The sequence below is a fragment of the Companilactobacillus miaonis genome, from assembly GCF_036913615.1.
Taxonomy (GTDB): domain Bacteria; phylum Bacillota; class Bacilli; order Lactobacillales; family Lactobacillaceae; genus Companilactobacillus.
Genome location: NZ_JAYKTX010000004.1, coordinates 115344 through 173014, shown reverse-complemented (window position 1 = coordinate 173014; position 57671 = coordinate 115344). Strand labels below are relative to the sequence as shown.

The window sequence follows — 57671 nt, the reverse complement described above, 5'->3', positions numbered from 1 at the left end:
GATACTGTGGATTCCCGAGAAGAAGATCCTTCTCATTTCAGGAATCAAACTCTTTGGTAAATACTTTGCGTCGGCGGCGTTACTGAGTTTGTTCATCATCGCCATCGTTATGTGACCGTTACTATTCTTAACTCCATGCATCAAAGCAATATTTAAAATTACTCCGTAAATTGAGGACATGAAAGTTTGACTGAGGATTCTGACTAAATAAGCAAAGGAAGTTGAAATTGGAACATCACGTTCTTCAACGTCAAATTGAACCGCAATCAACAAGGCGTTGAAACAAATTCCGACACCAAATCCTTCAAAGACTCCCATGATCAATAAGAAAGTGTAACTGGCACTTTGTTTTGCAACGTACAGACCAGCAAAAGAAATCAAGAAAGCAATTGTCCCGATACCAATAATCGAGTAACGATTCAATTTTCTCTGAATTAGAGGTTCTAGTTCTGATCCGATGAAGTTGGCGATGGCTCCGGGAATCTGTGTCATACCACCGATCAAAGCGCTCAGACCCATGATTCCTTGCGCCCACATGGGAATATAGATGTTGAAGGCCACAAACGACCCCCACAACAGAGCAAACAAGATCAGGTCAATCACGAGTTTCTCATTTTTGAACAGTCGATTAGGTACGATTGGATCGTCGACTTGACTCTCAACGCGTGACATCCAAAAAATCAGCAAGCCACCAAGAATGATGAAGGCAATCGTAATGAAAATCGAAGCGACTCCAAGCAACTGAATTCCAATCAGAATAGCCGTCAAACCGAGTACCATCAAGATTGCACCGCGATAATCGACTTTAGCATGATTCAAAGTTTCTTTGATCTTGAAGAATAATGAAATAATAATAATTGAAAGGAGTGCTAACGGCAGATTGATGTAAAATACCCAGTGCCAACTGAACGTATCAACGATCCAGCCACCAATCAGCGGTCCGATAATCGAAGTCCCACTGAAACCAGCGGAAGCAATCCCAATAACTTGTGAACGACGTTTAATATTTTTGAAAATCTGGGAATAAATAATAAAGGGAATAGTGTTCATACCACCAGCCCCAATCCCCATCACACATCTAGCAGTAATGAATCAGATAATGTTGGGAGCGAGTCCTTGAAATAAGGCCCCAATCATGAAAACAATCGTCGCCGTAATATAGGCAATTTTGTTTCCACGCTTTTCACCAAATTTACTCCATAACGGTGTTGAAACGGCCATTCCCAATAAGAAAATCGCCACGATCCAACCCATGTAGTCAACTACCACTGACTAAAGTCAGTGGCTTGTGAACTTCACTAAATAGCTTATCGCTACTTAATTACTGGTCACAACTTATTCAGATACAGCATCGCATTACAATATCTCATGCCGTTAAGCAATCGGAATCATAACGTCTTACTCGCTAATTACCAGAACTTAGGACGTGAGTTGCCAAACGCCCATATATTTATCTATATATTGGACTATCTTCAGTTAACGGTTTAGTTAATTCAATCAAGCCTTTTGCTAGGATATTTTTAGATGCGTTCCAATCCCTAATATGGTGAGTATTGCAATTGGGACAGGTCCATTCTCTATCATTTAGGGTTAATTTATGAGTATTACCTGTACCCATTCTGAATTCACATTCACTACACTGTTGAGTAGTATAGGCTGGATCAACCTCAACGAAAGTACGACCATACATTGGAGCTTTATATTCCAACATACCAATAAATGTTCTCCAACCGGCATCTGAAATAGACATAGCTAAAGCATGATTTTTCAACATATTTTTACTCTTCAAATTCTCCCCAACTACCAAATCGTGGTTTTTGATAAGTGCAGTTGAGAGATTTTGAAGAAAGTCTTTACGTTGATTTCTTATTTTACTGTGGAGTTTAGCTACTAGTTTTCGTTGTTTCTGATAATTCTTAGATTTCCAAAGTTTTCTCCCTTCAGATTTAGCACGTCTACCTCTTCGAGATAACTTACGTTGTTCCTTAGCTAATCTTCCTTTGATAGAACGATAGAATCTAGGATTATCAATAGTATTGCCGTAACTATCAGTTAAGAAATTTTCAGTATTTAAATCATAACCGATTTGTGAATTGGCCTTTGGAAGATGTCTTTTAAATGGTTCATCACTTTTTAACAGGAGGGAAACAAACCATTCTCCAGTTGACAAGTATTTGATGGAAACAGTAGCTATTCTAACCAATTGATTATTAGGTAGATTTCTAGATAGTTTCACTTTGATACGACCAACTTTGGGTAATCTAATATGCTTATTATCTAGAAATTTGATTGATCCATTGTACAAAGATGGAACACCACCGTTTTTCTTAACAGCAGATGAGCTATAGTGATTGGAAGTCCTGTAACCTTGATTTGGATTAGACTTGCGTTTAAATTTTGGAGTACCAGATTTGTGTACTTTATTAAATAGGTTCCAAGCCGATTTATAGGCAACTTGAGCATTATTGACCATATCACTATCAATATCCTTGTCGCCTAACCATGGGTACTTATCTTTAGTAATCCGAGCCAGTCCTGTTTTACGGACTGTACTAGATTTAAGTAATTTGCCATTTTTATTATACTTCCAGTATTTTTCCGGAATAGGATACAATTCATCTAACTTATTCTTGTAAACAGGCGTGTCAGTCCAGCTGTTAGCTAGTAGCTTATTATAAACAAACCGAGAAACATTAATATTCTTCCAGAAAATTCTCTCCTGTTTTCTGTTAGGATAGATTCTCATTTTCAAACCCATCATAAATTCTGCTTTATTCTCCATCATTTCACCCCCTTATCTTTATAGGCTTATTGTATACGAACATGGGTTCGAAATCCCGTGATAAGGGTGTGATATAAGAAGTTCAATATCAAAAAACAAATAATTAATAATAAAAAGAGGGCTTACCTCCCACGAATGAATTCGAAGGATTCACGCCTAGCTTCATTGAATTCCGTGCAGATCACTGATGATTGCCGGTAAAGCTGTATTAATAATTGTAGCGTCCAAGCCTGCCATCATATTTGACAAAACTAAGGCGAAGGTAACTAAAATTTTACGATTACGACTCATAGCCTGACTTCTTCCCCAAGTATAAAAAATAAGACTTCCACTTTGTGTCCGCCTTACTTCGCATAACTAATATATTTTTACAGAAAATGAATAACCATCTTTCAATTATAGACCTCTTTTTCTATTTCGCAAAGTCAATTACTGTCAAAAAATTCTCTCTTACGGTAAACTGCAAATTGAAGGTGAATTATGGATAAAAACAATAAGAAAATAGATGTTGATAAATTAAGCAGTCAAGCAAAAAAGAAACTCAAAGAAATACAACTTAAGCATAATTTTAAGAGTATGGAAGAAGCTGCACAGTATATGTTGGATTTTACTAAGGAACAGAAATGAATTTTTGTTAGTGTGACTCCTTTATTTGAGTGGCTGTAATTCTATATTTTGACAAAGTTAATTTTTAGAAAAATACTAATCAGAATAGAGTTATCATTCTTAAATAAATGGAAAGCAAATAAAAAATAAGTGTGAAATTCAGTCCGGAATAGCGAAGAAAATTGACTCAGATGTGAAATTTTTGTTAATGCTTTAGCATTTACAAAAAGGCCGAGCTTGGAAATGCCGCGCCCTTTGCAGTAGTTTCAAGTCTTGACCACATCGTTCCAGCCAAATTTTCTTTGCTATGGAGGACGGCATACTACACCCACCTCACAAAAAGAACTTCAACAATATAACAATTGCTGAAGTTCTTTTTTATTTTTTCAACTCTTCAATAATAAACGATTCCATTTTTTCAGGTTTAGTGATTGGAGCAAATCTTTTTACTAGACCACCATTTTTGTCGATCAAGAATTTTGTGAAATTCCACTTGATTCTGCCTTTGCCTGACTGATCCTTTAAATAGGTAAACAATGGATCTTCACCTAGACCATTTAGCACAACTTGTCTGGTCATGGGAAAAGTCACACCGTAATGCATCTGACAAAAATCACTGGTTGCTTCATCACTAGCCAATTCTTGATGAAATTGATTTGACGGTAATCCCAAAACTTCTAGACCACGCGTACGATATTTGTTATATAACTTCTCAATGGCCTCTAATTGCGGAGCCAGACCACATTTACTAGCGGTATTGACGATCAAAAGTACCTTGCCCTGATAATCTCTGAAATCAATAATTCCGCCATTCATCTCAGTTTCTCGAAAATTATAAATTGCTTCCATTCCAATACCGCCTTTCCTAGTCCAATTTTTCTATTAACTGTCGACTTAATTATACTAGAAAGACTCCGGAACAAGACAATTGTAATCAAAATTTATTCGATTATTTACCAAATGGCAATCACGCTTTTTTATCAAGTCGATGAATCGAATAAACTAAAACAATCGCTGCAATCAATAACAATAGTGCTGTCAAATAGGCAAAGTGCATCCCACTCAAGAACCAACTCGGATTGTGACTTGGATAATAAGCAATCTGTTTACCGGCTCTAAAACTCATCCCTGAATAAAGACTCGTCGTTGCTAAACTGACACCGATACCCATACCTAAATTTCTAAACAAGGCAGCCAAACTACCGGCGATTCCTTGATATTCAGCTGGAGCATATCCCATTATCATCGGATTATTTTGAAAACCACCATTACCAACTCCTAAGAACAGTAGCATAAAGGTAAATAGGTAGAGGTTTTCCTTTCCTGAGACAAACATCAAAAAGACGATTGGAATTGCATAGACGAACAAATTAAAGATCGACACGCTTGCAGCATTATATTTATCGGTGAAATAACCTGCAATTGGGGCAGCAATCACATTGGCAAATGGAATTGCCATCATGATCAAACCAGTCAATGAGGTACTTAACGCTCTGAAATTAGTTAAGTAAAACGGCATGATAACGTTGGCGTAATAACCGACAGAAAATACTATCAACGCACTGACTAAACTTAACGTCAAACGTGATATTTTGAAAATCTTTAAATTTATTAATGGTTCTGCAAGACGTTTTTCGACATAGAAGAAGATGAACCAAAAGACCAGACTGACGGCAAAAGTGGACAAAACGCTGACTTTTCCAAAGCCAATATCTTGACCTAAGAAGATACTGACGAAAAATGTGGCGATTGCGATTGAGTAAGTAATCAGTCCCAGCCAGTCATACGAAATTTTATCGACCTTGCGATTTTCTTTTGGAAACATGAATCTGCCGTAAATATAGACGATAATACCAATTGGAATGTTGATGATGAAAATCCAATGCCACGACAAGACACTCAAGACTAAACCACCTAGACCAGGTCCGGAAATATTGCCGAGTTGAGCGATGATACTATTGATTCCATACGCCCGACCACGCTGACTCATTGGAAAAATCATCGCGATAATACCGATATTAGTTGCCATACTCATGCTGGCACCCAAACCTTGAACAATTCGTCCAATCAACAAGATATATAACGACGGACTCATGGCACAGATCAATGAACCGATCGTAAAGAAAATTGTCCCAGTTTGGAAAATTTTGATATAGCCGATTTGATCCGCCATTCGACCCCAAAATAGCAATAGCATACAGATCATAATCAGATAAACTGACACGATCCACTCGGCTCGATTCATCGGCACGTTTAAATCTTTAGTTAAACTTGGAATTGCGACGTTAACAATACTGGCATCCAGCAATTGCATAAATGACATGAAACTGGTCGCAAACAAAGTTAAAATATTGTGTTTACTTTTCATGAAAATACCTTCTTAAAAAAATACACTTCTAATATTAGACCTCTTAACTTAATTCAAGCAACCACGATAAACGCTTCCACAAAAATAAAGCTATGTAATGATTTGTATTCGAACAACTCATTGCATAGCTTTATTTAGATATCCGTTACTTTGATACCCGCTTGTTTCAATATTTTACTTTCAATTCCATGTTCCAATTCTTTATCATGATGAATTGGAACTGGCAAAGTCACATTCGTCGTTGGATTATACATTTTCAAATGTGATCCATTCTGTGACTTCTTAACAAAACCATGTTGTCGTAATATTTTAACGATTTTCTGGGGTTTCATTGCCATAAGAATTACCCCCTCTCGTTACCATTGTACACAAGATTGACAGTATTCAAAAATTTAGTCTCTCAAATCCAAAGCAAATTGGTACGAAATGATCTCATCAACTCATAATCCGCGAAGACCTGCCAAATAAAAAAACAGCTAGACCAATTATGGTCTAACTGCTTATGTAAACTGCCATCAACTTAATTTGACGAACAGCCACTAAAAAAGCACATCGAAAATGATGTGTTTTTTTATAAATTCATTATTAAGTAATTAATTATCATAAATTTAAATAATATTTATATTTAGTTAGTGATATTAGACCATTCAAAAATGCCAATTTGATAAACTATACATGTTTCCTTACCAGTCTGGTATCAGATTGGAGGTGTGTTTTATGTGGAGTTCCTTTTTTGCATATAAATTATAACACGTCAACAACTATAAACCAATATTTTGCAATAAAGGAATTCTACTTAAATTTCCAATTTATTCTTCAAAGCTTCAGTCAAAATAGCTGAAAAATTTAAATTCTGCTTCTTTCCCAAAACGACTAAATATTCCGGAACGGTAACATTCTTACGAACAGTTTTGGGATTATTACGCCGATACTCTTCCATATCAATGTAAACGACTGTTTTTATATCTTCACCTTTTACTTTAATATCCTCAATTTTAGTAGCTTGTGGATATTCAGTTTTATCTTCTAACATTATGCCAATTGCATCTTGGGCCATCAACAAAGCGTCTTTCATCGTTTCACCTTGAGTCCAAGTACCTTTATCAATATCAGGAATCTCAACACTATATCCTTGATCTTCGGGATGCAAAATAACTGGGTAAATTAAATTTTTTCTTCCTGCTGACATATTTTTCTCCTTTAAAAGAATTATTCTAACCCTGCTTTCTTTAAAATAGCATGTTCAATTCCTTTTTTTATTTCTCGTGCATGAATAGGAATTGGAATAGTTACTTTAGTTAAAGGATTATACATTTTCAAATGTAAACCTTGTTGTGATTTTTCAATAAAGCCATTTCGTTTCAAGATTCTAACTAATTCTCTGGGCTTCATGGGCATAAGAATTATTCCTCTCACATTTATTATACACATCAATACTCATTTTTACACTTTGATGCTTATAATATAAATTACGAAGAAATAGCGAAAACGTAGCGTCCTAAAAAAGGCAAAAAAAAGATACAGTCACATATGAAATATGGCCGTATCTTTATATTCAACTAATCAAAAATTAGTTAAGCTTTTCTTTACTTACAACGTTCAACTTGTTGTCCAAGTCATAGACAACTGGTTCACCAGTTGCCATTTCAACATTCATGATGTCAGCATCAGAGATGTTTTCGATGTACTTAGTCAAAGCACGTAGTGAGTTACCATGGGCAGCGATGATTACGTTCTTGCCGTCTAATAGCTTAGGAGCAATTTCGTCTTCCCAGAATGGAATTACACGTTCCAAAGTAACTTTAAGGTTTTCACCACCAGGAATAATTCTTGGGTCAAGGTTTGCGTAACGACGATCGTTAGCTGCTGAACCTTCATCAGTTTCTTTCAATAGTGGAGGTAATGTATCGTATGAACGTCTCCAGATATGAACTTGTTCATCACCGTATTTTTCAGCTGTTTCTTTCTTGTTTAGACCTTGAAGTGCGCCATAGTGACGTTCGTTAAGTCTCCATGTCTTTGTTTCAGGAATCCATAGTTGATCACAGCCTTCAAGTGCGTAGTGCAATGTCTTGATAGCACGTGTCAATACTGATGTGTAAGCTTGGTCAAATTGGATGCCAGATTTCTTAAGAAGTTTACCAGCATTTTGAGCTTGCTTTACACCTTCTTCACTAAGGTCAACGTCAACCCAGCCAGTAAATTGGTTTGATAAATTCCATTCACTTTGTCCGTGACGAATGAAAACTAATTTTGCCATTTATATGATCCTCTTTTCATTTCATTAACAATCTCCATTTTACACGATATTGGCAATAAAAAAAAGAGAGTGACACCCAAAAGACAAAAATAGCCCCTATTCAAAAAACGGATTGGATTATTTACACGATATCCTTACGTTCATTATGAATAGCTGCTATTTTTTACATTATTGTTTATAAATCGGTGTGTCGATTTCTTTTAAAGTTGTGATATCCAATTTAGATTTGGCGTTCTTATTCAAGTAAGTATTCACTTGATCAGTTCCGGCTAAGACTGCTGAAACTTTATCTGTGCCTTCTAGCAAATTGGAAATGGCATCCGCATTTTCACTCTGCTTCATCACGATTGGAATCACTTCGATACCACTATCTCTCAAATCTAATAATTTTTGATAAAATTCTGAGCCGATAGAAACAAAGATCGTAGCATTACCTTGCTTGAGAGCTTGATTTTTGAGCCACCAGACGATTAGATCTTCATCACTGTCAAATGTACTGATCAAGACGTTGCCTTCGCTAAAGAGCTGAATATAAGGCTCATCGCCCGTGTAACTCTTTATCAAAACTAGTGTCCCGTTTTGACGATAAAAGTTTTCACGCACTACTTTATTGGCATTTTTATGGTCATAGAATTGAGTCGCTGAAATAACTCCGTTGACATCAAAAATATCACGACTCAAAACTTGGCCGTCTTTGTAATGGCGAATGACTTGAAGTTGATGATTATCATCTCGAGATACTTCCATCACTAAATTATCTTTAGCATCTAAAATTTTATCGACCTTGTCAGACATGTGCTGCACACGGTAATTTGGGTCGAATGGAATTTCAGCTGGCGTGACAGGAACATTCAAGTTACGACCTTGCAATTCATTGTACATATTTAATAAATACGCATTACCGTCAACGAAGCCGGCATTCTGATAATTCATCCAGGTTGCATCGGAGCGGTCGTTATATGTCACGGAAATAGCGTTGATCAAGAGATTTCGTTCAGCCATAGTCCTTGTGATCTGTTGCCACATTGAACTAGTGGCGCTGTCTGGATTAGCAGGCAAATCATCCACGAAGACGAAGTACTCACTATTAGGGTCCAGATAGACTTCATTGGCCATATCGGATGTGCCAAACCAATCTTTTAGTGAAGCGTTGATTTCTGTGATTCGATCACTGGCTTGTTTTCTTTGATCAACTTGGTCGCTGCCAACCGTCCGCAAAATATGATTGCAATAGCTGCGATCTGCCAATAACTGACTGCGCAATTGTGACTTCAAATCAGCACTTTGATTCAAAGTATCCTGCAAATTTTGTTCAGTATATTGCCAATCATCAACATTTTGATTTTGTGGCATTGGTTGGGGTTGTGGCTGCTGTTGGTCAAAATAATAATTGGTGCCATTACCATTATTAAAATCGTTTTGATTAAATTGAGTCCCCGAACTCATTGGGTCATTGAATTGGCTTTGACTAGGATCAAAATTATTTTGGTCTGGTTGTGGATTTTGATATGAAGAGTTATTTAGATCAGAATAATTACCATCGTTGTCTTTCTTTTTTCTATCAAAAAATGACATACACTTAATCTCCCATCTACGTCAGTTAATTATCTTCATTATATATGACAAGTCCAATTTAAACTCAATTATAACGATTTCTTTAATTTTATTCTCTTCTTTTTGGAGTTCTTGGTGATTGAATGCACACCTAAAATATCCAAGAAGAAAACAAAAATTGGTATACCAATGATCAAGCCCCAAGTTCCAATCAATTCTTCAGAAACAATTAGAACAACAAAGGTAAAGAAGATTGGTAAATGCGTCATGCTCGACATGAATTGCGGATTCAAGAAGTAAGTTTCAATCAAATGAATCACTATGATCATCACAATAATGTAGATGACATAACGGATACCACCAACCGTATAAGCAACAAAACTAAGCGGCACCATCGAAATGATTACTCCGGCCACCGGAATCAGCGACAAGATAAAGACCATCACCGCTAAGGCAATAATTCCCGGCATCTTCATAAAGAGTAACGTGATTGTCGTTAAAACAGTGTTGACGATAGCAATCAAAAGTTGTGCTTCCAAGACAACTCCAAAAGTATTGACAAATTTTTGTCCATAATACTTCAAATCAGAAAACACCCAACCGTATTTACTGTCCAAAAATTGACGACCAAAAGAATTCATTTGCTCAACTTGACTCGAGTAAAAGAAACTCAGTAGAAATGAAATAACGATATTGAAACCAACAGCCCCAACACTACCAATATAATTGACAACTTGGCCAATGGCGACTTTGATTTGGTTATCTAAATTGATCTGTTGCAAGTAATTATAAATTATCTGCAAATAAGGACTCTCGCTGACATCCTCATGTTCATAAAATTGTTGCAGCGAAGAAAACATTTTAGCTGTTTGATTGACTAATTGAGGTACATAATTGGCAACTACGAATACTAGTAAAGCAATAATCACCAGATAAACTGGTGCGATTATCCAAACCGGCTTAATCTTCGGAATTTTTCTTTGAATAGCTCGCACTAATTGAACTGATAAAAATGTAAAGATAAAGGTTAGTAAAAACATACTCATCATCGACCGAAACAAGTAAATCAAAGCGATGACTACAACTAACAAGGTAAACCTTCTCAAACGTTTGTTATCAACAAACTTATCATACAGACTCATAAAAAACTCCTCACATACACATACTTACTGAGAAAACAAAATCCATTCCCAACAGTGTTATTAACGAATAGCGATGATACCAGACTATCGCCGTGAACTCTCTAAACATGGCGGGCCAACGTAACATCTGAACGGTTCTAGCCGCTGAAAATTGGACTTTTAAGCCTAATTTTTGAGCGTGCCATTTAGCTCTAGGAATATGATAATCACTTGTCACAACGATTGCTTTTGGATGTGATGCTTTCTGCCAAAGCCGATGAACAATAATTGCCGAATATTCTAAATTTTGAACTGTATTGATCGATTCAGTTTCCTGAACGATTTTTTCATCTGGAATACCACGGTCGAGTAAGTACTCACGCATCATCTCAGCTTCGGTTTTTTCTGAATAAGCCATACTCTTACCGCCACTGACAATAATCACCGGTTTAGTTTCAAAACTTTGATACAGTGAAAAAGCCTTGTCCAAACGTTCGCTTAAAATTGGTGGAACGTGTGAACTGAGACACTTATTTCCCAAAACAATTAAGAAATCCGGTTGTTTTACAGCTGGTAAATTTTTTAAATCTCGTTTCATCTGATACATGTAGCACAGCATGATTATCAAAAGAATCAAATTAACTGTCGCTAGATTGAAAGTATAGGCTCTTAAATATTTACCTACTGATATCTTAGCAATCACGTAAAAAGCGCCGATTGTAATCGCTGTCAAAACGATTGCAAAAAGAGGCATGCGACTATACGCATATCTGATTTTGTAGACAATTACAATCTCGATTGCCGTTACAGCAATCATTAAAATTAAATTCATATTCCCCTCCACTTAGTTTAAGCTGAAGATCAACTTAGGAACTTTCAATTCAAAGTCCTTCACTAATGTCCAAGTTACGGTCGTTGAATCTTTATCTGGTTGTTTCAAGAGAAACAACTTATTATCTAATGAACCGTAAATCAAAAATTTACCTCGAGTCGTTGTCACGGCTGGCCCATTTTCCGAATAAGCTGAAGGCGAAACTAAAAACATATATTGCATCAGTGGTTGCTTATCACCATTTACACTAATCCCTTGATAATCCGTTGGCTGCAAATTAGTTCCATATTTTTCACCAAAGTTGACTCCTAGATTGCCAACTTTTTTATTGTGGTTATCCGATATGGCCCCAACTAATTGCATCAAATCAGCATTTGATGATAACGGATTCTCTTTATACTTATCATAATATTCTTTTGTCTGAGTAATTGCATCCCGCAAACTAGTTTGTTGCTCGTCTGATTTAGTCAAAAGATTACCATTCTTGTTACTTTGGCCATCTTGCAGGCGAACTGTGTAATCGCTGCAGTACAAGTACATTTGGTTGGCGTGACTCTCAATCCGAATCTTTGCACGTTTAATTTGATTCCCTGTCGATTTGGAATTTACTTTCAAGTTCACACTCTGTGGCAAAAGTCGATCGGTATTTTGACCGTGATAGTAATAATCGATCGTCACTTGGTTCTTCGGTGTCAGATAAACTTTGCCATAAAGATTCTGCACGTACCCATTTTCGACAATCGTCGTCATAACGACCTTACTGTCAGTTTCCTCGGACAATTTTTGGGCAGAGTGTTCTGTCAAAGTCATCTGATAAGTGCCATTTTGATTGATCGTTAAATTCCCATCAGTCCGCCGATAATCAATGATCGTTTGAAAATTGTAATTGCCAATCATACTATTGTTAGCAACCAACGGATCGGCGTGGGCATCGATATTGATGATGTGATCAAACAATTGATCGTAGGCGATTTTTTGCGAAGTGTCTTTTTGAATTTTACTAGTATTAGTAGCTTTATCGGTCTTAGTAATGTAAGCAAACTTATACGTAGCGCCGTTATACTCGACCGAATACCCCTTCATATGCTTACCGTAGACATTTTCGTGATACGTCTTCAGCAATTTCAGAGTCATCTTCTTGTCGGCTGTATCAAAGATGATTGTTTTACCGTCACGATCCAACTCATACTTAGGATTATTCGACTGTGCATCAAACCGATCAATTCCCACTTTTCCATTGATAGTTGACACATCTTTGATTCTTGCTCGCTGATTTTTTAAAAATTTGATTGAAATAGTATCGTTTTCTCCTTGATCCTGATAGAGATACCAGGTCTTATCATTAGAAACGATTTTACTAGTTTCTTTTGGCTTACAACCTAAAAGTACGAGAAAAAGACACAAAACGCCGCAAACTGCCCAAAATTTTTTAACCATGTTTTCACACAATGCCTTTCTGATAACAATTATACAACTTCCAATTTCCTCTTTTAGAAAATATCATAGCAAAAAAAGGCACGCTTGACAGCGTGTCTTTTGTAATAATTAGTTATTAATTTTTATTTATCTGCAGTAACGTAACTTTGTTGAACCCATTCGTTAGTAGCAACACGACGATAAGTTGTTCCATCAACATCTTTAGTCTGATCAGTTTGCCAATCAGTCTTATTAGCTAAAGCACGGTTAGTGATCATAGTCATCTTGCCATCGTTACCTAATTGATATAAAGGAACGGCATATCTATTAGGGGCATTAACTGTGATAATTCCCTTAGTAGTTGTAGCACCTGAGTTATTGTTGTTATTAGTATTTTCACTACCACCATTAGTACTTGAACCACTTGTCAATTGATTGTAGTATTTACCAACTAAGTCATAGAATTGATCCATGCTGTAACCCCAGGCAGCAAAGTAACCAACTGGATCAGTATGGTTTGTTTCACCATACATTCTTGAAACGTCATTATGTGAAAGTACTGTCTTACCAGGTGTGAATGGCAAGCCATATTGTACCAATCTGTAAGCTGTATAGTAAGCTTGGTTAGCAACTGAACGAGCAAATTGATCCTTTGTGCTTACACGACACAACTCAACTTGGATGTACTTGCTGTTAGCAGTTGGACCAGCACCCCAAACACCATAATCGGCACTGTGAATATTTAAAATTTCTTTATCATCAACAAAAGCATGAACATAAGTCTGTGTTGTAGGCCATGACCAACTGAAGTATGAAACTTCATCTTCGGCAGTAGCACCTGGTGTAGCAGTTTCGTGAATTACGACCCCTTCTGGTTTACCGACACCATTTTCATAACCGAAATATTTGTTAAATGTACCAGTACGATATTGAATTGAAACTGGTTGAATGTTATTTGCATTAATATAATCGTTAATTGCTGAAGTGGCAGCTTCTGCCTCTTGAACGTTACTTCCAAATTGTGGAACTACTTGTCCGACAGTTGCGAAACCGACACTAGCAAGAGCAGCTGAAGTAGCTAAACTCGTAATGAATTTTTTCTTCGAGACCATAATATATAATTCCCTTCCCACGTTAATTTCCTTAACTAATAAATTATAACAACTTTTTTCCCCTTTTTGAGAAAAGTAACAAATCTGTAAACAGATGGTAAAATTCATTCGGCTTTCATTCGACGCAATTTTTGCAAAAGCTTGTCACGATGGTATCTCAAGTTACGTGGCGTACAATTTTCTTGCTCAGCCATTTTCACCAACGGTATCTCATTAATGAAATGTTCTTGCAATATTTCTCTTTCGAGCCGATTTAATTCCGTCAAGTTGATGAACTCCAATGACTCTAATATAACGCCTTGCGGAACACTTTTGAAATCAAATTCGTCTAACTTATTAAAATCATAATAACTTTTCTCTTGCCGCAACATGTCGGTCATTCGCCAAACGAGTTTTTGAAAAACGTATGGTTTAAACTTTTCTAAATCTTGATCTTTTTGACGATATTTCAAATAAGTTTGCGCATAAATAATCATCGCTTCTTGAAAATAATCCTCGTAGTCGAAGCGGGTCGGATAAATGTGCACTCGTTTTAGTACACCATGAATTAATTTTTGATTCTTTAGAGCGTCTTCAAAACCTTGCGTGATTTCTATTTCCATATTTGTGAGTTCTCCTTTTTACTCACAAGCGCTTGTGGTAGACATAGAATAATTGAAATCACAAATTTTTATTAGTTGCTAAAACCACCTAGTTTAGTGCATTTCTAGGCGATAAAACAAAAAAGCACCCAGTAAACTGGATGCTTTTTTCATTATGGTGACTAAAATAATTTTTTAATTCTTTGGTAGTTATATTTGTAATGCTGTTTGGTGGCTTCTTTGACTGGGCCTTCGATGCCGATATTTGAGAACAGAAAATCCATGTGCGAATCATTCAAAGATTGTAGATTTGCTATTTCTCTTAACTTTTGGTGTCTTGCACAAGAACAATTATCAAAAAGTTTCATAAGCTTATCTTTTTGATATATCAAATAGGCAGCCCATGACTTGCTCTTTAGCTCTAAAATTTTCAAATGAGCTTGCCTCACAATATCAATGTCGTGCAATCTTTCTTCAATTTTGCCTCGCGGAAAATCTAACACGATTTTGTTATCTAATGTAGTTATAAAGTGAATCTTTTTATCAAAAATTTCAAAATCTTCAATGAAATGTAAACCAATCCAATCCGTGTTCTGACGGCTTCCTCCTGTCATTGGCATATAGGCAACGCGTCCATTCACGTATGGTAAGTGTTGTTTCAATTTAAACTTGGGGTAAAGAAATTTAGAAATTTCAAATCCCACTCCATCCGATTGATACATTTGATTCATGAGTTGCTTAGTAGTACGAATATCTGTATAAACTCCGTTAGTGACGCTGATTATGAATGAATTTCCGGGGATATCTAAATTCGAAATATCAAGTAGTGCAATAATTTGATTATTTGGTTCAAAATTTTTAAGTACTCTTGATTTCAAATGTTTGTTCAAGTTTTCGATTGTTTTTTCGAAAAAACTCATATTAAAACCCTCGATCTATAGATTCACTCTAACTGAGTGTGTACCTACTATATCAAGAACGTGTGTTCTAAGATATAGTTTAATGTCGATTTTTTATTTTTTTTGAGTCAATAAAAATAGACCTTGGAAATCTCTTGGTTGGAGATTTTCTAGGTCTATTTTTGGGATTTGTTTTGTTACTTATTTAATAACCATGGTTCTGTTTGGTTATTGTTTTAGTTCTATTCTGAATAACCATGGTTTCTGGCGATATAGCTAAAACGCGTTCCGCAGGCCAGGACTTGGACAGATAGCTACGCTTCCCAAATCGCCCGCAAAGAGCGCGGGCAATTCGTGAAGCTAGGCTATCCGCCAAGTCCTAAGCAGGCCTGCTCCACGCTCTAATTTTCATGAAAGATACAATACTTCCCATTAACCCAACCGGCATTCACTTTATACCAAGTTTGTCCATCGACGATTTGTTTCGATGTAACTCGCCAAGTTGTTCCGTCGGCTAATCTGGTTCCGGTGAACTTGTTATTGGCTGCCGGGCTGTTGTAGACGTTAACTCCGTATCCTGGGATGTAATTGATCTTAGCCATTCCGTCGACGCTGGTTACATAATTTGAACCTTTAACTTCTACATCATTGGCGCTGACCCATTGATTGGTTGCTACTCGATACCAAGTTGAGCCGTCACTGTGGGTCGATTTTTTATCAATTTTCCAATTAGTTGAATCGGCTAAACTTACTGCTAACAGATTATGTTTGTCATCATACACTTTAGCCCCGGGGTTAGCTGTGATCTTAACTATATCTGGATAAGCTACAACTTTGTCTTGGGTGTAATCACCACTTGATTGTTGTGATTTCAATGTTACGTCACTGGCTTTGATATAAGAGTCATTGCCGACAAAATAAAATTTGTTTCCAGAATTATCAATCACATACTTAGTCGTGATCCAAGCAGATTGATATGGTAGAACTCGATTTGTTGCTGTTCCTAAGTTAGCCGTCTTGTAAACTACTGCTCCTTTGGAATCAATGACAATTGCCGTGTCAGCAATCTTCACTGGTGGATTCGTTTGTTCAGAAGCTAACTTCATATCTGAAGCTTTGACGTATTCGTTAGTTGCCACTTGGTAATAAGTCGTACCGTCTTTAGTCACAACTTTTGAAGATACACTCCAGTCAGTGTTGTAAGCTAGGGCTCGATTTACTACCACCTTATTTGGATCGGCGTTGATATAAATCGTAGCTGAATTTTTATTTACTACGGTCGCAGTGTCGTTCATTTTCGTTTGCGTACCGTCAATTTCATTTTCATTACCAGTACCACTTGTGCTGGCTTTTCCGTCATATTGTGTCAAATTAGAGCTCTCAATAATATTATTTAATACTGATGCGTAGGTTGGTGAAGTCGCATACCTGCCTTGTAACCATGCTGTTGCGTCTTTGTAGGAAGAAGTATTTTCTCTCCAAGTTCCCTTGTAGAAAGCATTATTGCCGGTAATTCCGTTACGGAGCTTGTCACCATTATCAGCGAACGATTCATAAGCACTTGGATATTTTCTGAAATTATCAGAAATGAAATAATAACCCTTTTCCGCACTCCATTCACGCGTCTTCATCGTGACATATTGTCCGTTATAACTACCTTTAATTCCAAAGTAATTATTATATTGCGATGATAAAGTTGAAGTTCCCCAAGAACTCTCCAAAATAGCTTGTGCCAACATTACTGATGTGTACAAGTTATATTTAGAAGCTGCTTGTTGAGCCATTGGAGCAACTTTATTCAAAAAAGCTTGTTGTTGAGTAGCCGAAACCCCACTAGTACTAGAAGCTTGTGTCAGTGCAGCGATAGCATTAGCTGGCAAGACACTTCTTGTCCCATTTTGATTGGCTTCAATCGCATCAGCTACATCGTCATCAACTGGAGCACCATTTGAATCCATCACACTAGCAACAGTTTCATCTTTTTTAGCAAGTGATTTTTCATCTTGGTCATCGGTTTGATTTCCATCATCATCTGAAAAAGCAGCTTTTACTGGAGAAGTATTTGAAGACACACCAACAGCTGCTAAAAAACTAGCTAAAGCAGTTGAGGCAACCCATTTTTTATTCATACTTTGTCTCCTCCCAATTCCTTGTCTATTAAATCTAGACTACTATTTAAAGGAAAAGGGAACAACAAAACCTTAAGAAATTTGGATAATTTTAAACAATTTTTGCGATTTTTAATAAACTTGTAATATTAGTCTTCAGTTGGAATGAAGTCGACGTATTCAGCTTCGATCCATTCGCCATCTTCAGCGATACGATAGAAAGTTTTGCCGTCGTCACCAGTACCTTTAGCGTCAGTATACCAAGCCGATTGACCTTTGACGTAACGGTCTTGAAGCATTTTGCGGTTCACTTCGAAATTGTCGAATAAGAAGACAACATAGCGATCATCTTGAGTTACTTTAACGATTCCATTAACTTTTTCAAGCATTGTAATACCACCTTTAAATCATATTAATTACATTATACCTTACTACCCAAAAAAATATTCTAAGTAAATAATCTTTTGACAAATGGAATCTTGCTGAGAACAAAGATTATCAATAATGAAGCGACAACTGACAATAACCAGACGTATAGAAAATTGGCTGTGACGTAATATTTTTGTACCGTTTGAATTGCTAAACCGTGGACTAGATAGACACCATATGTCAGTGGAGCGATTAATTCAATTATGCGTGAAAAGTTGTCCGTATACTTAGGTTCAAAACGTTTGAACAACATGAAAATCAACGCCGCAATGATTGGAATATTGACGTTAGAAACGGCGTTTAAAAAATTTAGATTCTTATTCAGAGCTAGGAAACTAATTAAAATATTTATCGCTAACAAAATAATTGGCAAAATAATGTTCAAATTCAGCTTCAAATGATGCTTGTCGATTTTCGAAATTCGATAGCCAATAAAGAAGTACCCGATATCCTTGGAAACCACGATTCTTCCGAGGTCAAACGAGTTAAAGTACATCCCCACATTTTTCGGCGTGGTTGTCGTCAAAGTTGGCAAGACGATATCAATAATTGTCCAAAGAATCAATAAATAAAGCAGTGTCTTGTCGCTGATCTTATCCGCAATTGCTTTCAAGAATGGTGATAATAGATACAAACCAATCAAGGGATACATAAACCAGTAAGCTATCAAGACTGGCTTGTGATACATCAATAACAAGGTGTTAAAGAAGTCATTCATATCAACTGGTCCTGACAACCAACGTGCAACATAGGCAGAGACAACTGACCAAACCAAAAACGGCACTACTACTCGAACCAAGCGATGCTTAAATAAGTATTTCAGATCATAAGTCTTGCGACTATTCAAAACCATTGCTCCACTGATCATGAAAAACAGTGGCACGGCAATTTCAGTTACGATAACGATTGAATTGACCACATCCCACTTCAAAGTTCTAGGAGTAGCGGCTAAATCATTTGCACAAGCATGGGCTAAAACCACTAGCAGCATGGCAAAAACACGAATCGTATCCACATAAATCAATCTTTTTTTCTTCAAAATAACGTCCCCAAATCAATTAAATAATAGAAATATTTTACCATTAAATTTGCTAAGTATGCCGTCCTCCACAAGAATTAGTGCTGGGCTGTTGCGGAAGACGGCATCAACCACCTCCCCCAACTATAACAATTGTCTATTGTTTTTTTGATTCTAAAAAACGATATTTCGATACGCTTTTAATTTTTAATAAACTTTTAAGGCTACTAGGATAAGAAGTGGAGCAATAGATTCTGAACTTGACGAATAATTGATATAAAAAGAAGGCTTGTTTTATGAAAAAGAATAATTCGACAACATTTAGCAGAATCAAATATAAGGATTTAGCAATTGCAGTAGCTTTAAGTGGAGCATCATTATTATTGTTCCCATCTACAGCTAAAGCTGCGACGAATGAAGACCCACCAATTAATTCGACTACTTCAACTTTGGTCCAAAAAAATAATGAAGCCTCTAATGCAGCAATCACTACTAAAGCGACTGCTGGATCAGAAACTTCACCAACTTTAAATAAAAATACTACAGGTACTTCTGATGTTTCATCCGACGAAACATCTAATACTTCTGCAACAAATTCATCCGTTAGCAATGCAAGCGATACATCAAATACTTCATCCGACGAAGCATCTGATACTTCTACCGCAACTTCATTAGCCAACAACACAAATAATACTGAAACTACTAATAATTCTCAAGTAATTACGTCTACGACTGATAATTCGGCAACTCCTACTACTAACACAACCGATACGGAACCAGCGGCAGATTACACTTTAAATAACAATGGTAATTTTATTCCCGCTTATAAGGTTCCTGATTCAGGTATGTCCATTACCAATATTCCAAATTCCACCCCAAACAGTCTTGGTCAATATAACGTTTCTGTCCAAGCTGTTACAAATGATGGAAAAGTTATCGGTTCTCCTGTCTCTGCATACAACGGTTATCCTGGCAGTAGTGTAACGATTAGTCCAACGATTTTAAAAAATGAACTATCTACAGGGATGGCTTCTTCACCTGTTACTTATATACAAGCACCATGGAACAAAGATTATGATCAACAACCATTAACAATCAATTTAAATAATAGCAATATCATGGTTTCGGTCTACTTTGAAGCTCCTTCAACTAAAATTCATTACGAATTCATGGATGAAACTACCGGTAAAGAAATCGTTGGCGGAACGAGACCATATCATTTTGAAACCAACGCCTCACTAAAAGATGGAATTGAAGTTCCTAAGATAGTCCAAACTGATTCAGGTTTTAGTATTGAAGATAATTCTGACTATGCTGGCAGTGCCATCAGTAACGTTCAATACTTTGGCCCAACTGGGATGATTTTGAACAACAGTTACTACATCCTTGATCCAACTAAATCTAATGGAATTACGCCACTAGATATCATGCAATATCCAGTCACATCTCAAGAAATAATTGAACAATTCTGGTACAAGAGAGCAACTGCACCAACGATGACGATTGACGCTACTGACCAATTCGGTAATGTTATCAAGACCTTTAGTACTTCAACCATTTCACCAACTGACAAAACGGTTACCCCAAATCAAATTTTGCCACCTGTTTCTGAAACCAATATCGATAATAATACTTTAAATAGTATTACCGTTATTGAAACTAATAGTTTAACTGGTCAACCAGATCAGACGACGACTTATCAAATAACACCTTCACAATATGAATCATTATTGTCAGGCAATCAAACAGATTACGACTATCGTAGTATCGGCGATCATCAAAATGTTGAAGTTCAATTAGGATATACAACTAATAGTATTCCATTGTACATTCAACCAGTTGATCCAAAAGGCAATGATGTTGGTGCTCCAATTGCTGTCGGTACTGGCGTTGTTGGTCAAAATGCTACTATTTTTGCACCAACAGTTACTGGTTACTCACCTATGACTCCTTCTGTTAGCGTGACAGTTACTCAAAATCAAGGCCCAATCGATTTCCCATATATTTCAGCTACTGATATCGATCCTAATGACAACGGTTCATATCTATATGATGGAAAATTCAGTTCGATCCCAACCACAGGTATTCAAGTAACTAATACGGGTACTGCAAGTACTGATGCAAGCGCTGAACACACTATCAGTCTTCAAGCGGTCGACACATCTGGCAATCCACTCGGAGCTTTGATTCCCGTTTCAAGTGCCCCTGCTAATTCAACGTATCCTCTCAGCTGGACTCCTAGTTTGGTAAAACTTTTGAATAGTTCAGTCAAAAATGTCAGTCAATACGAACTTTGGAATGCGAATGCTTTGGCTGGTGAATTGGATGTTCCAGTTAAAAATCAGGATGTCGTCATCGATGTTATTTACGCCTTACCTAAAGTTACAACAACTTACAATTATGTGGACGAAAACACTGGTAAGACTTTACTCACACAAACGAATACTTGGAACTTAGATGATCCAACAAATGGCAGTACTTTCAAATCTCAAGGTATCAGACCACCAATGACGATCATTGATCCTGACAGTGGCCAATTGACCGCCGACGATTTGACTCCAACCCCACAGACTAACCCGGCCGATTTGCCATTCTTTGGTCCAGGTGGCACAGTCTTTAATACTGGTCAATATCAATTGAACTCATTAATGAGTGGACTGACGACTCCAACACGTTACATAACCTGGCCTTCGAGTAATGTTACTAAGACCTTCTACTATATGGAAAATCCAGATCCAACTATTACTTTGGATGCTGTCAACCAAGAAGGTAACGTCATTAAGACATTTAACGCCCCAACTGTCGTAAGCACTTTGCCAGCTCCTCAATTGAGCCCCGCAGCCGACTTTCCAACTGTAGCTCAAGCAACTATCAACGGGTACACATTAACTGGCATTAAAGTTCATGCCACAGGCAGTTACTTCGGCGGCACCGATACTGATTACAGTTACAATCTCACACCTGATCAATATGCTGAATTCATCAGTAGTCCAGACGCTCAAAGTACAATGGACGAACGTGCTTTAGCCGCCCACTCAAACTTTGGCATTCACTTTACTTATACCGGCAATCCAGTAACTTTGATGGTTCAACCAGTTGACGAAAACGGCGTTAAAATCGGTAATCCAATTTCTGCTGGTTCTGGAATTGTAGGTTCTTCAGCAACCTTAACAGCTCCAGAAATTGCTAACTACAAAGCAGTAAATCCAACATCTACTATTACAGTTAGCCCTGATCAAGGAACTGTAGAAATGCAATATACAAAGGTTGATACTACTAATCCTGATACTGGCAACACTGGTTCTGGCTCTTCTACTGGTCCCGATACGGGTAATACTGGTTCTGGGTCTGTAACTAATCCAGATTCTGGTAACACTAGTTCTGGCTCTTCTACTGATCCCGATACAGGTAATACTGGTTCTGGATCCACTACTAACCCTGACACTGGTAATACGGGCTCTGGTTCTTCTACTGGTTCAGATACAGGTAACACTGGTTCTGGATCTGTAACTAATCCCGATTCTGGTAACACTAGTTCTGGTTCTACTACTAACCCCGACACTGGCAACACTGGTTCAAGTTCCACTACTAATCCTGACACTGGTAATACGGGCTCTGGTTCTTCTACTAGTTCAGATACAGGTAACACTGGTTCTGGATCTGTAACTAATCCCGACACTGGTAACACTGGATCTGGTTCTTCTACTAATCCTGATACTGGCAACACGGACTCTGGTTCTTCTACTAACCCTGATACAGGTAATACCGGTGGTTCTGGATCTACTACTAATCCCGATACAAGTAATACTGGTTCCAGTTCTGTAACTAATTCTGACACTGGTAATACTGGTTCTAACTCTACTACTAATCCTGATTCCGGTAACACTGGTTCTGGTTCTTCTACTAACCCTGATACAGGTAATACCGGTTCAATTATTAATTCTGATACAGGAAACAGCGACTCCAATTCAGTAACCGACACTAATAACACAAATTCCAGTCCTACCACTAGCCTCGATTCCAATACCACAATTATTCCAAATAACAATGAAACAAACTCAAACAATGAAATTTCTAATCATACAACCAACATCAATAATTCTACCAACAATCAAAATACTGCCACAGAATCTAACCTAACCACTGAAAGTAACAACAATGTTAATGAGAATTCTTCAATTAAGAATCTATCAAACGAAAAACATCTCAACAATTCAAACATTGCAAAAGCTAACAAACTCAATCTAACAAATTCTCAATTTACAAACGCAACAAATGAAAAATTACCACAAACAGGTAATAAGTTTACTTCCTTATTAAGCGTAATAGGTTTGGCAATTTTGGGAGCTATAGGATTATGCTGGAAGAAAATCAGAAAATTCATTTAACGTTTAATTAAATTTTCTCTTGTCATCTAAAAAAGAAGTCACGCAATCAAATGATCACGTGGCTCCTTTTTTTGCTTTAAAATCCAATCTCTATTTAATATGACGAACCTTAATAGTAGTCTTCTTGTAATTAATCTTACCTTTGTACAACTTCTGTTGCTTAGCAAACTTGTAAGCTTTCTTAAAGTTAGACTTCTTAACTTTGTGCATCTTCTTGAACTTAACATCCATGGAATTCAACTTAGTAACAGCTTTTCCACTGACATTATATTCAGAGAAAGAATTATTCATTTGCATGTAAGAATTAGTCTTGTTGATAGTTCCGATCTGCTCATTGATCACACTAGCCAAAATATTCGTGTTAGAAATATTCTTCTTAGCGTAGTCGCTGTTAACAATCAAAACGTTACCATTGTCGGCACCCTTCTTTTGTTGGTTCAAAATTTTCGAACCGTTAACTTTAGCTTCGGTCAATGACGGATCTGATAATACCGCAGCGTCAATTGAACCATCCTTCAAAGCATTTACTCGATCCTCTTGTGAGTCAACTTGTTTAATGTGAACTTTCGACAACTTAACCTTTTTCTTCTTCAAAAGATTCTTCAAATAGTAATACGACATGTTACTCTTATCAACCGCAATCGTCTTACCCTTTAATTTCTTAACACTTTTAATATTCTTGTTAGAGGCTAAGCCAAAATAACCGGGCATAGTTCCAACAATTTTCCAACTAGAATTTTTTTTCGATAAAGCAGCATAGTTAACTAAATCAGTCACCGCCGCATTGACCGTTCCATCAGTAATGGCACTATTCAAATCCTTAGTTGAATCGTAGGCTTTAACGTCCGCATTCAAATTATTTTGCGTATAGCGATTCAAATTCTTACCCATGGAAGCAATAGCCGATGGAATATCCTTTGTTGTTCCAATCGTATAAGCAACATCGTCAGCCGCAGAAACATTCTTGATCCCGACGAAAGAGAATGTACTGAAAACTAACAAACAGGCTGCTAAAAACACACCAATTTTCTTTAAGTTCTTCACAATAAAAACTCCCTTTTTGTTATTCAACTTTCATCATAACGTAAAGGGAGTTATTTTTTCTACTCAATTAAATTTACTTATAATTTTTTTACACATTAACTTTAAATCTAGGATAAATATCCAACAGCAAAATTGTTAATAAACTAAATATGCTGATTAGATACAGACTTACTGACATTTTGGAATCATAGGTCAGATCAATTTTAGCGTAATTTGTACTAACTGGAGATTCAAATTCAACAATACCTTTATCATTTTTAATGATATTTAATTTTCTCCCATTTAAGAAGGCTCTTGTATACTTATAGTCAATGTATGGAAGGTCAATTCTATCTCCTTTTTTTATATTTCCAAGTTTGAATTCATTTGCAAATCCAATAACCCTAGGACTCTGAAAACTTTCATGCCCATTAATTTTTACCTCATGATTCAGTATATCAGGTAAATATTTCTGAGTTCTTGCAGGTACATACTGATTTAAGTACGTTTCTGGTATGGCATTCTTTTTAATCATTTCGTTTGAAATCACAAATTCCTTTTTCGAAACTAAAGAATGTTCAGTAGTATTCAATATTGATGAGGCCCATAGTCCTCCCATTATTACAATTGCTGGTAACAACACGACTAAAAAATTTTTATCAAATGAACTATCAAAGATTATTTCTACTGACTTGGCAACTATTATTGAACCAAATAAAGTAGTAAACATTAATATTCTAAATGGAAATTGAATGACTTGAATCGGTGTGTGTTGTAAAAATCTCCAGGGAAACAAGTTGGACGATAAGACAAATGTCATTAAAAATAAGAGATAAACCCCTTTATATTTGGCATCAAATTTTTTCAGTAAAATTGCACCAATTAACAAACCTAGTACAAGGATAGTTCCTATACTGTAAATACTACCTTCAGCCATTCGTTTACTTGAATTATCTATTCCAAATATCAATAATTTAGAAATATCTTGTCCTTCAAGAATTTGTGGATCTGGAACCCCGTAATTTTGAAAAGTTTCTTCTGATAAGAATGGAATAGTAAAAACCAAGGTTGAAAGAATAGTTCCCGCTACTGCTTTGACCAAATTTAAAAGTCTATTTTTTGTAATGTGTAATTTAAAACTGAATAATATCAAAATTAGTAAAAACATAAGTACACACATAAAAGTGGTCAACACATGAGAAAAAATGATCAGTGACATTCCTATAGCAAGAGAATGCCATTTTTTACTATCTCCAAAAAGGACTTCATAGAATCCTAAAAAACAAAGTGGCAAAAAGATACTAGCAACATATTCTGCCACGGCCGAACGTGGTAAAAGTTCAACTAGTCGATAAGTCCCAAAATTATAGACTAGCGAAAAAATGATTGCCAGTTTATTGCTATGAGAAAATTCTTTCATAGAATAATGACTTACTAAAAACGAAATAAAAAAATAAAACAGCAAACCATAATAATAAGAGTTAATATAATTACCAGATAATTTAAAAAAGAGTTCAAATGGTAATAAAGTAACCCAAGGATAAAAAATATTTAATCCATAACCTATTTGTCCAAAATCCGATAATGATACATTGGATGCCATGAAATCATTGTGAATATTATCATGTAAATCCATAATTCTTCGAAAATGATAATAAATATCGTCTCCGTTCCAAACAAATCCTCGTTTTATAATTTCATACATAAAAATGGATAGCGATGCGTATAAAAGAAACATTCTAACATAGCTAATCACACGTTTGTTCAAATTAATTTTCCCCACGATTACTCCCCTATGTGACAATTATTCTTTGCATTTTCAATTATAGCAAAATATAAACAATTATAAGGTTAATCCTAAAGCTAATTGCATTTTTCAGGTTGTACGATAAATAGAGTTGATAGGCATTTTGCCATCAACTCTATTTTTGTATACCATTTATTAGTAAATGTTTTTAAGAGCATCAAAAAAGACACCACTCATGTCCTTTAGATGTTCAACCCTCTACAGCTTTACAATGAAAGGAATTTGAATGATGCCCCTAACAGATAATTCTATACGAAATTCTTTAGAAATTAAAGACAAGAATATTATATTCACTGATGATTCAGTTTTTATGGATATACATGGAACTACATCCTTAGTTTATTTTGCGAAACTTACTAAGGACGTTGAGCGTTGTGTTAATTGTGGCCTTACAGGCCACGTAATTAAAGACGGATTCAATTCAAATATGATAATAGCTCCGTCCTTAACCCTACGCCCAACTTATATCTTTTTACAGCGTCAAAAATATAAGTGTAAAGCTTGCGGATCAATTTTTGTAGCTAAAACTAGTTATGTTTGGGATTATTGTCAAATTGCGCAGCCGGTCAGACAGATGATTCTGTCTGAGGCTGCTCATAATACATCTCTTAAAGATATTGGCAGACGATTTAATGTATCAGATAAGACCGTTCAACGTATTATTGATAAAGAAGCTGAACTACATAAAAACAGATACACAGACTCTTTACCAAAGCACATGGCCTTTGATGAGTTCATGGCGACGGATAAATTAAGTTTTATTTGGTTAGATAGTAACGATCATCGAGTTGGAGATATTTTGCCTAGAAGAACCTCTTATCAAATTAAAAAATATTTTGAGAACTTCTCTTTAAAAGCCAGAAAACAAGTACAAACCGTTTCTTTAGACTTAAACGCCGGTTACATCAATCTCGTTCCAAAATTATTCCCTAAGGCAAGGATAGTCGTTGATAGGTTTCACATTGTTCAAATGGCCAATCGTTCTCTTAATTCTGCAAGAATTAAGGTAATGAAAACTATGCCCAAGCGCAGTAAAGAATATTTATTCATGAAACGAGATTGGAAGAAGTTCTTGGAACCATTCGATTCCATCGAAAAAGTAACGCCTAAGTATCAATATAGCGTAAATTATTATGAAACAGATTTGAACTTGATCACAAAATGTTTGGACTTAGACGAAGGCTTTGCCAAGTCTTATGAGACTTATCAAGATATTTTAGAAGCTATTGAAACAAGTGACGTTGAATTAATGAATGAAACAATACTTGATTATCATTCATTGAACACACTTATGGATACAACTATGAAATCACTGAGAAAATATCGAAAGCAAGTACTAAATGCTCTACACTTCGATTACTCCAATGGATTTTTAGAGGGAACCATTGGAAGGATAAAGAAAATAAAGAATGGTGCATATGGCTATCGAAACTGGAGTAACTTTATTAAGCGGATTGATCTCCAAATCTTTTGGCTTCGAGCAAGCTCTTCAGCCAAATAAAAAAACAGCTAGACCAATTATGGTCTAACTGCTTATGTAAACTGCCATCAACTTAATTTGACGAACAGCCATTTTTCAATCAAATTTAAAAAAGTGCATAAAAAAAAGGCTCGCTTACGCGAACCTTTAAATTTCAGTAATTAATAATTACTTGAATGAAACGCCTTCACCGGCTTGTAGCCATTCGCCAGTAGCAACACGGTAGTATGTGTTACCTGCAGCGTCTTTAGCAGTCTTATCAACTCTCCAAGCAGTACCTGAAGCTAGACCACGGTCAAGAACGTTACCGTCATCACCGAACAATGACATTACGTAACCAGCTGGTTTTGTCAATGTAGCAACACCAGAAGCAGCCTTGATGTCTGTTAAAGCACTACTATTTGAAGTACCATCAGAATATGTTACATCAGAAGCATCAATCCATTCGCCAGTAGCAACACGGTATTGTTTGTCACCGTTAGCATTTGTACGAACTTTGTCTGTCTTCCATGCTGAGTTAGCAGCTAATCCACGGTTAGCAATTGTTTCGTTGTCATCATTCTTCAATGTGTAAACTGAGTGATCAGTCTTTGTTGTAACAACGCCAGTTGTATCTGTTGTTGTCCAGCTAGCAGCTTCCTTGCTACCCACATGAATTTCACGAATCAACGTAAATGACTTTGTGCCATCAGCATTTGTCTTTGTTTGGAATGATGTTGGATCTGTATAACTACCAGTTGGTGTTGTTCCGTTAACAGTCAATCCATATTGATCAGCATGTAAAGCATGGTTTGTCAACAATGTAGCAAATGCTGAATCAGCAGCAAATGTACCAGTAACTACTTGGTAATATGTTGCGTTTTCTTTGTCAAATGTTGAAACAGCGGCACCATTTGTACCATTGTAAGCATCATTATATGAGTTATAGAAGTTTTGACTTACTGAAGGTGTGATTGTATCTTCCTTAGCATTTGTCAATTCATTACCATTGTTATCTTTAACTGACAAGTTTGCTGTAGCAACAAGCTTGTAATCAGCAGCTGATGTACCATAAGCAACGTTTGTGCTCTTATCGTATGAAATAGCAGCTGATTTTAGGTCAACAGCTTGTTCAACTGCAGCCTTTGTAACAGTAACATTCTTAACGATAGGTGTTGCATCAGCACCATCAGATGTCTTGTAGTTGAATGTAAGTGTCAACTTAACACCCTTTGTTGTTTTATCTGATAAGTATTGGTTTAATTCATCCAATGTTGAAACCTTTACACCATCAGTTGTAACTGCAGCAACATCAACAGTTGTACCAGCTTTTGTTAATGCATCAACATTCTTATTTTGTAGACCATACTTAACGATTTGTTGATAGAAAGCATCACTGTCAAAATCAGCAATCTTAATACCAGTACCAAAGTTTGCAGCTTTTTCAGCACTTGTATTTGCAGCAATAGTATAATCATAATTATATTGGTTAGCATAGTCTGTAACAGCAGATGTGTTTGTATCTGTAGCAGCTTGTACAGTTGTTACATTTGAAACAACAGGAGCAGCAACTGGAGCAACAGCTAGAAGTGTAGCAGCAGCGATTCCTGCATATTTAATAGATTTTTTCAATGTTAATCCTCCCCTGGACTACAAGAATTTATTATTTTAATTGTCGTGGGGCTATCCCACTGACAATCATTATATGAAACTCCGGCTTGTGAATCAACTGAAATTTAAAAAGTCCCCACTTTTGTAACATTTCTGTATTAAATATCACAGTTTTGTAACATTTCCATACGAAAACGCATTAAATTAACAAATTCCTCTAAGAAAAAGTTCAAATCTCATGCATAAAATGTTTAAGCATTGACTATATAAATTTTTATCAACCCAAAAGAGCCTACTCTTATTCTATTCTAAATAAGTCGTAGGCTCAAGGCTTATACCTTAAATATTTGAATAATTTTTAGTAAAATCTGGAACCGCTTAGAAGATAGTGCTCTCTTCACGATCAACATACTTAGCGCCAAGAATTTCGTTGTAAAGTTGGTAAGTATTCTTTTCAAACAATTTACTAGCTTGAATCTTGTTCATGGCTTCTCTAACTGTGTCCTTGTCCAAACCATCCTTGACATAACTTAATACTAGATCCTTATTCTTACCGTCAGCTGTCTTAAATTTCAATTGTAATTTTTTCATAATATTCCCCTTTTATTGTTAGTCTAATGTGTCGTGTTTAACTACTTCTGTGTCACCAAGTGTGTCGCCGTTTGATAATAGTAGTAAGGCATCTGTGAAAAGCTTAATTTGTTCTTCAGTCGGATTTTCTACTATATTATTGAAAGTTCTAGCCTTCTTACCGCGGGCGTAGTTTTCGTTGTTCAATGTGACGATGATTGATGTTTTCTTCCAGTTCATTTTTCTTACCTCTTTTTTTATTTTGTAAGTTCTTGGCCGGCTTAAGTAACTTACACAAATACTAACGAAGCGTGATGGCAAAAACGGAAATATTTTTTGAAATTTTTTTGAACATGGTATAATTCTTACAGCAACAATATGGAGGAATTTCAAAATGAAGAAAGCTTTATTACTAGCAACAACTGGGGTGGCACTATTGCTAGCTGGCTGCAGTAACGGCGCACAAAAGTCTACTGACAACAGTAGTAGTACTTATAAGACTGAGATGTCTAAGGGAAATGATGCCGTAAGTGATGAGAAATACTCAAAAGCTATGGATCACTTTGCTTCCGCAATTAAGGCGAAAAAAACTGACAAAGCGCATGATTCAAAAGTCCAAGCACAAAACTTGGTCAAGGCGAAGAAGTTGATGAACCAAAGAAAATTTGACAGTGCCAAGAACGCTCTTAATGAAGTGACTGACCAAGATAACGGTAATCAAAAGATGGTCAAACACGCTAAGAAACTCTTAAAGCAAATTAAAGTAATCAAGACAAATCGTAGTAATTTCACTAAGAATATTGCTACAGCTCAAGATGTAATGAATGATTCACCTGATCAAGCTAAGACATTGCTTGAACAAGTAACTAATTTTGAAGGTATCAAGGGGAAATATTATTCAGACCTTTACAAGCAAGCTAAGAAGCTTTTAGCCAATCTACCTGTCAAAGCTGAAAATGATACAACAACTGATACTAATACTGATAACAATAGTAGTAGTTCAGATACAAATAATGATTCTTCAACAACTACTGATAGTAACTCAGCTAATAGCAATTCTAACCAAAGTGGTAATCCAGCTGCTAACGGTGATTTCGATACTGAGAAGAAAGAAATCGACGGTAAGACGATCACTGATGCCGACATCAATAAGGCTCGTGAAGATCTTTCTAAGCAAGGTGTTAACGCTGGTGCTTGGAGTGACAACGATATTGTTCGTGCGATCAAGAATGCTTATAAAGACGGTCGGACTACTGTTACACCTGACGATGCTAAGATCCAAAATTAATTGTAATAAATATCTAGAGGTGACACTCTCTAGATATTTTTTTGTCTAAATTGCGTGATTTCTATTTAAAATATTCATTTATCAAAATTTTTTTGAGAGAAAATTGCTCAATTCTAAAGAAAGATTTACGTTTCTGTTAACTGTTCTTAACACTTATTGATTAATTTTTGATTGCATTATAAGTTTACTATGAACCGCAAAATAAGGATTGGAGGTTTATAGATGAAAAAGAATAAAGCTCTTATTGGTTCAGCGCTGGCTCTCTTAATCGCTCCGGCTGTCTTGTCCAACTTGTCTCCTCAAGATGTTGATGCGGCTGTAGCTACTCCAAGTAATTTGGTCGGTACGGTTCGTCGTGGCAGTGGTGTCTTGGTCAATTCTCAAGGTCAAACTATCACGAGCACTTACCTTCCTAACTTCAGTTCTTGGAAACTTGGCGCAACGACTCAAATCAATGGCATTACTTATTATCAAGTCGCCACTGATCAATGGATCGCTGCAAGTAGCATTGTTATTTCTGACGCCACTCCACAAGTTGATACATCTGTTTCTGGTCAAAATGCCACAACTAAGTGGAATGCTGCTGTTGTTAACAGTCAAGGTCAGGCAATCACAGGTGTAACTTTGCCTGCTAATTCTAACTGGAAACTAGGCGCATCTTTAACTATCAATGGTAAAGTTTACTATCAAGTTGCAACGAATGAATTTGTAGCTGCTAGTGATTTGAATATTGGACAAACACAAACAACTACACAAACTCAAGCCGCAACTTCTACTCAAGACGTACAAAACACGCAAGATCAAAGTAATCAACAATTAGTTGGACAAGTTGTCAACGGACCAGCTGATTTGTATGATACTTCAATGGATGCATTTTCAAGTCGACAACTAGCTGAAGGTACTAATTGGAAAGTTGGTAATATGGTGCAAAATAAATATGGCCATACTTTCTATCAAGTTTCGACTAATGAATGGGCCCAAAGTTCTAATATGAAGTTGAATCAAGATGCTTCAAGTCAAGTTACCAGCGAGCCAGAATTCGCCACTTCAGTAACACGATAATCAGTGAGTGAATTTACTATTTTTTAGATTTCACATTTTCTTCATATTTACCGTTTACTATAGTAGTTGGTAAACAAGAATTAATTGTTTTACTCTAAAAATATTTAAATAAACAAACTAGTATCATTCACCTCCCTGATATTACGGACCTCCAAATTTTTTTGGAGGTCCTTTTTTTGTTAGAAGTTCTTTTTGCAGGACTAGACGTTGGGCTGAATAGTAATTGGTCTTTATTTTGGGTGGCGTTACATTGCCGTCTTCCGCAACAGCTCTGGGAAACGCTGGAACGCTGTGGACGCAACTTGAAGCCAATTTTAAGACCGAAAATTGTCTCCAAGATTGGTCTTTCACTAAACGCTAAAGCGTTAAGTGAAATTTCACGGCTGAGCATTTCCCAGAGCTGTTACTCCAGACTAGAGTTCAAATCTATGCAGTATTTTGGTAAATTCTGAATGGGATACTATATCTATTTAAGAGTATATGTTGAACTGATTTATAGTCTGGACACGTTATAAGCGTTCGTTTCTCAATTTGTCTAACTTCATTCAAAAACAACACACTACATTCAACCACTAAACAGAGCAAAATATCTCCTCCAAGAACCATTTTCCAACGTAGTGTGACACCAATTAAAAATCCAGTTCCATAAAAATAAGAACAGTTGTTAATTCCGATAGAACAACTATTTCTAAAAAAATGGAAATTATATAAACCATAGATCCATTATTCAGCACCGGAGCAACAAAGCTGATGGGCTCAGATGTGAAATTATTCTTAGCAATTTATTGCTTAGAATAAGGCTGAGCTTTGAGATTTTGCGTACTTTGCAAAAGCTCAAAGTCAGCCCACATCGTTCCAGCCCAATCAGCTTTGTTGCGGAGGAGCGGCATACTTCACAAACAAAACAAAAGACACAATTGTACATGTGAGTCTTTTGTTTCTCCTGAATAACAAAAGATGCTATAATTACTTCAATAAATCTGCAACGGATGCGTGACAAAAATGGTCAATCCAAATGAGATAAAGAAAGTTATTGAAGTTATCAAAAAGAAAAGATTCTTTTGGAAACTTAGTCATAGAAGTAAAAATTACCAAACACTTTCTATCCTAGGATTGGGTGAAGAAGCTATATTTAATATTATTTACAATGATTTATCTTGGAGAGACTATTCTTCAGGTCCTTTACTTGATGACCATATCCCTCCTATTCCAGGTAATATCTGGATATTCGGATTAACTATTTCTAATCAAAAATGTTATTTAAAATTTCAAGATAAACCAAGTGGTATTATCATGTGGATTTCAATTCATAAGCAAGAATATCCACTGTACCTACCCTATAAATGATTATTTTCATACAGGAGGTATTTAACATATGAATAAAAAAAAGATTTTTTACAACGAAGAAAAAGAAATTTCCGAAGCCTACACAGAAAAATGGTTGCTAGAAAAATGTACCGTAAAAGATATCGACAACTTGATTGTGAATCATCATTACTGGGAAGATCCTGAAGGCGAGCTTTGGGTAGATTTTAATAATCCAATGGAAAACGTATACGCAGATTTTAATGCATATAGAGAAGTTAAGAATTTTATGAAGCCCAGTGAATTAAAGAAGTTAAGGGAAACACTTAATTTAACTGTCAGAGAATTTTCCAAATTAACTGGTTTAGGATACTCAAATATTTCTCAAATTGAAAATAATCAGAGAATCCAAACAAAATATCAAGATTTAATTTTCAAATTGATTCAAGAAAAATTTAAATACACTGGTAAACTTCCATTAGAAGAAATTCCAAATGAACTAACCGATAAAATCAATCATAAAATTAACAAAAATGACTATTCCCAATCAAAGAGTATTGAAAATAAACATAATCTAAAATCCGATTCATATAATTTCGATAAAATATTAGGAGATGCAATTTAATGGCTGTCTTAAACTTCAATGGATATACTGTTAAAGAAATGAATTATACTAAGAACGATAATTTTAAAAACGATTCTGAAATAGCACTAAAGCCAAAACTAAAATTCAATAATCAAATAAAAAACGATAAAATTGTTGTTGAGATTAGTGCATCAATTGGTTCGCTAAAGGATAATCGTATTCCCTTTAAAGCTTCTTGTTCTTTAGAAGGAACTTTTGAGTACATATCTTCCGAAGACGAAAGCAATATTGGACCTGACAGCTTAATACGTAATAATGCTGTAGCAATACTATATCCTTATTTAAGAGCAACTATTTCAAATTTAACCTCACAATCAAATGAATTTCCTGCTTACATTCTTCCAACCGTTAATGTTGCAAAACTACTAAAAAACAATGATTAGAATAATTAGAAAGTAAATAAAAGAGAATCTTATTAGAGCTACAGCAAATTGCATTCTAATAAGATCCTCTTTTTTTACATTCCAGCAAAATTATCTTTGTTACGGAGGGCAACACACTACATCCAACCACTAAACAGAATAAAACATCCCCTCCAAGAACTGTTTTCTAACGTAGTGTGACGCCAATTAAAAATTCATTTCCATAAAAATAAGAACATTTGTTAATTCCAATAGAACATCTATTTCTAAAAAAACGGAAATTATATAAACCATAGATCCATTATTCAGCACCGGAGCAACAAAGCTGATGGGCTCAGATGTGAAATTATTCTTAGCAATTTATTGCTTAGAATAAGGCTGAGCTTTGAGATTTTGCGTACTTTGCAAAAGCTCAAAGTCAGCCCAGCACGTTGCCGCCCAATCAGCTTTGTTGCGGAGGAGCGGCATACTACACACCAAAAGACATAAAAAAATCCTTTAGAGAACACTTCTTGTACTCTAAAGGAATGGTAAAGCAATATTTAAATTTAAAGATCAGTTCTACTTCTTAAGGTTCTTTTCAACCCAGTCGCGGACTTCGTCATCTTTCATATCCAAGAATGGCTTTTCTGCTTCTTCGGTCTTAACTGTGTCGTGATTGTTGTTCTCCATGAAATAATCCCAAATAGCGTCACGGACAACTGTCTTATCATCGCTCCAGTCGAAAGCCTCGCTCATCTTTAGGTTCAATACTTCTGGTTCTTTTGCAATGGCTGCATCTGCCATCTTTGATGGATCTACTTCTGCCATATCTAACAACCTCCTTAGTTACAAGATCATTATAGTTCTCTTTTTAAAAAATGGCGCATTTTATGTTTATATTTTTTAAAAAAGATCGGATTTGGCATGATAATTTCTCTTGTAAGCCTTTATAAATAAATGTTTCATACGTGATTGGACACTTTGTCTAACCACTTTATTTGCTTTTATCTGGATTTTTTGCTTTCTTACCGAGAGTTGAGTGGCGGATTCCATAAGCCAAGTAAATTACTAATCCGATGGCAAACCAGCCGCCAGCATACAGCTTTGCTTGAATATCCAGTCCCCAGAAAACGACCAGCGAACCTAAGAATCCCAGTGCAGGCAAAATTGGGTACAGTGGCATCTTGAAATCAGGGTCGGCGATGTCCTTTCCTTCACGATGGCGCAATGGATAAATTCCTAGTGACACGAACATGAAGGCTATCAAAGTCCCGGCGGAAATCAATTGGGCTAAGAATGCAAACGGACAGACGGCTCCTAAAATAATTCCGACCACGGACAAAACGAGTAATGCGTTATTAGGTAGATTCTTGTTATTGAGTTTTCCCAGCCACTTAGGAAGCATCCCATCACGCCCGAAGGAATAAATCAAACGTGATCCGGCTAACATCATCCCGATCAAAGCAGTGAACATCCCGATAACAGCAATCGCTTGAATGACACTGGCAACAATTGGATGTCCAGCTTGTCGAAGGGCCCAACCGACCGGTTCGGCATTATTCAAATAGGAAGAATACTTGAACATCCCTACTAAAACAAGTGCTACGGCAATGAATAAACTGACCGCAATTACTAATGAACCCAGAATTCCCCGGGGCATAGTTTTGCCTGGATTTTTAGCTTCCGCGGAATTTGCAGCAATCGAATCAAAACCGATATATGATAGGAAAATCATCGAAACGCCAGCATAAATTCCTTGCCAACCACCAAAGGCAGTACCATCACTGTTAAGACGATATTTAGGAATAAATGGAAAGTAGTTTTCCACATGAATGGCCGTTAAACCGACTACGATAAAAGCTAAAATTGCTAAAACTTTTAAGATAACTAATAAATTTTCAACTCGAGCTGCCCCACTGACTCCTCGGGATAACAACCAAGCGACCGCCGCAATTACGACTACGGCAACTAAATCTAAGACGCCACCATTACTACCTAAAGTATTGGCAATAGCATTAGGAAAATGAACTCCCAGTGGTTCCATTAAACCTCGAAAATTGGCTGACAGCCCTGACCCGACAAAAGCGAGCGCGATGAAGTATTCAGCCAGTAATGCCCAACCCGCGACCCAGCCGAAAAATTCGCCAAACATAACATTGATCCACGAATAAGCCGAACCAGCAAATGGCATCGCTGCAGCCATTTCAGCATAGGCAAAAGCAACTAATCCAGCAACGATTGCGGCAATGATGAACGAAAATACCACTGCTGGACCAGTATGTTGAGCCGCCACGACCCCTGGCAAAGTAAAAATAGATGTAGAGACAATTGTCCCAACACCCAAGGCCAAAAAGTCCTTCACTGTCAAAACTCGTACTAAATGTGAATCTTTATCCTCATAAATACTCGGATCCTCTTTCAAAGTCAAACGTTTAAAAAAACCACTCATAGGCAAAACTCTCCTCAAAATTGACTGTCATAAAGCGACAAGAAATATTGCCTATTTTAATGGTTTTTTAATTTTCTTGCAAGAAATTTATAAAATTACTAATCCAAGAGGAAGAAGTGGATAAGTGTTCTTAGTATCAATTTAAAATAAAGCCTAAATTTAAGAAAGAAGAAGACTATATTTCAATCCTTTTTTGGTAAAACATTACTTAAAAAATTAACAGATGTGTATTTATTGTGCTGTTAACTCATTTTTTGATGAATATTTTTGATATATATAAGTTTTATTTTCAATGCTTTTTTATACTAAAAAGCGCATCAATTTTGTTAAGAATTCTTTATCATATTTGATATATCGAAAATACCTCAAAGAATATAATTATTACCGTGATATTTTATATATTTTATAAAATAAAGGGGTAATAATTATGAGATTTCAACAATTAAAGCGTGATCCTAATAGTATAGTTAGGAAACGTCTCGTTAAATCTAAAAAGAATTGGGTAGTACTAAGTAGCCTATCCATTGCGGGGGGATTATTTTTACTAAGCGCTCCTTCAGTCACAGTCAAGGCTGATACGGTATCCGGCTCAAATGTTCAGACTACTGTAGTAAATATTAAAGATAAATCTTCAGGGAATACTGATACACAACCAATCACAAAAACTGGTCCCGTTGAAAATGCTCAAACAACCACAACAGATACTAAAGCCCAGACAGATGTTCCAACAACTGATGAAAAAACAATCTCAGAAACAAAACCGTTAACTGATACTAAACAGGGAACTTCAACATCTACTGACAATACATCTAAAACTTCTGATAATAATACTAATATTAATGATGTTTCAACTACAACAGATGCTAAAACAATAGATACTGATACTACCACCATTACCGATAAAACTTTATCTAACTTAGCGGTATCGAAAGCTAGACTTTCAAAACTTGGTGTTAATGCTGAATCACTGTCCTTAAATACAAACTCCACACTAGCTGACGGTAATATTGCTGAAGGTACCCAAGGAACTACCCCTTGGTATATTTCAGCCGATGGTATTTTACACTTAGGTTCTACCATTGAAACGACAAAATTAACTGATAATACTACAACAACAACTGCGAAAACTAGTGAATCTTCAACTACGGGTACTGGCCCAACTACTTCCACAATTGTAGAAACACCAACTTCTCCTTGGTACGATAATGCAAAAGACATCAATTCTATTATTTTTGACGGAAAAGTCACAGCTGCAGATGACATGAATCACATGTTTGCTAATTTGACCAACTTGAAGACAATACAAAACATCAATAATTTAGTAACTGATGATACAACTAATACTGCCGGTATGTTTGCCAATGACACTAATTTAGTCGATGCATCTAACGTTGGTGAAACACATTCAGCTGACGATCAAAAGCTCGATTTGTCAAAAATGAACTGGTTCTTTGTAAAAGATACCAATAATATGTTTTTAAACGATAGCTCGGTTACTAAAATAGTATTTCCTGACAGCCAATTTGCAACTGTTGCAGCCGCAAATGATGTTAGTCATATGTTCAAAAATGATATAAATTTAAAATCTGTCAATGTTGCTAATTGGCAATTTAGAGTACCTAAGAATATGATTGGCTTATTTGAAAATGACATCAATTTGGGAGTATCTGAGGTACTTGATTTAAGCACTTGGAATATGAGCTCCGATACTGTCACCGGTGATTCTACAAAGGGTGAAGGAATGTTCGATGGTACCAATATGGAACAAATTAGATTATCTGGATATAATCGTTTCCAAAAAAATACAGATTTACCATCTAAAAATTCTAATCATTGGATAGATACAACCAATAACATCAAACTATCAACACTTACTGCTAAGGATGACAATCCTACGCTTGGATCATATTTTGTTGATTCTATGCCGGCAACGAGAAAAATTAATTTAGTCCCTACCCCTGGTGAAACGGTAAAAACTGTCAAGGCAACTATGGAAATACCTTCAAACTTAGGTCCCCAAACAGTCACTGTAACAGGAACTGTTAATGGAGCTGTAACTAGCATCACTGTACCTACAGTCAACGGATACCATCCCAATATCACAACAGTCAATGGGACTATTATCAATGAAACGACCGCTCAAACTAATTACTATGTAACTTATACTGGTGATGAAATCGACCAATGGAACGCTTCAGTCACTCTTCCTGATAAAACCGTTAAGCAAATCACCGGTACAAGTAATATTGACGGTCAAACTGCCCATATTGGAGATACCGTTTCTTTTGATGCCCCTACGGTTACTGGTTACGAAACGACCCCTACTAAAATAACTGGGACCATCCAACCTGACAAAACCATCAAATTTGAGGAACCAACTTATAAAGAAAAGACTTACACAACCAGTGTCGATGTTCCTTCAAATTTGGGTGTTCAAACAATTACCGTATCTTCAGTGGCTGGAAAAATTAATATTCCCGTCACTAAAAAAGAAGGTTACACTGCTGACAAAAATTCTGTGACCGGTACTATGAATCTTGACGGAACCATAATTTTGGATCCTGACCAATCTGTCATCTATACCGGAGACAATATTACCGGAAATACTTCAATCACAACAAATTTGGGAGCAAAAGAAGTGACTAACGTTTCAGGTAAAGTTGGCGATACCGTAACTGTTGCTGTTCCTAAAGTTGACGGTTACACGAGTGATAAAACTTCCGTACAAGCTAAAATTAACCCTGATCACACTATTACAATCACCGATTCAATTACTTATACTGGCAATAATGTATCTGACGGTACTGCAACTATTGCATCAAATTTTGGTAACCAAATTGTGACGAATATTACTGGTAAAGTTGGCGATACCGTATCAATCAAGGTACCACAAAAGGACGGTTATACTACTTCCTCTGAATCAGTACAAGGTACTATTCAACCTGATCACACTGTTTCGGTCAAAGATACTTTAAACTATATCGGTAACAATATTACTGACACCTCTACAACTATCAAAACTAACTTAGGTGATAAGGTAATTAACAATATCTCTGGTAAAGTTGGTGACGCAGTAACACTTGAAGTCCCTGATGTACTTGGTTACAGCAAAAATAAAGACTCAATTTCTGGCATTATCAATCCTGATGGTTCAATTAAAATTACCGATAACGTAACTTACACTGGTAACGATGTAACTAATGCAACAGCAACTATCAAGGCCGTCCAAAATACTGATACTATTCTACCCGATATCACATTTAACAATATTGCTGGTAAAGTCGGTGACATAGTTAATCTCGATGTTCCTAAAAAGGATGGCTATACTTCTGCTAAATCCATTAAAGGCGTAATTAACCCTGATGGTAAAACTGTTACTGTCATCGATTCAGTTAACTATATCGGTGACACTCATTCAGACGTTAAGGCCGTAATAAATTCCAATAAAGGTCCTCAATATGTCGAAAATGTTACTGGTCAAGTCGGAAAAGCTGTTGAACTAACAGTCCCTAAAATTGAGGGATATGACCCAGATGTAACTTCAGTAATTGGAATAATGAATCCTGATGGTTCGATTACTGCTAATAAGAACGTTACTTATACTCCTAAAGTTTTAACTGGCGGATCAGTTACTATTTCTACTCCTGATGGAAAACAGACCATTACTAACCTAACTGGTACTGTTGATCAAAAAGGTGGCACAACCATCAAAGTCCCAAGTATCCCCGGCTATACTTCAAACAAATCTGAGATCAAAGGTACTATGCAAGCTGACGGTTCAGTAATCACTAGTGAAAATGTAATATACACTCCAGACACTTTGACCAATGGTACAACTGAAATTACTATCCCAAATGGAAAAATAATTAAGATATCCCATCTAACTGGCACTGTCGATAAAGTCGGCAATGTTCAGATAAGTGTACCCAAAGTAACTGGATATACTCCTAATAAAACTTCCGTTACGGGTACTATGAATGCCGATGGTACAGTAATTCCTGATGAAAAAATAACTTACTCACCTAATACTTTGAATAACGGTATAGCCGAAATCAAAACTCCAAAGGGACCAATTAAATTAACTGGTTTACTTGGAACCGTTGGTAAAAAGGATGAAGTAGTTATCAAAGTTCCAAATATTACTGGCTATACGCCAAATAAAACCTCAATTACTGGAACCATGAATCCTGATGGAACAGTTATTCCGAGTGAAGAGGTTATCTATACACCTGATACTCTGACTGGAAACGTTATTATCCACACTTCTAAAGGTGATATTACTTTAACTAATGTAACTGGTACAGTTGATCAAAAGAATGGTATTCAAATCAAAATTCCTGCTGTTCCTGGATATACAGCTGATCCAACTTCGATTACTGCCACAATGAAACCAAATGGCTCAATTACTCCTAGTCAAAATATCACCTATGTACCAAACAAATTAACCAATGGTACGACTGAGATCAAGACCCCTGACGGAACTGTCAAAGTAACCAATTTATTTGGTACAGTCGATCAAACCGGTGGGGTAACCATTAAAGTTCCCGAAGTAACTGGTTACACACCTGATAAAACTTCAATCACCGGAACTATGAACCCCGACGGAACGGTTACTCCTAATGAAACTGTTACTTACATTGGCAATTCAATTGATAATCAAACTTTGACTATCTCTGCCAAACTAGGCAATCAAACAATTACTAAGACTGTTACTAACTTAAGTGGAAAAGTCGGTGACACGATTGAAATCAAAGTCCCACAAATTGCTGGATTTACGACTAATGTTTCCACTATCAAAGCAACTTTCAATCCTGATGGCAGCCTTTCTACAACTGACTCGGTAATTTATACCAGCATTCCTCAAACATCTCCATCTGTAACAGTCGAAAACATCAAATCCACCATCGCCACCTTTGCCGACCAACCAGACGTGCAAATTTACGCTAAAGATTCTGACAATCAAATGTCCATCGTTAGCCGCAAATTAGTCCACAATTCTGATTGGCTAACCGATCAAAAGATGACCCTCAATGGCAATACTTTCTATCGTGTGGCAACTAATGAATGGGTCAAAGCTAGTCAAGTTTATCTTTACAAAGCTGAAACTTTATCCTTACAAGCTAAGACAGATTCCGATAAGCAGATGATTAAAGCTGAAGGAACTACGCTTTCTAACTTGCTTGCTAAGGGAACACAATTCACTAGTGACCGCATCGCTTACATCAATGGACAAGAATATTACCGTGTCGGCATCAACCAGTTTGTCAAAATCAGTGACACCGAAATCGTCAATGACCAAAATATCAATTTAACCGTGGCAACTTTCAGTGATCAGCCTGCCGTTCAAGTTTATGCTCTGAACAACGACCAAATCACCCCTGCCAACCGTAAATTGATGCCGCAAACTGATTGGTTAGTCGACCGTCAAACAACAATCGGCGGCCAAAAGTTCTACCGCGCCACAACTAACGAATGGATCAAAGCTAGTCAAGTTTATCCGTTCGTCTACAATCAAACTGTTGTCCATACAACTGCTGAGAAAAAACTGTATACAGCACAAGGCAATCTAGTCGCTAACCGGAAGCTAAATAGTGACTCCGCTTGGAAAGTTGATCGAATAGCTTATCTAAACGATGAAAAATATTTCCGGGTTGCAACCAATGAGTTTGTTAAAGCAGTCGATTTAGAAAAATTCTAAAGTAAAAAAATAGAGATGATAAATTCCGATTGGAGTTTATCATCTCTATTTTTTGTTGGATCTAAATTCTTCTTTTACTCTGATAGTTGGTGAGATAGATTGCCGTTGCTTTTCTGATTCTGTTAGCGGTTCTTTTAGATGTGCAATTCTTTCCTTGTCAGTTGGTAACAAACTAAGCATACGCTCAAGTGCCAGTTCCTCTTGATCATTATCTTTTGCTTGATAATATCTCATCAAAGAAATCGTAAATTCTGCACGGTCTAAATCATTGAATGGTAATGTTAAATAGTTTTCTTTTTCCCAGGTATTAAAAGCTGCATTTGCAGCAATTAATGCCGTTCTTTTATTGCCATCTTGGAAGGGCTGTAACTTTGATAAACTAGCAAATACTCGCCAAGCATCTTTTTCCAACTTGGCAGACTCACTAAACACATCAATAACCTTTTGAAGATCTTGACATGTAACTACTGCCGGTGGCCGATAATAATCATTTACCGAAGAATTAGGTGCTGTTGCAATGGCAATAGCATCATCTGGATTATAGTTTTCATTTCTCAAGTGCCCTGGCAAATCTGGCTCTTCTGGAGAAGGTGAATCAAAATTTTTATTAATAGCGATGATTCCATCCACGCTAAAGCCTATTTTTTTGATAGCTTTGATTCCTGACAATGCATCCTCAAAAATCGCCACGTCATCATTATCTTGATTCAGTGGCTTACTGGAACCACTGTCCAAAGCTCTCTTAGTCTGAGCAACCGTACTAGCATAACCGTTCAAACTTCCCAAAGAAGTGATAAATCTAGCTAATTTTATATTATTCATCTGCAGTCTCCCTTCTTTCAATCTTAGTTATCTTGCAGTCATTATATCAAAGGAAATTTTTTTATTACAATACTATAGATGCAAAAGAACCTTATTAGAATATAAATCGTATTCTAATAAGGTTCTTTTGACGATTCTATAAGAATGAACGTAAAATCTCTTTCATTGGTGGTAATTCTGGCAAACTCTTCTTGTCGATTACGTGACCCAAACCAAATTTAGCGTAACCTTGAGCTTCATCCATCATAATCTTACCTGGTAGTGGAGCTTCATCGTTTACAGCTACATCTAATAGAACTGGTTTTTCAGGATTGCGATACTTTCTGATAGCATCTGAGAATTGTTCATCAGTTGTGATAGTTTCACCAATTCCGCCACAAGCTTCAGCAAATTTGGCAAAGTCGATAGTTGGCAAACTGATTCCATAATTTTGTTGCCCAGCTGATTGTTGTTCGTATTCGATAAAGGCTAACAACTTGTTATTCAACACGATAAATAACATTGGTAAGTTGTATCTAACAGCTGTAGCAAAATCCTGCATGACCATTGAGAAGGCACCATCCCCAGCAATCGCATAGACTGGCCGATCTGGCATGTCCATCTTAGCGGCAATTGCTCCTGGCAAAGCACAGCCCATAGTTCCTAACCAAGCTGAAATTGTATACATTTGTGAAGATTTGGCCGTCAAAAATCTAGCACCAAAAGCAGTTGAAGTTCCGACATCAATTGACCAAACTGTATCACTTGGCGCACTCTTACTGATATTGTGGAACATCAAGGATGGTAAAACGCCGGTATGCTTCTTGGAATAGACATCATGCATCCAACTGCGCCATTGACCAATCTTGGAGACGGCTAAGTCTAAGAAATGACGTTCTTTGACAGGTTCACCTAAAGCATTCCAGTGTTGCAAAACTTCTTTGACATCGCCTTGGATAGCTAAGTTGACGTGACGACGTTTGCCGAGCCGATCCGGATTAATATCAACTTGAATGGCATCAACTTTCTTATTCAAGTATGGAGCGTAAGGGTAATCGGTTCCCAACATAATTACGAGATCTGCTTTTTGCATCATTTCAAAGGCGGGCTTAGTCCCTAGTTTGCCTAATTGTCCTAAATTATAAGGATGGTCATCGTCAACCAAACCTTTGGCAGGCATAGTTAAAATAATTGGAATTTTATATTTTTCGATAAATTCTTTTGTTTCCTGCTTAGCGTCCTTGATTCCGACACCAGCTAAAACGATTGGATTGGAATGAATCTCAAGCATTTCCTGTGCTTGCTTGATTTGGTCCTCGTTGACCTTATAGTCGTCGAGTTTGAAATTATCAGCATTAGGTGTGAAATTATCCTTAATCATGTGAGCCGGAATATCATCTGGAATCGTTAAAACAGCCACACCTTTCTTAGCAATGGCAGTTCTAATGGCCTCATCAGCGATTCTAGGCAAAGATTGCGGATCCATGATGATTTTATTGTAGACCGCTACATCTTCGAACAAAACGTGCGTATCGACCTCTTGGAAGAAGTCCGTATTCAACAATTTTGATTGAACTTGACCCAAAATAGCCAACACGGGAGCATGATCCATTTTGGCATCATACAAACCATTCAACAAATGAATTGCCCCAGGTCCACCAATTGACAAACAGACACCTATTTTACCAGTTAATTTAGCATGAGCTGCGGCAGCTAAAGCAGCTACCTCCTCATGCAATACGTGTGTGAATTTTATTTTATCTTGAGCGCGATACAGAGCATCGATCGTGGTATCAACAGAATCTCCCGGAATTCCGTAAATATTATCAATACCCCATTTCTCTAAAACTTTTACCATTTCATCAGATGCACGAACACTCATTTGTAGTCCCTCCTAGTATTAATTACCTCTAAAGTACCACAACGATTTCACAATTAAAGAGATATGCTCACGCCTGATATAATGGTTTATAAATACTTTTATAAACCAGCTTGTGAATATAATTATTATGACTGATTTTATTTCCTTGATTTTCTGGTATCATATATTTAGACATTTTTAGGTTCTTATCATGGTTAGCGTAATTTGCCGTCTTCCGCACAAGCTCTGTGATGAGCTGGAACGCTGCCGGCACTATTTTGAGCTTTTGCAAATTACGCAAAATCTCAAAACTAGGCCTTCTTGTTGGTGCTAAAGCACCAACAAGAATTTGGCAGCTGAGTCATCACAGAGCTTGTGCTCCAGACTAGATAAGTGATTTTTATTATTTATCACTTTTAGTTCGAAATAACTAATTCACATTTAATGAAGCTTATCTGTACTTTTTATAAACCAACTATGACAAAAGCCTATTTTTAAGGGGAGCAAAATATTATGGTTAAGCAGTTCCAACTTTATCGTTGGTTGCGTTTTTTATTCTTGCTGACGGCAGGGATTCTAATTGTGATTGCACCAGTCAAAAGTTTCGATATTATTGTTTATATTGTTTCCAGTTACATTGCCATTTATGGGATTTTATCGATCATTGACGGCTGGAGTATCAAGCGAAGTACTGGTGAAAATAATATTGCTATTGGTTTGGGGATCGGAGCTTTATTTTTAGCTTTAGCTGTTTTATTATTTGTTAGATTTTTAATTCCTTTAGTTCCACCTGTCTTGGGAATCATCCTCTTAGTCAACGGAATCAACCAATTTCGAGATTCGCATGAGATGACAAAAAGAGTCCAGATAACACCCTACCTAGATTACTTTTACTCAGCATTACTGGTGCTGGCAGGTATCGTGTTTATTCTGAACCCTTCAAAGACAATTATTTTTATTTATCAATTATTTGGAGCCGGTTTAATTGTTTTGGCGTTCTTCGAGATTATCAATTCTCGAATCTACCGTCATTAGGCTTCAATTTTCTTTAATGTTATTGTACAAAGACTATTGCTGATGGCACTGTTGTCATAATGAAGTGTAGCTTGCCAAGTTTGAATATTACTACCATCTTTGACTGGTTGAGCTTCGACGATGATTCTTCCTAATTTGAGTGCATTCAAACTATGCAAAGAAACACTAGTAATAGCGGCACTTCCTTGATGAAAACTCAAATTAGCTCCTATACTGGCAGCTGTTTCCGACAGCATGGCGCTGATGATTCCTGGTTGTTCGGTTTCTTTATCCAAGTGATCTTGAGTGATTTCCATCCCCAAAATTACTTTGTGTTTCCCTTTTTCGACTACTTCAATGCCTAAATCATTTAGCAAACTCATTTTGTACCTCAATTTTTTTCATAATTAGTTAAAATTTTATTATTTAAATGTTTTACAATCAAGTTATAGCAATATCAATGATATCAAATCCGTTTTGGAAAAGAGGTCATATTTTGGAAAACTGGTTAGTCAAACGCGCAAAACTCGATCCTGACAAGGTCGCATTAATTCTCGAACACGCTGATTTCACTTTTAAAGAGCTGAATTCGTGTGTCCAGTTATTTGCGAGCAAATTATATACTAGCGGTATTCGAAAAAATGACTCCATAGCATTATTTTCCGATAATTGCTTTAACGGCTACGTTGCCATTCTAGCACTTCAACAGGTCGGTGCCCGGATTATTATGCTGGATACACAATTACCGACCAGCGCTTTGGAATATCAGATCAGAGATTCGCAACCAAAAACTGTCTTAGTTTCGGATTCTGCTCCCACAAAAAACATTTTAAATGTTGCTTGGGACAAAATTTGGATATCAGACGTTTTAAGTCTTAGCAAGAGTTTCAATTATCAGCCAGTTTCTGAATTTGACAATGACCAAGTGGCAACTATCCTCTATACTCCTAATGATAACAGTGATATCGGAGTTATGCTGACATATGGTAATTATTTCTTCTCGGCTATGGGAACGGATCTAACTTTAGGCATCAACAAAGATGATATTTGGGTTTTAACGTTACCACTTTTCAACGTTCCTGGCTTTTCAATTATCATGCGCTCAATGATTTATGGAATCGGCGTTTATTTGATCGATGGCTTCAATTTACATCACTTAAATAAAGTTTTGATCAACGAACGAGCTACGATTATTTCACTCACCCCACCGATGCTACGAGAATTATTGAATTCCCTACCTCAGGGCAAAGGCTACAACGACAAATTTCGTTGCGTCTATCTAGGCTATGGGTTGGTCGATAATTGGACCTTGTTGCGTTGCAATATGTTAGGAATCCCGGTATTGCAATCTTATGGCATGACCGAGACCACTTCAAATATTGCTGCTTTAAGTTTTGACGACGCTGAAACTAAGACCGGATCGTGTGGCCAACCATTTTTCACTGAACAAATTCGCATCACGGACATCAATCAAGATAACATCGGTTCGATCGAAGTTAAATCGCCCACTATCGCAATAGGTTACTTGAATAAGCGGCAGTTGTATCAATCACGCTTTACGAATGACGGGTTCTTCAAAACTGGTGACATGGGGTACTTGGATGAAAATAACTTCTTATATGTCAAAGGTCGTAAGAATGAATTAATTTATCGTGGTGATAAAATTATTTATCCTAAAGAAGTTGAGAATACGTATCGCAGTATCAATGGTATCGTTGATATTTGTATCGTAGGAATTGCCGATAAATCGGAAAGTCAAGTACCAGTCGCCTATTTGGAATTAAAGGAGAACGCCTTTTTGACCAGTGCTAGTTTGGAAGAATTCGGCCGACACAATTTGATTGATTATCAAGTTCCTGTCGAATTTCGTTTGATCGACAAATTACCGAAAACTACTAATGGCAAGATTTTACATCGAAAATTATTAAGTTTGGAATATGAAATTATTTAAAAACATCCGCAAAATTGTGGATGTTTTTTTATTTCCTATTGCTTTTCAAAAAAATCCAGAGTACGATTAATAATCGTTAGTCATCTAACGTTTATGATAGAGAGGTCACTTATGAAGAATACTAACATGTTAGTCAAAATAGCAGCTAATCAATTGTCTCGGCGCTTAGATACCTTTGCCAAACAACATGATGCTACTTGGGTTCAAATGTCGATCATCGATTTTTTAAGTAATCACCCTGATAGAGAAATGTTTCAACGTGATATCGAACAAGAATTTTTCATTCAACGTTCGACTGCGACTATTGCTCTACAACGGATGGAGAAAAAAGAATTGATCACTCGTAATCCCTCAAAATCTGATGCTCGACAAAAATCAGTCTTCTTAACTGCCAAAGCTCGGGAACTGGAGAAAGAAATTAAGCACTATATGAGTCTTCAGCAACAAATTTTGGATGATCATTTCACAAAAGAAGAATTGACAATTGTTGAAAAATTCTTAAAGTTCGAAGCCTTTCAGGAGGATTAATTTATGGAAAAACAAGAAAAAATCCCTTTAAATGTTTTATTAGCCGTTATCGCTGCCGGCCTGATGTCATTTTGTGGCGTAATCGTTGAAACTGCGATGAATATTTCCTTTCCAACATTAATGAAAGAATTTAATATCGCTACTTCAACCGTACAATGGATGACGACTATTTATTTGTTAGTCGTTGCCATCATCGTTCCGTTATCATCTTTCTTCAATCATAATTTCAAAACTAAAACACTCTTCATCTGCGCCAATCTACTTTTCATTCTTGGAGTCGTGATCGATGCGATAGCCCCAATTTTTCCAATTTTATTGCTCGGTCGGGTTATTCAAGGCCTGGGGACCGGAATTGCTTTACCATTGATGTTCAACATCATTTTGGAAAATGTTCCCGAAAGTAAAATTGGTCTAATGATGGGAATTGGAACTCTAATTACCGCAGTCGCTCCTGCAGTTGGTCCCACTTTCGGTGGTCTAGTCGTCAATTCCTGGGGTTGGCGTTACATTTTTGTTATCTTGATTCCAATTTTAATTATTTCATTCTTTCTAGGGATTAAAAATATTCGTCAAAAGAGTCAAATTCAGAAGAGTGAATTCGACGTCCTAAGTTTATTTGCTTTAATTTTTACCTTCGGCGGACTAATCTTCGGCTTCAGTAACATGAGCAAAATGTCCCCTATCGTCATCGTATCATTTATCGTCGGTATTTTAGGATTGATCAGTTTCATAATCCGTTCACAAAAATTAACTCACCCATTAATCAATTTGCGAGTGCTGAGAAACACAAAATTCAGTGGGCACTTACTCAGTTTCTTTCTTCTACAAATTTTATCATTAGGCTTCGCTTTTATTTTGCCAAATTATATTCAACTAGTTAACAACGACACCGCTACTATTGCCGGATTAGCCGTTTTGCCTGCAGGTGTTGTTGGTGCAATCTTTGCTCCATTAGGTGGAAAAATTTTGGATGAATTTGGTGCTCGTTTACCAATCTTATCTGGTGTCACGCTGGCCGAGATCTCATTAATTATCTTTGCTACCATGAGTTTGAAACTGACAACTACCATGATTGTTTGGTTCTACATTATTTATATGCTGGGTATGGGTATGTCATCAGGAAACATCATGACTGACGGATTAAAATTTTTGTCTGATGAAGAACAAACTGACGGTAACGCTCTGTTCAATACTCTCCAACAATTTGCTGGTGCCATGGGAACTTCCATCGTCTCTGCTATCGTTGCTTTGAGTCAAAACAATCAAAGTTTAAGTATCGCTAAATCAACGGCTATCGGCTCTCAACACGCCTTTATCTTGTTAATAATTCTTGGTTTGCTTAATATGGTTACACTTTATTTAGTAGTTTCAAAGAAAAATCAATTTAAATAATACTCAAAAAAATTAGCAATTTTATCCATCAACGGCGGTTCAACCAAATGTCCTGCTCTATATCCGGTAATAAAGGCTACCTGTTTTGAATAGGATTCGCCTTGAATTTTATCGAAAAAATCTTTTGATTCATGATAAGGAATTCGTGGATCGTTTGTCCCATGCCAAAAAAGTAACGGCCGGTTATCAATTTTTTCCGGTTGGCTATTGAGGTCGTAATACTTGATCCAACTAGTCAATAGTTCCATATCTCGAGGTAAGTACATTTGCCGTTTCTTCGCATCTTCACGAACTAATTTTGCATAAGCAAGCAAATTCGGTGTCCCCATGATGATGCTAGCGGCCGTAATTTCGGGATGTTGGGTCAACAAGGCTCCAGTCGTCATGCCACCCATTGAATAACCACCAACACCAATTTTTTGATCTTTGATCAGATTTTGTTTTTGATAATAATTAATTAATAAAGAAAATTCCGAAACATTGCCTTGGATACTATTCCAAAAAGTAAACGATGGAATTGAGGAAACATCCGCATGTCTTTGTCCATGATTCATCGCATCGGGCAGGATCACGCGGATATTTTTTTGCGCCAATTTTCTAGCTTGGGTTAGAACTTGTTCCTTAGCCGAGCGCCATCCGTGATAGAAAACTACAAGTGGTAATGGCTGATTGAGATTTTCTTCTTTGATTGCTTCAAGAATGGGAACATCTTGGATAGTTTGGGGGATTATCTTTATCATTTGAGTTTTACTCCTTTATTAGTATTTTAATTATTTGCTGGGGATTTTGGTAGTTTTTGGGTAAAAGAAAAACAGGGCTGTTTGATTCTAACCCTGTTTTTTAATTTGCGTATTTGTTTGTGTGTGTTTGTTTATTTTATTATTGTTCTTTTAGGAATAACCATGATTCTGTTTTTGAATAACGATTGTTCTTTTGGTTTATAACCACGGTTCTATGCTTTATAGTCAAAACGCGTTCCACAAGCCAGGACTCGGCCTGTTCCACGCTCTAAATAAATGGCAACTTTCTATTCTTGATCTTAAACAACAATTCTTCAACATCTCTATTGTGCTTATGTCCAGTATTGATGTCATACTCGATCAAATCTTTTCTAAAATTACCTAATTCTGCTTCTAAATTGTCATTATATTCTAAAAGTTTAATGTGTTTAAAAACTAATTCAATTAAACTTCCTTCGCAACCCAAATTGAAGGAGCCAACTGATTCTTCCACGGAACGGATGAAATCTTCTCGTTCTACGTTGGAAACTCTTACTTCTTTCGAATTCGTACCACCCTTCTCAATAATATCCTCAAAACATGCAATATATATTTAATCTCTCTTTATCGTCACTTATTATGATGCATAATCATGACGATATGCTTTCAATTTTATATAAAATACTTATACTTTTCTGAACATTTTATATATTATCAGCATTCTATACACCTTTTAGTATGACATTTGTCATTTTCTATGTCACGTTAATCCACAAAAACAACAAAATAGTGTATTTATTTCTCTATAACTTGTAAAATCTTGTTTTTTTGATCAAATTATTTTTCCTGAATTGTAGAAATACTTTTATATCCGTTTTATAATTAATTTGGTTATATAAGCGAGATGTATTAACCTAACAATGTTTCATTGTTATCCTTTTAGAGTAGTACTCCTTCTCAACTGCTTAGGAATCAGGGTTAGTGGTAGGCTCTGATTTAATTTCTCGCAAAAGTAAAGGCTAGTGGTAGGCCTTTATTTTTTTGCGCTTTTTACTGATATAATTGGCTTATACCAGTTTTCGAAAGAATAGTTTACAAATATAGACAACACAAACAAAATTTGGACAAAAATAAAAGAATTGCAGGCTAACATATATAAAATACGTGGAGTCTACAATTCTTTATTCAGGTTTAGCAAAATAGTGGTTGATTGGTTGATAGTAGTTGTTCCTTAGTTTGGGTAGTGGTTAATTGCCGTCTTCCGCAACAGTCCTGGGAAACGCTGGAACGCTGTGGGCACGACTTGAAACTACCGCAAAGTTCACGGCATTTCCAAGCTCGGCCTTCTACGTAAGCGCTAAAGCGCTAAGTAGAATTTCACGGCTGAGCATTTCCCAGGACTGTCGCTCCAGACTATATAAAAATCCTAATTTCTATTGAGGTAATAGCTTATGGGATTCGCATATTGCATTCTATTCTGAATTAGCTTTGGATTTGGTATTTCATACTTTAATTGAGTGTTAAATCAGAAATAGAAATCCTATTCCAATCCTTCGATTTTCAGACCGGTCATCCAGAATAGCGTGACACCAATTAAAAATCCAATTCCATAAAAATGAGAACATAGGTTAATCCCAATAGAACAACTATTTCCAAGAAAATAGAAATTAAATAATCCATAGATCCGTTATTCAGCGCCGGAGCAACAAAGCTGATGGGCTCAGCCCTGAAATTATTCTTAGCGCTTCAGCGCTTAGAATAAGGCCGAGCTTGAAGATTTTTCCGGGCTTGAAAAAGCTTCAAGTCGTGCCCAGGGCGTTCCAGCCCAATCAGCTTTGTTGCGGAGGAGCGGCATACTTCACCCCCACCACCATCAAATAGAATTACTTCTTATTATATTCAGGATCATCCAAATCCCGTTCGATATCCACACCATATAGCTTATTAACTTCTGCATCTTTAGGAGCCGGATGGACAACTACAATAGCAATGGCACCCTTACTGCTGACATAACCGACAAAAGTCGTTACCTCTTCAACATAATATGCCAAGCCGTCTGTGTGAATGATATATTGTCCAGCAACGGGCATACTTTCAATGTAAACTTTGTTCATTCTAATATAGTCGTCGCCTTCGTGGAGCACGATCAATACTTTATACATAAATACACCCTTTTCTTATTTCTTAACTTGTTTTAGCATAATAATATTAGTGCCAAATAGTCAATATACATATTAATTTCATGAGGATAAAAAAATGCAAAATAAGCGTCAAATCTACGCTGATCGCATCGTGGTCAAAGTAGGAACAAGCACCCTGATTCATCATAACAGTAAAATCAATTCAACTGTCATCAAACAACTCGCCAAAGTTTTGAGCACTCTGAAAAAAGATGGCAAAGATGTCGTCTTAGTTTCTTCAGGCGCTATCGGCGTCGGCATGGGAGTGTTAGGGCTTGAACAACGTCCCGTTAAAATTTCTAAACAACAAGCCGTGGCAGCCGTTGGCCAAGCGGAATTGATGCAGATTTACAATGAAGCTTTTCACGAATATGGCATGTCCGTAGCACAAATGTTGATCACTAAAGATATCATCGACTATCCCGAAAGCCATACCAACGTGATGAACAGCTTCCAAGAATTGTTATCCATGGATAATACGATCCCCATCGTCAATGAAAATGATACCGTGACCGTTTCTGAGTTGGACCACCATACTAAGTTTGGTGATAACGATCAATTATCTGCCATCGTAACTAATTTGGTCGATGCTGATTTGTTGATCATGCTGTCTGATATCGATGGCTTTTACTCCGCCAATCCAAATAAAGTGCCAGATGCCAAATTGATTGGTACAATTGGAGAAATCGCACCAGAGATAGTTGCCGCTGCTGGTGGTCACGGAACCAAGTTTGGTACAGGTGGCATGACAACCAAACTAAAGGCTGCCCAACGCATTCTAAAGCATAATCAACAGATGGTTTTGACAAATGGTAAAGACCCTGAGATCATCTTCAATATTTTAGCTGGCGAGCCAGTCGGTACACTATTCTCCAAAAATATTTAGGAGGAAATCAATGAATTCTGAATATCCAATCTCAAAGGCACTCATGGGACTCGTTTCTGGTTACAAAAACACTGTTACCAAAAAAATCCGTCCCCTTGGACTTTATCCAGGTCAAGATTTGATTCTTTTGTGCTTAATGAAAAATAACAACATTTCCCAAAACCAACTCGTAACTACGCTTTGTGTCGACCACTCGACTATTGCCAAGTCCGTCAGCCGCATGACTAAAGCCGGTTTAGTTAAGACCCACAAATCTAGTAAGGATAAACGAATTACTCTAGTTGGGCTGACAGGTGATGGCAAAAAATTAGCTAAACAGATACATGAAATTTGCCTCGAGGCTGAGAAAAAAGCTATGACAGACTTCAGTGAAGAAGAACAACGACTCTTTTTGGAAATGCTAGAAAAAATTAGTTTTAATCTTAATCAGTAAATAAATATGTTGACAGCCACATAATTTGTTGTAGAATATACTTATTAAAAATAAAAATACTTAGACGAAATAGTGGATGCAGCCGTCCGCTATTTTTTTGCGTTATAATTATAGAAAACGTTTTAGGAGTATACAAATGACTAATCTTGAAGAGTTGGGACAAAAAGCCCAAAATGCTGCCTTTGAATTAGGACAACTTGGCACTAAAGCTAAGAACGCCGCCCTAATGGCAATGGCAGACAGTTTAGTTTTGAACACTAAACAGATCATCGAAGCAAACAAAGAAGATTATGATAACGCTGAAAAAAACGGCGTCAAAAAAGCTATGCTGGATCGACTTTTACTGACACCTGATCGAATCAACGACATGGCAACTGGACTACGCCAAGTGATGGATCTACCGGACCCTATTGGAAAAATTGATCGTGGTTGGCAAACTGAAACAGGACTCGACATAACTCAAGAGCGTGTCCCTCTAGGTGTTATCGGTATGATCTATGAAGCACGCCCTAACGTCACTGTCGATGCGGCTGGATTGTGCTTCAAAGCAGGAAATGCCGTCATCTTGCGTGGCGGAAAAGAAGCTATCAATTCAAACATTGCCTTGTCAGAAACTCTTCGTCAAGCTTTGAAAAAAGTTGGTATCACTGAAGATGCAGTTCAATTGATCGACGACGTTAGCCACGAAACGGCTCAAAAAATGATGGAATTATCTGAATATATCGACGTTTTGATTCCTCGTGGTAGTGGTAAATTCATCAAAATGGTCGTCGACAAAGCCAAAGTTCCCATCATCGAAACTGGAGCCGGCAACTGCCACATCTACGTCGATAAAGACGCTAATTTAGATAAAGCCCTCCAAATTATCATCAATGCCAAAGTTCAACGCCCTTCCGTCTGCAATGCGGCCGAAAAAGTCATTTTACATAAAGATATCGCCAACGAATTCTTACCAGATTTGTACGATGCACTAAGAGCCAACAGTGTTGAAGTTCGTGGTGATACTTTGTCACGAGCAATCGAACCAGACATCATCCCCGCTACCGAAGAAGATTGGGACACTGAATATGACGACTATATCATCGCCATTAAAATTGTCGATTCACTCGATCAAGCCGTTAAACACATCAACAAATACAACACTAAACACAGTGAATCAATCATCACCGAAAATTACACTGCCAGTCGCAAATTCATGAAACAAATTGACGCTGCTGTAGTCTATACGAATGCTTCAACTAGATTTACCGACGGCCAGCAATTTGGCTTCGGGGCAGAAATTGGCATCAGCACCCAAAAGTTGCATGCCAGAGGTCCAATGGGAGCTAATGAGTTAACTACAACTAAGTATTTGGTCCAAGGTGATGGGCAGATTAGACTTTAATTTGTCACAATCCAAAAAGAGCATTAGATAATCTGCAATGATCATCTAATGCTCTTTTAGTTACCCTATATTTTAATCCATGGATAACTAAGAAGGTCATTTATTTTAATAGATTCTGAATCCCTAAAATAAACATTTACAAACTTATTAGTATTGTCAAAAATATATACGATATCAACTTTAGGTTCAATAACAGAAAGATTCTTTAATGATTGATAATATCTTTTCTTTATCAAATCTGGAGGAATACCGTGCCCTCCCTTTTTTACTCTTTCATTAACCCTCTTTATTGCTCTCTCATAACTATCTATAGCAACATAAATTAAAGTCACTTCAAATCCATTCTCATGTGCCTCTCTGATTAAGTCAATCTGTGATTTCCCATTTCCCGATAAGGTAATTTCAACATGCAAGCCTTTCCTCGCATCTAACGACGTATGTATTATTTTTATTTCCTCTCGCATAGCTTTGAGGTTGTCACTCGCTTTTTTCCAATCGCCATTAAAAACCACGTAGTATTTCATCAGCGTTTACTTGTTGAGTATTTTTAAACAGAAATGTACTCGTTTCATAAAATGTACTCTTACCAGCACCATTAATCCCTGCAACAATTATATATTTTGGCTTTTTTATCATCTGATGAAATCCTTGCGTCTAATTACTTCATCTTGTTTCTTATCTAAGACGTAAGTATATAGAGAATTCAAAACTTTTTTCTTTTCTGGATCAGTCTCATTCAAAGTTTCATTCATTAGGTCCTCTAAACTAACACTTTCAGCCTTATTTAAAAGATCATCAAAAATTTTCTTACTGTTCATAAAAAACCTCCAATCTATTTTACAAAAATATATCTGTACATCCTATTATATTATTAACAACCAGGTAAACAAAAAAAGAGCTTGGGATACAAAGTAGAATATAACATTACTTTTTCTGTTTAAAACAAACTTGTAAATATGGAAGTCTTTTACTATCAAAATTGCATCCCCAAGTTTCATTGAGATCACAATTGCTGATAAGTAAATTAACTGTCGCAAAGAATCTTTATCTAACTGAACTCCTTGTGACACAAAAACGTTGGAAGTAGTAAAAGCTAAAACAAGAAAACCAACATGAAGCTTATAAAATAGTCACTAGATAGCATTGTTTTCTTTTCATCTATCTAGCTACAATTTTAATGGCTTTGCTGGTTTTTTTAGTCTAACTTTTAGTGAATCTGTTTTAATATCCGCGTGAATAGTTCACGACATTTTTATACACTTCCCCATTTTCTACATAGGCTTTCAAGTTATGTTTGAAAATATCGAAGGCACGTTCCTCATAATGAACGCTCATACCGGCGTCGTGTGGGGTGATGATGACGTTCTCCATGTCCCAAAGTGGGCTGTCGCTTGGCAATGGTTCAGGTGTCGTTACATCAAGTCCTGCTCCGGCAATTTCACCATTTTCAAGGGCAGCTACTAAATCTTCCATCTTAGTAGTCTTTCCACGGCCAATATTGATGTAGTAGGCTTTTTTAGACATTGCCTTGAACAAATCTTGATTGAACAAACCAATTGTCTCGGCTGTATCTGGTAAGGCGTTGACGACGAAGTGAACTTCACCGATTCTTGAAGAAAGTTCTGACATTGGAATCATTTCATCGATATTTTCAGCCGCTTTATCACTGTGTCTGACACCAATTGTCTTCATTCCTAAAGCCTTAGCATATTTTGCAATCAAAGTCCCGATATGACCAACTCCGACGATCATAACCGTCTTGTTGTAAACTTCATCATAACCATCA

53 protein-coding genes (2 of these 53 cut by a window edge) are annotated in these 57671 nt (G+C 36.6%); 17 read left to right on the top strand and 36 right to left on the bottom strand.

Annotated elements, in window-relative coordinates; translation table 11 throughout:
• From U8521_RS04920 to U8521_RS04905, 4 genes are all read right to left on the bottom strand, one after another.
• Positions 1-1089 carry the 5' portion of an MFS transporter gene (locus U8521_RS04920; RefSeq protein WP_442886123.1) on the bottom strand. The gene continues 87 nt to the left of window position 1, outside the view, so 1089 of the gene's 1176 nt are visible here — the first part of the coding sequence; it begins with the start codon at positions 1087-1089; its stop codon lies off the left edge, out of view.
• 3 nt (positions 1090-1092) lie between these two features.
• A complete protein-coding gene (locus U8521_RS04915; protein ID WP_334352038.1) occupies positions 1093-1254 on the bottom strand; it encodes an MFS transporter in 162 nt (53 codons plus the stop codon).
• Between the two features lie 196 nt (positions 1255-1450).
• Complete coding sequence (locus U8521_RS04910) at positions 1451-2785, bottom strand: RNA-guided endonuclease InsQ/TnpB family protein (protein ID WP_442886119.1); 1335 nt, start codon at positions 2783-2785, stop codon at positions 1451-1453.
• A 159-nt stretch (positions 2786-2944) separates the two neighbouring features.
• Positions 2945-3073 carry a hypothetical protein gene (locus tag U8521_RS04905; protein WP_334352072.1) on the bottom strand — a complete coding sequence of 43 codons (129 nt, stop codon included), beginning with the start codon at positions 3071-3073 and terminating at the stop codon, positions 2945-2947.
• Positions 3074-3262: 189 nt separating this feature from the next.
• On the opposite strand from U8521_RS04905, the gene U8521_RS04900 reads away from it, so the two are divergent.
• Positions 3263-3409 carry a hypothetical protein gene (locus U8521_RS04900; RefSeq protein ID WP_334332105.1) on the top strand — a complete coding sequence of 49 codons (147 nt, stop codon included), beginning with the start codon at positions 3263-3265 and terminating at the stop codon, positions 3407-3409.
• Between the two features lie 357 nt (positions 3410-3766).
• On the opposite strand, the gene U8521_RS04895 is transcribed toward U8521_RS04900, so the two are convergent.
• From U8521_RS04895 to U8521_RS04820, 16 genes are all read right to left on the bottom strand, one after another.
• On the bottom strand, positions 3767-4237 hold the full coding sequence (locus tag U8521_RS04895) for a glutathione peroxidase (RefSeq protein ID WP_334332104.1): 471 nt from the start codon (positions 4235-4237) through the stop codon (positions 3767-3769).
• Between the two features lie 118 nt (positions 4238-4355).
• A complete protein-coding gene (locus U8521_RS04890) occupies positions 4356-5756 on the bottom strand; it encodes an MFS transporter (protein ID WP_334352037.1) in 1401 nt (466 codons plus the stop codon).
• Between the two features lie 134 nt (positions 5757-5890).
• Positions 5891-6094, bottom strand: coding sequence for a type II toxin-antitoxin system HicA family toxin (locus U8521_RS04885; protein ID WP_119327141.1), 204 nt, complete (start codon positions 6092-6094; stop codon positions 5891-5893).
• Positions 6095-6552: 458 nt separating this feature from the next.
• Positions 6553-6945, bottom strand: a complete 393-nt coding sequence (locus U8521_RS04880; protein ID WP_334352036.1) for a type II toxin-antitoxin system HicB family antitoxin — start codon at positions 6943-6945, stop codon at positions 6553-6555.
• A 20-nt stretch (positions 6946-6965) separates the two neighbouring features.
• The gene (locus U8521_RS04875) at positions 6966-7154 is read right to left on the bottom strand and encodes a type II toxin-antitoxin system HicA family toxin (protein ID WP_334352035.1); all 189 of its coding nucleotides are present in this window, start codon (positions 7152-7154) and stop codon (positions 6966-6968) included.
• 172 nt (positions 7155-7326) lie between these two features.
• A complete protein-coding gene (locus tag U8521_RS04870; protein ID WP_334352034.1) occupies positions 7327-8016 on the bottom strand; it encodes a 2,3-diphosphoglycerate-dependent phosphoglycerate mutase in 690 nt (229 codons plus the stop codon).
• A gap of 168 nt (positions 8017-8184) precedes the next feature.
• Complete coding sequence (locus U8521_RS04865) at positions 8185-9591, bottom strand: hypothetical protein (RefSeq protein WP_334352033.1); 1407 nt, start codon at positions 9589-9591, stop codon at positions 8185-8187.
• 68 nt (positions 9592-9659) lie between these two features.
• Complete coding sequence (locus U8521_RS04860) at positions 9660-10712, bottom strand: AI-2E family transporter (protein WP_334332098.1); 1053 nt, start codon at positions 10710-10712, stop codon at positions 9660-9662.
• 10 nt (positions 10713-10722) lie between these two features.
• On the bottom strand, positions 10723-11523 hold the full coding sequence (locus U8521_RS04855; RefSeq protein ID WP_334352032.1) for a YdcF family protein: 801 nt from the start codon (positions 11521-11523) through the stop codon (positions 10723-10725).
• 12 nt (positions 11524-11535) lie between these two features.
• Entirely contained in the window at positions 11536-12960 is a 1425-nt protein-coding gene (locus tag U8521_RS04850; RefSeq protein ID WP_334352031.1) for a hypothetical protein, read from the bottom strand.
• Positions 12961-13082: 122 nt separating this feature from the next.
• Complete coding sequence (locus U8521_RS04845) at positions 13083-14051, bottom strand: peptidoglycan recognition protein family protein (protein ID WP_334352030.1); 969 nt, start codon at positions 14049-14051, stop codon at positions 13083-13085.
• Between the two features lie 104 nt (positions 14052-14155).
• Entirely contained in the window at positions 14156-14653 is a 498-nt protein-coding gene (locus tag U8521_RS04840) for a sigma-70 family RNA polymerase sigma factor (protein WP_334332094.1), read from the bottom strand.
• Between the two features lie 161 nt (positions 14654-14814).
• Complete coding sequence (locus U8521_RS04835) at positions 14815-15552, bottom strand: hypothetical protein (protein ID WP_334332093.1); 738 nt, start codon at positions 15550-15552, stop codon at positions 14815-14817.
• A gap of 380 nt (positions 15553-15932) precedes the next feature.
• Positions 15933-17660 (bottom strand): glucosaminidase domain-containing protein, encoded by a 1728-nt coding sequence (locus U8521_RS04830; protein WP_334352029.1) that lies wholly within the window; start codon positions 17658-17660, stop codon positions 15933-15935.
• 128 nt (positions 17661-17788) lie between these two features.
• Positions 17789-18028 carry a hypothetical protein gene (locus U8521_RS04825; protein ID WP_135373456.1) on the bottom strand — a complete coding sequence of 80 codons (240 nt, stop codon included), beginning with the start codon at positions 18026-18028 and terminating at the stop codon, positions 17789-17791.
• A 59-nt stretch (positions 18029-18087) separates the two neighbouring features.
• The gene (locus tag U8521_RS04820; RefSeq protein WP_334352028.1) at positions 18088-19107 is read right to left on the bottom strand and encodes an acyltransferase; all 1020 of its coding nucleotides are present in this window, start codon (positions 19105-19107) and stop codon (positions 18088-18090) included.
• A gap of 275 nt (positions 19108-19382) precedes the next feature.
• On the opposite strand from U8521_RS04820, the gene U8521_RS04815 reads away from it, so the two are divergent.
• The gene (locus U8521_RS04815) at positions 19383-23474 is read left to right on the top strand and encodes an LPXTG cell wall anchor domain-containing protein (RefSeq protein WP_334352027.1); all 4092 of its coding nucleotides are present in this window, start codon (positions 19383-19385) and stop codon (positions 23472-23474) included.
• A gap of 90 nt (positions 23475-23564) precedes the next feature.
• On the opposite strand, the gene U8521_RS04810 is transcribed toward U8521_RS04815, so the two are convergent.
• Entirely contained in the window at positions 23565-24518 is a 954-nt protein-coding gene (locus tag U8521_RS04810) for an ABC transporter substrate-binding protein (protein ID WP_334352026.1), read from the bottom strand.
• An 88-nt stretch (positions 24519-24606) separates the two neighbouring features.
• On the bottom strand, positions 24607-26280 hold the full coding sequence (locus U8521_RS04805; RefSeq protein ID WP_334352025.1) for a hypothetical protein: 1674 nt from the start codon (positions 26278-26280) through the stop codon (positions 24607-24609).
• A 253-nt stretch (positions 26281-26533) separates the two neighbouring features.
• Here U8521_RS04805 and U8521_RS04800 point away from each other — a divergent pair, with 253 nt between their 5' ends.
• Positions 26534-27805 (top strand): ISL3 family transposase, encoded by a 1272-nt coding sequence (locus tag U8521_RS04800; protein WP_442886122.1) that lies wholly within the window; start codon positions 26534-26536, stop codon positions 27803-27805.
• Positions 27806-27952: 147 nt separating this feature from the next.
• Here U8521_RS04800 and U8521_RS04795 read toward each other — a convergent pair whose 3' ends face one another.
• From U8521_RS04795 to U8521_RS04785, 3 genes are all read right to left on the bottom strand, one after another.
• Positions 27953-29395, bottom strand: a complete 1443-nt coding sequence (locus tag U8521_RS04795) for a hypothetical protein (RefSeq protein ID WP_334352023.1) — start codon at positions 29393-29395, stop codon at positions 27953-27955.
• Positions 29396-29752: 357 nt separating this feature from the next.
• Positions 29753-29965, bottom strand: coding sequence for a DUF2922 domain-containing protein (locus tag U8521_RS04790; protein WP_334332081.1), 213 nt, complete (start codon positions 29963-29965; stop codon positions 29753-29755).
• A gap of 18 nt (positions 29966-29983) precedes the next feature.
• Complete coding sequence (locus U8521_RS04785; protein WP_334332080.1) at positions 29984-30184, bottom strand: DUF1659 domain-containing protein; 201 nt, start codon at positions 30182-30184, stop codon at positions 29984-29986.
• Positions 30185-30338: 154 nt separating this feature from the next.
• Here U8521_RS04785 and U8521_RS04780 point away from each other — a divergent pair, with 154 nt between their 5' ends.
• From U8521_RS04780 to U8521_RS04755, 6 genes are all read left to right on the top strand, one after another.
• Positions 30339-31232 (top strand): hypothetical protein, encoded by an 894-nt coding sequence (locus U8521_RS04780; RefSeq protein WP_334352022.1) that lies wholly within the window; start codon positions 30339-30341, stop codon positions 31230-31232.
• A 222-nt stretch (positions 31233-31454) separates the two neighbouring features.
• Positions 31455-32294: an SLAP domain-containing protein gene (locus U8521_RS04775; RefSeq protein WP_334352021.1), complete on the top strand. Its 840-nt coding sequence runs from the start codon at positions 31455-31457 to the stop codon at positions 32292-32294.
• Positions 32295-32470: 176 nt separating this feature from the next.
• Positions 32471-32746, top strand: a complete 276-nt coding sequence (locus U8521_RS04770) for a hypothetical protein (RefSeq protein WP_334352020.1) — start codon at positions 32471-32473, stop codon at positions 32744-32746.
• A 550-nt stretch (positions 32747-33296) separates the two neighbouring features.
• Complete coding sequence (locus U8521_RS04765) at positions 33297-33641, top strand: hypothetical protein (protein ID WP_334352019.1); 345 nt, start codon at positions 33297-33299, stop codon at positions 33639-33641.
• A gap of 28 nt (positions 33642-33669) precedes the next feature.
• A complete protein-coding gene (locus U8521_RS04760; protein WP_334332076.1) occupies positions 33670-34224 on the top strand; it encodes a helix-turn-helix domain-containing protein in 555 nt (184 codons plus the stop codon).
• The gene (locus tag U8521_RS04755) at positions 34224-34628 is read left to right on the top strand and encodes a protein-export chaperone SecB (protein WP_334352017.1); all 405 of its coding nucleotides are present in this window, start codon (positions 34224-34226) and stop codon (positions 34626-34628) included. Before U8521_RS04760 ends, U8521_RS04755 begins: the two co-directional genes overlap by 1 nt.
• Before the next feature lie 540 nt (positions 34629-35168).
• Here U8521_RS04755 and U8521_RS04750 read toward each other — a convergent pair.
• Positions 35169-35417: a P8 family protein gene (locus U8521_RS04750; RefSeq protein WP_442885952.1), complete on the bottom strand. Its 249-nt coding sequence runs from the start codon at positions 35415-35417 to the stop codon at positions 35169-35171.
• 166 nt (positions 35418-35583) lie between these two features.
• Positions 35584-37038 (bottom strand): APC family permease, encoded by a 1455-nt coding sequence (locus tag U8521_RS04745; protein WP_334332074.1) that lies wholly within the window; start codon positions 37036-37038, stop codon positions 35584-35586.
• 427 nt (positions 37039-37465) lie between these two features.
• Between U8521_RS04745 and U8521_RS04740 the strand changes: the two genes are divergently transcribed.
• Positions 37466-42736, top strand: coding sequence for a beta strand repeat-containing protein (locus U8521_RS04740; RefSeq protein WP_334352016.1), 5271 nt, complete (start codon positions 37466-37468; stop codon positions 42734-42736).
• Positions 42737-42781: 45 nt separating this feature from the next.
• Here U8521_RS04740 and U8521_RS04735 read toward each other — a convergent pair whose 3' ends face one another.
• Complete coding sequence (locus U8521_RS04735) at positions 42782-43558, bottom strand: Fic family protein (RefSeq protein WP_334352015.1); 777 nt, start codon at positions 43556-43558, stop codon at positions 42782-42784.
• Positions 43559-43694: 136 nt separating this feature from the next.
• A complete protein-coding gene (locus U8521_RS04730) occupies positions 43695-45419 on the bottom strand; it encodes a pyruvate oxidase (RefSeq protein WP_334352014.1) in 1725 nt (574 codons plus the stop codon).
• Positions 45420-45911: 492 nt separating this feature from the next.
• Between U8521_RS04730 and U8521_RS04725 the strand changes: the two genes are divergently transcribed.
• The gene (locus tag U8521_RS04725; RefSeq protein ID WP_334352013.1) at positions 45912-46433 is read left to right on the top strand and encodes a DUF308 domain-containing protein; all 522 of its coding nucleotides are present in this window, start codon (positions 45912-45914) and stop codon (positions 46431-46433) included.
• On the opposite strand, the gene U8521_RS04720 is transcribed toward U8521_RS04725, so the two are convergent.
• Positions 46430-46795, bottom strand: a complete 366-nt coding sequence (locus tag U8521_RS04720) for a PaaI family thioesterase (RefSeq protein ID WP_334352012.1) — start codon at positions 46793-46795, stop codon at positions 46430-46432. The genes U8521_RS04725 and U8521_RS04720 overlap by 4 nt on opposite strands.
• Before the next feature lie 113 nt (positions 46796-46908).
• On the opposite strand from U8521_RS04720, the gene U8521_RS04715 reads away from it, so the two are divergent.
• The 3 genes from U8521_RS04715 (at position 46909) to U8521_RS04705 (ending at position 50283) form a co-directional block, all read left to right on the top strand.
• The gene (locus U8521_RS04715) at positions 46909-48363 is read left to right on the top strand and encodes an AMP-binding protein (RefSeq protein WP_334352011.1); all 1455 of its coding nucleotides are present in this window, start codon (positions 46909-46911) and stop codon (positions 48361-48363) included.
• A gap of 111 nt (positions 48364-48474) precedes the next feature.
• On the top strand, positions 48475-48891 hold the full coding sequence (locus tag U8521_RS04710; RefSeq protein ID WP_334332067.1) for a MarR family winged helix-turn-helix transcriptional regulator: 417 nt from the start codon (positions 48475-48477) through the stop codon (positions 48889-48891).
• Between the two features lie 3 nt (positions 48892-48894).
• A complete protein-coding gene (locus tag U8521_RS04705) occupies positions 48895-50283 on the top strand; it encodes an MDR family MFS transporter (RefSeq protein WP_334352009.1) in 1389 nt (462 codons plus the stop codon).
• Here U8521_RS04705 and U8521_RS04700 read toward each other — a convergent pair.
• From U8521_RS04700 to U8521_RS04690, 3 genes are all read right to left on the bottom strand, one after another.
• Positions 50271-51023 carry an alpha/beta fold hydrolase gene (locus U8521_RS04700; protein WP_334352008.1) on the bottom strand — a complete coding sequence of 251 codons (753 nt, stop codon included), beginning with the start codon at positions 51021-51023 and terminating at the stop codon, positions 50271-50273. The two genes, U8521_RS04705 and U8521_RS04700, sit on opposite strands and share 13 nt — an antisense overlap.
• A 268-nt stretch (positions 51024-51291) precedes the next feature.
• A complete protein-coding gene (locus tag U8521_RS04695; RefSeq protein WP_334352007.1) occupies positions 51292-51516 on the bottom strand; it encodes a hypothetical protein in 225 nt (74 codons plus the stop codon).
• 1369 nt (positions 51517-52885) lie between these two features.
• Entirely contained in the window at positions 52886-53164 is a 279-nt protein-coding gene (locus U8521_RS04690) for a LysR family transcriptional regulator (RefSeq protein WP_135373399.1), read from the bottom strand.
• 94 nt (positions 53165-53258) lie between these two features.
• Here U8521_RS04690 and proB point away from each other — a divergent pair, with 94 nt between their 5' ends.
• The 3 genes from proB to U8521_RS04675 all read left to right on the top strand — a co-directional run bounded on the left by proB (position 53259) and on the right by U8521_RS04675 (position 55885).
• The gene (gene proB / locus U8521_RS04685; RefSeq protein WP_334352006.1) at positions 53259-54068 is read left to right on the top strand and encodes a glutamate 5-kinase; all 810 of its coding nucleotides are present in this window, start codon (positions 53259-53261) and stop codon (positions 54066-54068) included.
• Positions 54069-54078: 10 nt separating this feature from the next.
• Positions 54079-54501 carry a MarR family winged helix-turn-helix transcriptional regulator gene (locus U8521_RS04680; RefSeq protein WP_334332062.1) on the top strand — a complete coding sequence of 141 codons (423 nt, stop codon included), beginning with the start codon at positions 54079-54081 and terminating at the stop codon, positions 54499-54501.
• 136 nt (positions 54502-54637) lie between these two features.
• Positions 54638-55885, top strand: coding sequence for a glutamate-5-semialdehyde dehydrogenase (locus tag U8521_RS04675; RefSeq protein WP_334352005.1), 1248 nt, complete (start codon positions 54638-54640; stop codon positions 55883-55885).
• A 65-nt stretch (positions 55886-55950) separates the two neighbouring features.
• Here the strand turns inward: U8521_RS04675 and U8521_RS04670 are convergent, their stop codons facing one another.
• The 3 genes from U8521_RS04670 to U8521_RS04660 form a co-directional block, all read right to left on the bottom strand.
• On the bottom strand, positions 55951-56409 hold the full coding sequence (locus U8521_RS04670) for a zeta toxin family protein (protein WP_334352004.1): 459 nt from the start codon (positions 56407-56409) through the stop codon (positions 55951-55953).
• Positions 56410-56517: 108 nt separating this feature from the next.
• Entirely contained in the window at positions 56518-56703 is a 186-nt protein-coding gene (locus U8521_RS04665) for a hypothetical protein (protein WP_334352003.1), read from the bottom strand.
• 403 nt (positions 56704-57106) lie between these two features.
• Positions 57107-57671 carry the 3' portion of a D-2-hydroxyacid dehydrogenase gene (locus tag U8521_RS04660; protein WP_334352002.1) on the bottom strand. It continues 380 nt past the right edge of the window, so the window shows 565 of its 945 coding nt (coding positions 381-945); its start codon lies beyond the right edge, outside the window; the stop codon is at positions 57107-57109.

Bases quoted from the DNA above. Each gene is read 5' to 3' on its own strand.
- U8521_RS04915 (WP_334352038.1), bottom strand. From the start codon at position 1,254: ATGGGTTGGATCGTGGCGATTTTCTTATTGGGAATGGCCGTTTCAACA.
- U8521_RS04910 (WP_442886119.1), bottom strand. From the start codon at position 2,785: ATGATGGAGAATAAAGCAGAATTTATGATGGGTTTGAAAATGAGAATC.
- U8521_RS04905 (WP_334352072.1), bottom strand. From the start codon at position 3,073: ATGAGTCGTAATCGTAAAATTTTAGTTACCTTCGCCTTAGTTTTGTCA.
- U8521_RS04900 (WP_334332105.1), top strand. From the start codon at position 3,263: ATGGATAAAAACAATAAGAAAATAGATGTTGATAAATTAAGCAGTCAA.
- U8521_RS04895 (WP_334332104.1), bottom strand. From the start codon at position 4,237: ATGGAAGCAATTTATAATTTTCGAGAAACTGAGATGAATGGCGGAATT.
- U8521_RS04890 (WP_334352037.1), bottom strand. From the start codon at position 5,756: ATGAAAAGTAAACACAATATTTTAACTTTGTTTGCGACCAGTTTCATG.
- U8521_RS04885 (WP_119327141.1), bottom strand. From the start codon at position 6,094: ATGGCAATGAAACCCCAGAAAATCGTTAAAATATTACGACAACATGGT.
- U8521_RS04880 (WP_334352036.1), bottom strand. From the start codon at position 6,945: ATGTCAGCAGGAAGAAAAAATTTAATTTACCCAGTTATTTTGCATCCC.
- U8521_RS04875 (WP_334352035.1), bottom strand. From the start codon at position 7,154: ATGCCCATGAAGCCCAGAGAATTAGTTAGAATCTTGAAACGAAATGGC.
- U8521_RS04870 (WP_334352034.1), bottom strand. From the start codon at position 8,016: ATGGCAAAATTAGTTTTCATTCGTCACGGACAAAGTGAATGGAATTTA.
- U8521_RS04865 (WP_334352033.1), bottom strand. From the start codon at position 9,591: ATGTCATTTTTTGATAGAAAAAAGAAAGACAACGATGGTAATTATTCT.
- U8521_RS04860 (WP_334332098.1), bottom strand. From the start codon at position 10,712: ATGAGTCTGTATGATAAGTTTGTTGATAACAAACGTTTGAGAAGGTTT.
- U8521_RS04855 (WP_334352032.1), bottom strand. From the start codon at position 11,523: ATGAATTTAATTTTAATGATTGCTGTAACGGCAATCGAGATTGTAATT.
- U8521_RS04850 (WP_334352031.1), bottom strand. From the start codon at position 12,960: ATGGTTAAAAAATTTTGGGCAGTTTGCGGCGTTTTGTGTCTTTTTCTC.
- U8521_RS04845 (WP_334352030.1), bottom strand. From the start codon at position 14,051: ATGGTCTCGAAGAAAAAATTCATTACGAGTTTAGCTACTTCAGCTGCT.
- U8521_RS04840 (WP_334332094.1), bottom strand. From the start codon at position 14,653: ATGGAAATAGAAATCACGCAAGGTTTTGAAGACGCTCTAAAGAATCAA.
- U8521_RS04835 (WP_334332093.1), bottom strand. From the start codon at position 15,552: ATGAGTTTTTTCGAAAAAACAATCGAAAACTTGAACAAACATTTGAAA.
- U8521_RS04830 (WP_334352029.1), bottom strand. From the start codon at position 17,660: ATGAATAAAAAATGGGTTGCCTCAACTGCTTTAGCTAGTTTTTTAGCA.
- U8521_RS04825 (WP_135373456.1), bottom strand. From the start codon at position 18,028: ATGCTTGAAAAAGTTAATGGAATCGTTAAAGTAACTCAAGATGATCGC.
- U8521_RS04815 (WP_334352027.1), top strand. From the start codon at position 19,383: ATGAAAAAGAATAATTCGACAACATTTAGCAGAATCAAATATAAGGAT.
- U8521_RS04800 (WP_442886122.1), top strand. From the start codon at position 26,534: ATGCCCCTAACAGATAATTCTATACGAAATTCTTTAGAAATTAAAGAC.
- U8521_RS04790 (WP_334332081.1), bottom strand. From the start codon at position 29,965: ATGAAAAAATTACAATTGAAATTTAAGACAGCTGACGGTAAGAATAAG.
- U8521_RS04785 (WP_334332080.1), bottom strand. From the start codon at position 30,184: ATGAACTGGAAGAAAACATCAATCATCGTCACATTGAACAACGAAAAC.
- U8521_RS04780 (WP_334352022.1), top strand. From the start codon at position 30,339: ATGAAGAAAGCTTTATTACTAGCAACAACTGGGGTGGCACTATTGCTA.
- U8521_RS04775 (WP_334352021.1), top strand. From the start codon at position 31,455: ATGAAAAAGAATAAAGCTCTTATTGGTTCAGCGCTGGCTCTCTTAATC.
- U8521_RS04765 (WP_334352019.1), top strand. From the start codon at position 33,297: ATGGTCAATCCAAATGAGATAAAGAAAGTTATTGAAGTTATCAAAAAG.
- U8521_RS04760 (WP_334332076.1), top strand. From the start codon at position 33,670: ATGAATAAAAAAAAGATTTTTTACAACGAAGAAAAAGAAATTTCCGAA.
- U8521_RS04755 (WP_334352017.1), top strand. From the start codon at position 34,224: ATGGCTGTCTTAAACTTCAATGGATATACTGTTAAAGAAATGAATTAT.
- U8521_RS04750 (WP_442885952.1), bottom strand. From the start codon at position 35,417: ATGGCAGAAGTAGATCCATCAAAGATGGCAGATGCAGCCATTGCAAAA.
- U8521_RS04745 (WP_334332074.1), bottom strand. From the start codon at position 37,038: ATGAGTGGTTTTTTTAAACGTTTGACTTTGAAAGAGGATCCGAGTATT.
- U8521_RS04740 (WP_334352016.1), top strand. From the start codon at position 37,466: ATGAGATTTCAACAATTAAAGCGTGATCCTAATAGTATAGTTAGGAAA.
- U8521_RS04735 (WP_334352015.1), bottom strand. From the start codon at position 43,558: ATGAATAATATAAAATTAGCTAGATTTATCACTTCTTTGGGAAGTTTG.
- U8521_RS04730 (WP_334352014.1), bottom strand. From the start codon at position 45,419: ATGAGTGTTCGTGCATCTGATGAAATGGTAAAAGTTTTAGAGAAATGG.
- U8521_RS04725 (WP_334352013.1), top strand. From the start codon at position 45,912: ATGGTTAAGCAGTTCCAACTTTATCGTTGGTTGCGTTTTTTATTCTTG.
- U8521_RS04720 (WP_334352012.1), bottom strand. From the start codon at position 46,795: ATGAGTTTGCTAAATGATTTAGGCATTGAAGTAGTCGAAAAAGGGAAA.
- U8521_RS04710 (WP_334332067.1), top strand. From the start codon at position 48,475: ATGAAGAATACTAACATGTTAGTCAAAATAGCAGCTAATCAATTGTCT.
- U8521_RS04705 (WP_334352009.1), top strand. From the start codon at position 48,895: ATGGAAAAACAAGAAAAAATCCCTTTAAATGTTTTATTAGCCGTTATC.
- U8521_RS04700 (WP_334352008.1), bottom strand. From the start codon at position 51,023: ATGATAAAGATAATCCCCCAAACTATCCAAGATGTTCCCATTCTTGAA.
- U8521_RS04690 (WP_135373399.1), bottom strand. From the start codon at position 53,164: ATGTATAAAGTATTGATCGTGCTCCACGAAGGCGACGACTATATTAGA.
- proB (WP_334352006.1), top strand. From the start codon at position 53,259: ATGCAAAATAAGCGTCAAATCTACGCTGATCGCATCGTGGTCAAAGTA.
- U8521_RS04680 (WP_334332062.1), top strand. From the start codon at position 54,079: ATGAATTCTGAATATCCAATCTCAAAGGCACTCATGGGACTCGTTTCT.
- U8521_RS04675 (WP_334352005.1), top strand. From the start codon at position 54,638: ATGACTAATCTTGAAGAGTTGGGACAAAAAGCCCAAAATGCTGCCTTT.
- U8521_RS04670 (WP_334352004.1), bottom strand. From the start codon at position 56,409: ATGAAATACTACGTGGTTTTTAATGGCGATTGGAAAAAAGCGAGTGAC.
- U8521_RS04665 (WP_334352003.1), bottom strand. From the start codon at position 56,703: ATGAACAGTAAGAAAATTTTTGATGATCTTTTAAATAAGGCTGAAAGT.